The organism is Kocuria sp. LUK, assembly GCF_021012935.1.
GTDB classification, from domain to species: domain Bacteria; phylum Actinomycetota; class Actinomycetes; order Actinomycetales; family Micrococcaceae; genus Kocuria; species Kocuria flava.
This window is the reverse complement of the sequence record NZ_JAJMZI010000001.1, coordinates 337438-393196: the sequence shown is the minus strand read 5'-3', so window position 1 is coordinate 393196 and position 55759 is coordinate 337438. Positions and strand designations below refer to the sequence as shown.

Genomic DNA, 55759 nt, shown 5'->3' with positions numbered 1-55759 from the left:
CAAGCCGCAGTTCGTGCACGTGTTCGCCGACGGCCGCGTGGTCGACGAGGGCGGGCCCGAGCTCGCCGACCGGCTCGAGGACGAGGGCTACGACCGCTACCTGGCCGCCGCCCAGTAGTCCTCACCCGCACCCGCCCGAAAGGAGGCCAGCCATGGCCGACACCCCTGCCGAGAACGCCGTCCAGGCGCCCGCCGGCCAGCTCCCCGCGGAGGAGGTCGAGGAGGCGCTCAAGAACGTCATCGACCCCGAGCTCGGCGTGAACATCGTGGACCTCGGGCTGCTCTACGGCCACAAGTGGGCCGAGGACGGCGCCCTGGTCCTGGACATGACCCTCACCACCGCAGCCTGCCCGCTGCAGGACGTCATCGAGGAGCAGTGCGCCCAGAACCTCGACCCGCTGGTGGACGAGTGGCGCGTGAACTGGGTCTGGATGCCGCCGTGGGGTCCCGAGCGGATCACCGAGGACGGCCGCGACCAGATGCGGGCCCTGGGCTTCAACATCTGAGTCCCCTCCCGCGCCGACGGCGCCCGTGCCCACCCGCAGCGGTGGGGGCGGGCGCCGTCGTCGTCCTCCCGTCCGCGCCGGTCCCGGCGCGTCCGTCCGGGTCCGACGGCGTCATCCGTGCACGCCGGCCGCGGCGGTCCTACACTTCCGGCATGGGAAGTGCACTGATCTTCGGGCTCGTCGCCTCCAGCCCCCTGGTGATCGGCGCCCTGATCGGCGTGCGCTTCACCCTGCCCAAGCGGATCCTGGCGATCCTGCTCTCGTTCGCCGCCGGTGCGCTCATCACGGCGCTGACCTTCGAGCTCTTCGAGGACGCCTACGAGAAGGGCGGGATCCGGCCGGCCGTGCTCGGCCTGTTCGCCGGCGCCGTGGTGTTCACCGTGCTCAGCGCGCTCCTGGACCGCTGGGCCGCTCCGGGGCCCCGGTCCCGGGACGCCGAGAGGCAGCAGGGCAGCGCGAAGCTGGACACCGACGCCGCGGCACAGGAGACGAGGCCCACGGCGGCGTCCACCGGGGGAGCGGCGGGCCTGGCCCTGCTGGCCGCGGTGACCCTGGACGGCGTGCCGGAGAACGTGGCTCTGGGCGTCGCCCTCACCGAGGGCACCGGCGGGCTGGCGCTGCTGGCGGCGATCTTCGTCTCCAACCTGCCCGAGTCCCTCGTGGGGGCCTCCTCGATGCGCGAGCAGGGGATGTCCGCCGGCAAGGCGGTCGGCCTGTGGGCGGTCTGCGGGGTCCTGCTCGTCGGAGCCGTGCTGCTGGGCGCCGGGCCGCTCGCCGGCAGCGCCCCCGAGACGATCTCCCTGCCGCTGGCCTTCGCCGCCGGCGCGGTCATCGCGTCCCTGGCCGACACCCTGATGCCCGAGGCCTACGAGCACGGCGGTCCCGCGGTGGCGCTGAGCACCGCAGCGGGTTTCGTGCTGTCCTTCGCCCTGTCCCTGGCCTGAGCCCTCCGTCCCCGGTTGCTTCCCGCCCGCCGGGGCGGCATGCTCGGGAAGTGAACACCGACGAGAAGCGCATCGCCCTGCTCATCGACGCCGACAACGCCCCGGCCTCGAAGATCGACGTCATCCTCGCGGAGGTCGCCCGCCACGGTGCGGCGAACGTCCGGCGGGCCTACGGCAACTGGAAGAGCCCCCACCTGCAGCAGTGGGAGGCGGTGCTGCACGCCTACGCGATCCGGCCCATCCAGCAGTTCGCCTACAGCACCGGCAAGAACGCCTCCGACATGGCCATGGTCATCGACGCGATGGACCTGCTCTACGCCGGCTCGGTCGACGGCTTCGCGATCGTCTCCAGCGACGCCGACTTCACCCCGCTGGTCATGCGGATCCTCACCGACGGGCACAAGGTCTACGGCTTCGGCCAGCGCCAGACCCCCGAGCCGTTCATCAACGCGTGCTCCCAGTTCACCTACGTGGAGAGCCTCGGCGAGCCCGCCGAGGAGTCCCCGGGCGAGACGACCGGACCCACACCGCAGCAGGCGCTGCGCCGGGACTCCCGGCTGGTGCGCATGCTGCGCAGCGCGGTCGACGCCGCCAGCGGCGACGACGGCTGGGCCCACCTGGGCGCCGTCGGCCAGCAGATCGGCAACCAGGCCTCCTTCGACTCCCGCAACTACGGCTACCGCAAGCTCAGCGATCTCATCGAGGCCACCGGGCTCTTCGAGGTCCGCCGGGACAACGTGGCCGTGCAGGTGCGCGACCCCCGCCGCAGCTGAGCGCCGCCGGCCTCCGCGCCCGGCCGGGTTCCGGTCCCGGAGTGCCTCCGGAACGGGCCCGTCGCGCGGGGGGACTCCCGCCGGTCCCGGCCGGTCCGTCGCGAACCCGCTCCGCCGCGCCCGGCCGCGGGCATCCTGTGCTCGGGCACACACCGCGTCCTAGACTCGGGACCAGCACCGGAGTCCCCAGGGTGCAGGCGCCCGGACCGGACGGAGCACCGTCCGGCGGCGCCGGAGCGGCTCGACCGAGGAGGAGTCCCGAGATGGAACCGTGGATGTGGATCGTGCTGGCGGTCGTCGTGCTGGCGATCGTGGTCGGACTGGCGCTCGCCTCCGGCCGCAAGCGCAAGGAGCGCGAGCTCGCCCGGGAACGGGAGAACCAGCAGCGCGCCGCCGAGCTGCGCCGCCGCGGCGAGGAGGAGGAGCTGCGCGCCCGCGAGCAGGAGGCCGACGCCTCGGCGGCCCAGGCGGAGGCGGAGAAGGCCCGGGTCGAGGCCGACCGGCTCGCCCAGGACGCCCGGCGCCGCGCCGAGGAGGCCCAGCAGGTGCGCGGCCGGGCGGAGTCCCACCGGCGCGAGGCCGACGAGCTCGCCCCGGACCACCACGACCGCGACGGCGCGCACGGCCGGGGCGCAGCCGGGGCGGCCTCCGCCGATCAGGCGGGCACGGACGACGACCGCCACGGCAGCGCCGCGGACCAGGACGTCCCGGCGGATCGGCTGCGGGACGGATCCGACCACGCGGACGACTCCCGCGGACCGGCCGACCGGCTCCGGGACCGCACGGACGACAGCAACGGACCGGTGGACCGGCTCCGGGACCGCACCGATGACAGGACCGGCACCGCCGACCGGCTGGGGGACGGCTCCGACCGCGCGGACGGGGACCGCGCCGACGACTCCCGCGGGCCGGCCGACCGGCTCCGGGACCGCACGGACCACAACGCCGGGGGCGGGAACGCCGCTCCCTGGGAGGAGAACGGCGGGTCGGCCGCCGCCGACCGTCCGCGCACCTGACGCCCTGCTCGCTCACCTGCCGGCCGCCACGGGACGACCTCGCCGTGGCGGCCGGCGCATGCCCGCCCCGAGGCGCACGTGAATGGGGTGCAACCCAGACGGGCAACGCGACCTGTGTGGCACCGGTGTGCACCGTCACGCCTGGCCGTCCGCCGAGTCCCCTCTGTCGCGGCATTTCCCCCGTTGCGCGACGGGGGAAATGCCGCGACAGAGGGGACTCGGTGTCTGTGGTGATGCACGGTGGGGGACTCGGCGGGTTTGGTGGAGCCGAGTTGGGGACTCGGCGTTGCCGGTGGGGTTGGGTGGGGGAGTCGGTGCGGGTGACGCAGTCGTGGTGGGGAGTCGGCGTGGGCGGTGTGGCCGTGGTGGGGAGTCGGCGTGGGCGGTGTGGCCGTGGTGGGGAGTCGGCGTGGGCGGTGTGGCCGTGGTGGGGAGTCGGCGTGGGTGGTGCGGCCTGGGTGGGGACTCGGCGTGGGTGGTGCGGCCTGGGTGGGGAGTCGGCGGGGGCGGGCGGGGACCAGCGGGTCAGAAGGCCGCGGCGGGGTTGTCCAGGTCCGCGGCGCGGAAGGTGTCGCAGCGGTTGAGGTCGCCGGTCTCGTAGCCGGTGTAGAACCACACCTGGCGCTGGCGGGAGGTGCCGTGGGTGAACGCCTCGGGGGTGACCCGCCCCTGGGTGGTCTGCTGGATCCGGTCGTCGCCGATCATCTCGGCGGCGTCCAGGGCCTGGCCCAGCTGGGCCGGGGTGATCGCCTCCAGGTCCACCGCCCCGGAGGTGTCCCCGGCGGCGTGCCCGGCCCACAGGCCGGCGAGGCAGTCCGCCTGCAGCTCGACCCGCACCGCCCCGGACTCCGGGCCCTGCGGGTCCTGCTGGGCGTAGCCGAGGGTGCCGATCTGGTGCTGGATGTGGTGGCCGAACTCGTGGGCCAGCACGTACTCCTCGGCCAGCGGACCGCCCTCGGCGCCGAACTGCGCCTGGAGCTGCTCGAAGAACCCGACGTCCAGGTAGGCGGTCTCGTCGGCGGGGCAGTAGAAGGGCCCCACGGCCGAGGACGCGGCGCCGCAGCCGGTGTCCGTCCGGCCCTGGAAGAGCCGCAGCCCGGGCTGGACGTACTGCTCGCCGGTGGTGGAGGGCAGGTACTCCTCCCAGAACTGGTCGAGACTCTGGGCGGTGGCGATCATCCGGCAGTCGGTGTACCGGTTGGCGTCCTCCCCCGTGCGGCAGTGCGCGAACTCCTCCTCCGGCGAGCCCTGGGTGGTCGAGCCCTGCCCGGTGCCGCCCGTGAGCTGCTCGACCGCGTCCGGGCCGAAGAGCAGGCCGACGACGAGCAGGAGCAGGGTGCCGCCCAGGCCGCCGCCGACGGCGAGCCCGCGGCCCCCGCCACCGCTCGCGCGGCCCGGGTCGAGCTGGGAGTCGTTGCTGAACGTCATGGGGAGAGCATAAGCCGTCTGACGAACGGGCGGGGAGGGCTCAGCGGGTGCCGGCGATGCGGGGGAAGACCTTGTGCACCGCCACGGCCAGCGCCGCCGCGAGCACGCCCTTGAGCAGGTCGCCCGGCCAGAACACGAGATCGGCGGCGACCGCCTCGCCCAGCGGGAGCCCGCCCGTGGTCAGCAGCCCCAGGACCCCGCCGAGGTGCAGCACCACGAGGCCGGCGAGGGCGCCCGCCAGCAGCCGCAGCAGGTAGGCGCCGGTGCGCTCGTAGCGCGCGCTCGTGGCCCCGCCGTCGTTGTGGCGCCGGGCGGGGATCAGCCACTGGGCCGTGTACCCGGCCGCGGCCGCGGCGAACGGGAACGCGAGCACGTAGCCCGCGGACGGTCCGTCGAGCACGTCGGGTCCGCCGCGGAAGCCCTCGAAGACGGGGGCGCCGGCGAGGCCCGCGAGCACGTAGAGGCCCACGGCGGCCAGGGCGCGGGTGCCGCCCAGCACCAGCCCGGTGAGGAGCACGGCCAGGCTCTGGAGGGTCAGCGGCACGCCGGCGTCCCCGAAGGGCAGGCCGGGCAGCACGGAGACGGCGGCGGTGAGGGCCGCGAACACCGCGATGTTCACGAGGTCCTCGGCGGTCACGGAACGGCGCTGGTCGGTGCTCATGGCCCCAGCCTAGGACCTGCGCGCGTCCGTGTCCGTGTCCCGCCCGCCGGCGGGATCCCCGGAGACGTCCTGCCCGGGGTCCTCCTGGCGGGCGGCGTCCCTCTCGGTCGCCCCGAAGCGGCCGCCGAGGGCCTGCTGGTAGCGCATCCGCTGGTACTTCCAGCGCTCGGCCATCGTGGCCTTCGCCTCGACCCGGTCCTTGGGGTTGACGGGGTCGGGGCCCAACACGGGGTCGTCCCCGACCTGGTAGCTGTCCGTCCACACCTGGATCACGGCCCAGGCCACGGCGGTGTAGGGGACGGCGAGGATCGCCCCGAAGATCCCGCCGACGAGGGTGCCCACGGTCAGGGCCAGCAGCACCATCAGGGCGTGCAGGCTGAGCGTGCGCCCCATGATGACGGGCTGGAGGACGTTGCCCTCGATCTGGTTGACCAGGACGATCCACCCGACCACCGCGAGGGCGGTGCCCGGGCCGTTGGTGACCAGGGCGACGAGGGCGGCGATGATCCCGGCCACCGTCGCGCCGACGACGGGGATGAAGGCGGTGACGAACACGAGCACGGCCAGGGGCAGGGCCAGGGGCACGCCGACGACCATCAGGAACGCGCCGATGAACACGGCGTCGATCAGGGCGACCAGCGCGGTGCCGCGCACGTAGCCGCCGAGGACCTGGCTGCCGCGGTCCACCGACTCCGCCAGGCGGGCCCGGCGCTCGCCGCGGAACCAGCGCAGCGTGAAGTTCCACATCTTCTCCCCGTCCTTGAGGAAGAAGAACAGGATCACGACCATCAGCACGAGGCCGGTGAGGAAGGTGGCGGCGGCGGAGAGCCCGCTGAGGGCGCTGCCCGCGAAGCTGCCGCTGGAGACGAACTCACCGGCCCGGCGCAGCGCGGCGTCGACGCTCGCGGTGTCCACCGGCAGGGGGCTGGACTGCAGCAGCCGCTGCAGCTCCGTCCAGCCCTCGCCGGCCTGGGCCGCCAGGGTGTCCCACTGGTTGCGCACGGTGAGCACGATCCCGGTGATCACCCCGCCCAGCAGCAGGAGGATGCCGAGGAACGCGGTGAGGGTGGCCAGCAGGTTGGACCAGCCGCGGCGCTCGAGCCACTTCACGACCGGTCCCACCGCGGAGGCCAGGATCAGGGCGACCATCGCGGCGATGACCACGACCTTGATCCGCAGCAGGACCCACACGAGGCCGGCCACGACGGCGGCGATCAGCAGGGTCTGGGCGGCGCGCGAGCCGGCCCGCCCGAGGGAGTCGGCCCAGGGGCTCACGGCCGGGGCCAGCGACTGGGTGGCCTCCTCGAGCCCGGCGGGCTCGTCGGCCGCGTTGGAGGCCGGGACCGCCTGACCGGGGTCGACGCGCCCTCCGAGGACCGCCTCGGCGTGCAGCGGGGCGGCGGAGGAACCGCCGGAGCGGGCGGCCGGCCGGTCCGGCCGGGAGGACGTGGGCATGGGGTCTCCTCGGGGAGGGCGGTCGGGGCGCGCGTGCGGGCACGACGGCGTTCGCCCCAACCCTAAGGCGGCTGTCGGAGGGGTGTCCACCGGCCCGCGGCGCGGCCCTGCCGCAGGTCGCGGGCGTGGTCCGCGTCATGGGCGGATCCGCGGGCCTCGGCTAGCATGGATGGGTTGCCCGCCCGGGCTCCCGCCTCCCCGCCGTCGTCCGGAAGGACCTCATCACCGTGATCACTGTCCAGAACCTCGAGCTGCGCGCCGGTGCCCGGCTGCTGATGGACGAGGTGAACTTCCGCGTGGACAGGGGGGACAAGATCGGCCTCGTCGGGCGCAACGGCGCCGGGAAGACCACGATGACCAAGGTCCTGGCGGGGGAGACCCTCCCGGCCGCCGGGTCCGTGACCCGCACCGGGACCATCGGCTACCTCCCGCAGGACCCCAAGGTCGAGGACATGGACCAGCTGGCCCGGGACCGGATCCTCTCCGCGCGCAACCTCGCCGGGGTCGTGGCCCGTCTGCGCCAGGCCGAGCAGGACATGGCCTCCGAGGACGAGGCCGTGCGCGCGAAGGCGATGCGCCGCTACGACCGGCTCGAGGCCGAGTTCCTCGCCGGCGGCGGCTACGCGGCGGAGTCCGAGGCCGCCACCATCACCTCCAACCTCGACCTGCCCGAGCGGATCCTCGGCCAGCCGCTGCGCACGCTCTCCGGCGGACAGCGCCGGCGCGTGGAGCTGGCGCGGATCCTGTTCTCCGACGCCGACATCATGCTCCTGGACGAGCCCACCAACCACCTCGACGCCGACTCGGTGGTGTGGCTTCGGGAGTTCCTGAAGAACTTCCAGGGCGGGCTGCTCGTGATCTCCCACGACGTGGAGCTCATGGAGATGGTCGTCAACAAGGTCCTCTACCTAGACGCCAACCGGTGCGTGATCGACCTGTACAACATGGGCTGGAAGAACTACCTGCTCCAGCGCGAGCAGGACGCCCACCGGCGCAAGCGCGAGTACGCCAACGCCGAGAAGAAGGCCTCCGCCCTCATGGAGCAGGCCAACAAGATGCGCGCCAAGGCCACCAAGGCGGTCGCGGCCCAGCAGATGATCAAGCGCGCGGAGCGGCTCATGCAGGGTCTCGAGGGCGAGCGCGTGCAGGACCGGGTCGCGGCCATCCGCTTCCCCAAGCCCGCCGACTGCGGCAAGACCCCGCTCACCGCCCGCGGGCTGTCGAAGTCCTACGGCTCGCTGGAGATCTTCACCGACGTCGACCTGGCGATCGACAAGGGCTCGCGCGTGGTGATCCTCGGCTTCAACGGCGCGGGCAAGACCACGCTGCTGCGCATGCTCGCGGGGGAGGCCGCTCCGGACACCGGCGAGGTCCGCCCCGGCCACGGGCTCAAGCTCGGCTACTTCGCCCAGGAGCACGACACCCTCGACCACGACCGCACGGTGCTCGAGAACATGCGCAGCGCCGCCCCGGACCTCGCGGACACCGAGGTGCGCAACATCCTCGGGTCCTTCCTCTTCCAGGGCGACGACGTCGCCAAGCCCGCCGGCGTCCTCTCCGGCGGGGAGAAGACGCGCCTGGCGCTGGCGACCCTCGTGGCCTCCTCGGCCAACGTCCTGCTCCTGGACGAGCCCACCAACAACCTGGACCCGGCCTCCCGCCAGGAGATCCTCAACGCGCTGCGCACCTACGAGGGCGCGGTCGTGCTCGTCTCCCACGACGAGGGCGCGGTCGAGGCCCTGGACCCCGAGCGCGTGGTCATCCTGCCCGACGGCACCGAGGACCTGTGGAGCCAGGAGTACCAGGACCTGATCTCGCTGGCGTGAGGACACGGCGGCCCGGTCGGGCGAAGGAGCGGCGCGCGGAGGCCTCCCTGGAGGACCGGATCCGGGCCGGGCTGCGCCGCGGCGACCTCGACGAGGTCCGGGACCGGCTGCTGGCCCGGTCCCTGCCGGAGCAGGTCGCGCTCCTGGAGCGGCTGGCGCCCGCCGACCGGGCCGTGGTCTACCGCCTCCTCCCGCGCGGGCGCGCCTTCGAGGTCTTCACCCGGCTCGACGCCCCGCTGCAGCGGGAGCTGCTCGAGGCGCTGCAGGAGGAGGAGGTCCGCGGCGTCGTCGACGACCTCGACCCCGACGACCGCGTCCGGCTGCTCGACGAGCTGCCCGCCACGGTCGCCCGCCGGCTGCTGGCCGGGCTGACGCCCCAGGAGCAGGACGCCACGGGCCTCGTCATGGGCTACCCCACCGGCTCCGTCGGGCGCCTCATGAGCCCCGAGCTCGTGGTGCTCGACGCGGCGGCGACCGCGGCGCAGGCCCGGGACACGGTGCGCTCGCGGCTGGAGACGGCCGAGACCGTCTACATGCTCCCGGTCGTGACCGCCGGCCGGCTCACCGGCGTGGTGGGGCTGCGCCGGCTGCTGGCCGCCGACGACGACGTGCCCGTGGCCGCCCTCGCCCGCGAGCCCGTGGCCGTCGACGCCCGCGTGCCGGCGGAGGAGGCCGCCCGGCTGTGCGCCCGGGAGAAGCTCGTGGCCCTGCCGGTCGTGGACGGGGACCGGCGGCCCGTGGGGGTCTTCACCTTCGACGACGCCCTCGACGTCCTGGAGGCGGCCGAGGACGAGGACGTCGCCCGCTCCGGCGGCGCCGAGCCGCTGGGCCGGCCCTACCTCTCCACGCCCGTGCGCGCCGTCTACCGGGCCCGCATCGTGTGGCTGCTCGTGCTGGGGGTCGGGGCAACCCTGACGGTGCGGGTGCTCGAGGCCTTCGAGGCGACCCTCGAGCAGATGGTCGTGCTCAGCGTGTTCATCCCCCTGCTCATCGGCACCGGCGGCAACACCGGCAACCAGGCCGCCACCACCGTCACCCGCGCCCTGGCCCTGGGCGACGTGCGGGTGCGCGACGGCGCCCGCGTGGCCCTGCGCGAGCTGCGCACCGGGGCCCTGCTGGGCGCCAGTCTGGGCACGGCCGGGCTGGTGGGCGTGGGGCTGCTCTACGGCTGGGACGTGGGAGTGGTCATCGGCCTGACCCTGCTCGTGGTCTGCTCGCTCGCGGCGACCGTCGGCGGGCTCATGCCCGTCCTGGCGCGGGCGCTGCGGGTGGACCCCGCCGTGTTCTCCAACCCGTTCATCACGACCTTCGTCGACGCTTCCGGGCTGGTCGTCTACTTCCTCGTCGCCGCCGCGGTGCTCGGCCTGTGAGCCCCGCCCGTGCCGCGCGGCACGGGACCGCCCGGCGCGCGGGGACCGCTCAGCGCGGGTCCCGCAGGGCCACCGGCCCCGCGGCGGCGCACAGGCCGGCGGCCGCCGCCCCCGGCCGACAGGCCCGCGACCGGATCCCCGGGCGGGGACGGCCGGGCGGGGCGGCAGGGCTCAGTCGCCGGCGGCCTGGCGCTCGAGCGCGTCCAGCAGCGCGTCCTCCTCGTCCTCGGCCGTGGGCCGGGAGCGCCGGCGCTGCGGCCGGGGCCGCATGAGCTGCTTCAGGTGCGGGGGCATGTCGTCGGCCATCTCCAGCTCGCGCAGGACCAGCTCCTCGTCCCCCTCGCCGATGTAGGTCCCGTCCTTGTCGTAGAAGCGCGCGAGCCGGCGCTCCACCTCGGCCGCGTACTGGCGGTCCCACTCGTCGTTGCGGACCTGCTGGCGGGCCGCCCAGCCGTAGGCGACGAAGAACAGCGCGGCGAACGCGTACCACTGCAGGGAGTAGGACAGGTGCGGCCCCGAGTCGATCTCCGGGGCCGGGGCCGGTGCCGGGGCCGCGGCCGGGGCCGGCTGCTCGGAGCGGACCTCGCCGTAGGCGGCGGTGCCGATCGCGTACCCCCACCGGTCCCGGAGCTCGTCCAGGTCCACGGAGGCGATCTGGCCCTCCGGGGCCCCGCGGTCCACGGCGGGCTCGCCCGGCTGGAGCCGGGCCTCGACGACGACCTCGCCGGCGGGCGGAGCGGGCACCTCGTCCGGCATCCCGTTGGCGGCCTCGCCCGTGGGCACCCAGCCGCGGTCCAGCACGACCGTCGCGCCGCCGGCGGTGCGGAAGGGCACGAGCACCTCGTAGCCCACGCGCCCGTCCTGGGGGCGGTTGCGCACGAGCACCTGGTCCTCGGGCAGGTAGCGTCCGGTCAGCCGCACGGGGTGCCAGGTCAGGGACGGGTCGGCGCGCGCGAACGGCGCCGCGGCCGCCGGTCCCTCGAGGGGCTCGGCGTCGTAGTTGCGCTCGATCTTGGCGTTCTCGCCGGTGAGGTGGTCGTTGCGGTCCATCTGCCAGCCGGCGAGGTGGACGGACACGGCCGCGGCGGCGCAGGCGAGCAGGAACCACCCGATCCAGCGGCCGCTGAGCAGGAAGCGGTAGCGGCCCATCTCAGGCGCCCTCCGCCGGTGCCCCGCCGGCCGCGTCCGGGCCGGTCATGGGCACGGTGTCCTTCCAGAAGCCGCGGGCGCGCAGGAACTGCTCGAGGTGCTCACGGTGGTCCGGGCAGGCCAGCCAGGTCTTGCGCCGCTCGGGGGTGTGCACGCGCGGGTTGTTCCAGCGGATCCGCCACGCGGCCGCCTCCCGGCAGCCCTTGCGCGAGCACTGCGGGGCGTCGGGTCCCGCGGGGGTGTTCTCCCGGTCCCGCGGCGTCAGCGATCCCAGCAGGTCGAACTCCACGGCGGTCGTGCTCCTCAACAGTGCGGCGGGCGCGGCGGGCGGCTCAGGCGGCGCCGCGGGAACGGTCGTCCCCGACAGTAGCCGAGGAACCCTGGCCCCCGCTGGGAACGGGGCCGGGCCCGGAGCGGCCCGGGCCGGGGTCACCTGCGGCGGGCTCCTGCGGGTCGCCGTGCCCGGCGACGAACTCGCCCTCGATGACCTGCTCGACCGCCGCCGGTGCCGGGCGCGGCGCCTCCGGGGCGGCGGTGAGCGCGGGGGCGGCGGGAGGCTCGTAGTAGTGGCTGGTGCGCGCGGAGCGGTCGGCGCCGCGGTTGGCCAGCAGCACCGCCATCCAGGGCAGGACCGCCACCCCGGCGATCGCCACGCCCCGCACCCAGAGGTTGTCGACGAGCACGAACACGATCAGGCACACGACGCGCAGCCCCATCTGGATGCCGTAGACCTTCATCCGGTGGCCCATGTCCTGGGTGTGCGGTGCGGCGGTCGTCGTGATGGAGTGGACGTCCTCGCCCCCGGCCTCGCCGGTCGTCAGATAGCGCTTGCTCATGGCCCTCCCGAATCAGACGCTCCATTCTCGCACCCGGCACCGACATCGCGCTCCCCGCCGGGCCCCCGGACCGGACCGGTCCCGGTGCCGGACGGTGCCCCGCGCACGCTGCCGGCCGGTTCCCGGGCCTGCCGATACGATGGGACCCGTTCCCGCCCGCCGGCGCCGCCCGTGCCGCGGGCAGCACCCGCGCCTCCCGACCGAAAGGCCCCACCTCCCATGGCAGACCAGCAGACCGGCCCGTCCCCGCGCACCGTCCTCGTCACCGGCGGCAACCGGGGCATCGGACGGGCCATCGCGCAGGCCTTCAAGGACGCCGGGGACAACGTGGCCGTCACCTACCGCTCCGGCGAGGCCCCCGAGGGCTTCCTCGCCGTGCAGGCCGATGTCACGGACGCCGCGTCGATCGACGCCGCCTACACGGCCGTCGAGGCCGAGTTCGGCCCGGTCGAGGTCGTCGTGGCCAACGCGGGCATCACGCGGGACACCCTGCTGCTGCGGATGAAGGAGCAGGACTTCCAGGACGTCGTCGACACCAACCTCACCGGGGCGTTCCGCGTCGTCCAGCGCGCCGCCAAGGGCTTCATGCGCCTGAAGCGCGGCCGCGTGGTGCTGATCTCCTCGGTGGTCGGCCTCTACGGCTCGCCCGGCCAGGTCAACTACGCCGCCTCGAAGGCCGGGCTCGTCGGCATGGCCCGCTCCATCACCCGCGAGCTGGGCGGGCGCAACGTGACCGCCAACGTCGTCGCCCCCGGGTTCATCAACACCGAGATGACGGCGGCCCTGCCCGAGAACACCCAGAAGGACTACCTCGCGTCCATCCCGGCCGGCCGCTTCGCCGAGCCCGAGGAGGTCGCCGCGGTCGTGCGCTGGATCGCCTCGGACGAGGCGAAGTACATCTCCGGCGCCGTCATCCCCGTCGACGGCGGCCTCGGCATGGGCCACTGAGCCCGGCCCCCACGATCCCCGCACGTTCCACCGAAGGAGCACCATGAGTTCACTCGCAGGCAAGACCGCGGTCGTCACCGGGTCCTCGCGCGGCGTCGGCGCCGACACCGCCAGGCTGCTGGCCGCCCAGGGCGCCAACGTCGTCGTCAACTACCGGCAGAAGGCCCCGCGCGCCACCAAGGTCGTCAAGGAGATCGAGGCCGCCGGCGGGCACGCGATCGCCGTGCAGGCCGACATGACCGAGCCCGCCGACGTCCGCCGCCTGTTCGCCGAGGCCGTCGAGGCCTTCGGCGGGGTCGACGTCCTCGTCCTCAACGCCTCCGGCGGGATGGAGACCGATCTGGGGGAGGACTACGCCCTCAAGCTCAACCGCGACGCCCAGGACGACACCCTCACCGCCGCCCTGGAGCACCTGCCCGAGGGCGGGCGCGTGGTCTTCGTGACCAGCCACCAGGCGCACTTCATCAACGACGTCGAGACCATGCCGGAGTACGTGGAGGTCGCGAAGTCCAAGCGCGCGGGCGAGGACACCCTCACGGCTCGCATCCCCGAGCTGTCCGCGAAGGGCATCACCTTCGTGGTGGTCTCCGGGGACATGATCGAGGGCACCGTCACCGCGACGCTGCTCAACCGTGCCCGCCCCGGCGCCCTCGAGCAGCGCCGCGAGGCCGCCGGCAGGCTCTACTCCGTGCACGAGTTCGCCGAGGAGATCGCGCGGATGGTCACCGCCGACGTCCCCACCGGGCACGTCGAGCTCGTGGGCGGGGCCGAGGACTTCCTCGCCCAGGCCGGCGGCCGCTAGCACCCCACGACGGCGGGGCGGTCCTCCGCCGCGCGGGACCGCCCCGCCGCCGTGCGCAGGACGGTCCCGCGCGGCCGGGCCGGTGCCCCGGGGCTCAGCCGCCCGGTGCGCCGGCGTCCTCGATGCTGACCATCCAGTGCATCCCGAACCGGTCGGTGCACATCCCGAACAGCCCGCCCCACGGGGGCCGCTCCAGCGGCATGGTCACCGCCCCGCCGTCGCGCAGCCGCTCCCACCAGCCGCGCAGCAGCGCCTCGTCGTCGCCGCCCACCGACAGGGAGACGTTGTCCCCCGGGGTGAGGTCCATGGCCCCCGGGGTGTCGGAGGCCATGAGCACGAGGCCGTGCTCGGTGGTCAGCGTCGCGTGCATGACCTTCTCCGCCTCGGCGGGGTCCTCGCTCGCGCCGTACTCGGCGAAGCGGCTGATCGTCAGCTCCCCGCCGAACACGGAGCGGTAGTACGTCATCGCCTCCTCGGCGGTGTCGCGGAAGGTGAGGTAGGGGTTCAGCTGCACGGCCACGTCGGGTCCTCCGTCTCGTCCGGTCCTCGCCCCTCCCATCCTGGTCCCGCGGCGGGCCTCGGGGAAGCCCGCGCGGGGCACCGGCCCGTCCGTGACGCACGGGGCCGGCCGTCCCGTCCCGGGGCCGTGCCGGGCGGGGCCCCGCGGCGTACGCTGGGCCCATGAGCAGAGTGCAGTACTACGTGGCGGCCAGCGCCGACGGGTACATCGCCGACCGGGAGAACCACCTCGACTGGCTGCTGCAGTACGGCTTCGAGGCCTACCAGGACCACTACGACGCGTTCCTCGCCGAGGTCGGCGCCCTGGCCATGGGCGCGAGCACCTACGAGTTCGTCCTCGGCCAGGAGGAGGCGTGGGCCTACGGGGACCTGCCCACGTGGGTGTTCACCCACCGGGAGCTCCCGCGCGTGCCCGGGGCGGACCTGCGCTTCACGGCCGGGGACGTCGCCGCGCAGCTGGGGTCGATGCTCGACTCCGCCGGCGGGCGCAACCTCTGGGTCGTGGGCGGGGGCCGGCTGGCGGCCCAGTTCGCCGACGCCGACCTGCTCGACGAGCTGTGGCTGACCGCGATGCCGATCGTGCTCGGCGCCGGCCACCCCGTGCTGCCCACCGCCCGGCACAAGGACCTGCGGCTGCAGCGCACCACGCACTTCGAGGGCGGGGCCGTCGAGCTGCGCTACGCCCTGCAGCCGGGCCGGCAGGTCTGGCCCGAGTGATCCGGCGCGCCGGGACGGCCGGTGCCGCTCACAGGTCGACGAAGAAGCGCACCGCGTCGAGGTTGGGGATGTTCAGCTGCGCATCGGCGGCGGCGCGCAGGGCCGGCTTCGCGTTGTAGGCCACGCCCAGTCCCGCCGCGGCGAGCATGTCGAGGTCGTTGGCGCCGTCGCCCACGGCCACGACGTCGGCGGGCTCCACGTCCAGCTCCTCGGCCCACCGGCGCAGGGACCGCTCCTTGACGGCGCGGTCCACGACCTCACCGACCACGCGGCCGGTCAGCCGCCCGCCGGAGACCTCGAGGGTGTTGGCCGTGTGCCGGGTCAGCTCCAGCTGCCGGGCCAGCGGGTCGAGGACCTCCAGGAACCCGCCGGAGACCGCGGCCACGCCGTGGCCCTCCCGCAGGAACGCCTTCACGAGCACCGCCGCCCCGGGGGAGAGGCGCACCGCGGCGGCGACGTCCTCCAGCACCGAGACCGGCAGCCCCTCGAGCGTGCGCACCCGGGCGTGCAGGGACTCGGCGAAGTCGAGCTCCCCGCGCATCGCCGCCTCGGTGACCTCGGCGACCTCCGCCTCCCGGCCGGCGTGGGCGGCGAGCAGCTCGATCACCTCCTGCTGGATCAGCGTCGAGTCGACGTCGAGGACCAGCAGCTTGCGCCGGCCGGGGTCGAACAGCCGGGCGGGGACGACGTTGACGTCCACCCCGGGCATGAGCTGGGCGAGGGGGTCGGGGCGCAGTGCGGCGAGCAGGCCGCGCGCGTCCCCGCCGCGCAGCAGGGCGGTGAACGCGTTGTAGCCGGGCACCTGGGCGTCCGGGCCGGCGGAGCCGGAGCCGGTGACGCGCACGGCCGAGAACCGCTCGACCTCCGCCCCGGCGTCCTGCACCATCGCGAGGATGCGCTCCCGCGCCTCCGGATCCGGATGCTGGGCGAACGCGATCACGGCGAGGTCGGTGGTCATGGGCCCCAGTGTATCCACCGCGCGGCCCGGGCCCGCCCGGGACGCCACGCCCCGGGAGGGCCCGGGGCGTGTCCTAGAGTGGCGGGTATGAGTGCTGTGGTGGAGATGGCGGACGTCAGCGTGGTCCGCGGGCGCAAGACGCTGCTGGACGCGGTGGACTGGGTGGTCCGCGAGGGGGAGCGGTGGGTCGTGCTCGGCCCCAACGGCGCCGGCAAGACGACGCTGCTGTCGATCGCGGCGGCCCGGCTGCACCCCACCCGCGGGATGGTCGACATCCTCGACGAGATCCTCGGGGCCGTCGACGTCTTCGAGCTGCGCCCCCGGATCGGGCTGAGCTCGACCGTGCTCGCCGCCCAGATCCCGGCCTCGGAGACCGTGCGCGACTGCGTGGTCACCGCCGCCTACGGGGTGACCGGGCGCTGGACGGAGCGCTACGACACCGACGACGACGCCCGGGCGCAGGAGCTCATGGCCGCCTGGGGCATCGACCACCTGGCGGAGCGCCGCTTCGGCACCCTCTCCGAGGGTGAGCGCAAGCGCGTGCTGGTCGCCCGGGCGCTGATGACCGACCCGGAGCTGCTGCTGCTCGACGAGCCGGCCGCGGGACTGGACGTCGGGGGCCGCGAGGACCTCGTGGCCCGCCTGGACGAGCTCGCCCGGGACGGGACCGCCCCGGCGGTGGTCATGGTCACCCACCATCTCGAGGAGGTCCCCGACGCGTTCACCCACGCCCTGCTGCTGCGGGAGGGCCGCGTGGTCGCCGCAGGGCCCGTCGAGCAGGTGATCACCCAGCGCAACCTCTCCGAGACCTTCGGGGTGGCGCTGAAGCTCGTGCGCGTCGGCAACCGCTACGCCGCCTTCGCCCGGACCTGAAGGCCGTGCTGACGCAGACGGCCGGCGGCCTCGGCGAGCTCGCCGCGGCCTTCCCGTTCGAGTGGTGGCAGGCCGCGCTCATCCTGCTCGCCGGGGTGTGGGCGGGGCTGATCAACACCATCGTGGGCTCCGGCACCCTGGTGACCTTCCCCGTGCTCGTGGCCATGGGCGTCCCGCCCGTGACGGCGACGATGTCCAACGCCATGGGCCTGATCGCCGGCAACCTCACCGGCGCCTGGCACTACCGCGCCGAGCTGCGCGGGGTGGAGCGCACGCTGCTCAAGCTGCTGCCCTGCTCGGTCGCCGGCGGCGTGGTCGGTGCCGCGCTGCTCCTGCACCTGCCCGAGTCCGTCTTCGGCTACGCCGCGCCGGTGCTCGTCGTCGTCGCCCTCCTGTTCGTCGTGTTCCAGCCGCGCCTGCAGGCGGTCGTGCGCCGGCGCAAGGACGCCCAGGCGCAGGCCGCCGCGGAGGCCGCCCGCGCCCGCGGCGAGACCCCCCGCCCGCTGGACCCGGACCGCTCCGCCCAGCCCGCGGCCCTCTACGTCCTGGTCACCCTCGCCGGGGTCTACGGCGGGTACTTCGTGGCGGCCCAGGGCGTGCTGCTGCTCGGGATCCTCGGGGTCTTCCTCCTCGCGTCCCTGCAGGCGGCCAACGCCGTGAAGGTCGTGCTCGTGGCGGTGGTCAACATCGTCGCCGCCGTCTCCTACATCCTCTTCGCCCCCGAGCGCATCGACTGGTGGGTCGTGGTCCTGATCGCGCTCAGCTCCTCCGCCGGGTCCGGGGCCGGGGCCAAGATCGGGCGCCGGCTCTCCCCGGTGGCGCTGCGCACCGTCATCGTGCTGCTGGGCCTCGTGGCCCTGGTGGCCCTCGTCGCCCGCCTGCTGTGACCGCCCGACCCGAGCCCCCGACCCCCGGAGCCCCCGTGACCGACCTGCCCCAGCTCGTGCGCCTCGACACCGCCGAGGACCCCCGCGTGGACGACTACGCCCGGCTCACCGACGTGCGGCTGCGCCGGCGGATCGAGCCGGAGCGGGGGATGTACATCGCCGAGTCCTCCAAGGTCCTGCGCCGGGCCCTGGCCGCCGGCCACCGCCCCCGCTCCTTCTTCATGGCCGAGAAGTGGCTGGCCGAGATGGCCGACGTGCTGGCCGCCCACCCGGACGTGCCCCTCTACGTGGGCCCGGACGCCGTCCTGGAGCAGATCACCGGCTTCCACCTGCACCGCGGGGCGCTCGCGGCCATGCAGCGGCCCGAGCCGGTGGACCTCGACCGGCTGCTGGCCGGCGCGCGGCGGGTCGCGATCCTCGAGGACGTCGTGGACCACACCAACGTGGGGGCGGTCTTCCGCTCCGCCGCCGCCCTCGGGGTGGACGCCGTGCTCGTCACCCCCCGCTGCGCCGACCCCCTCTACCGCCGGGCCGTCCGCGTGTCGATGGGCACCGTCTTCCAGGTGCCGTGGGCCCGGCTCGAGCACTGGACGGCCGACCTCCAGCGGGTCAAGGACGCCGGCTTCACCACGGCGGCGCTGGCGCTGAGCGAGGACTCCGTCCCGCTCGACGAGCTCGCCGCGCGCCGCGACGAGAGGCTCGCCCTGGTCCTGGGCACCGAGGGGGAGGGGCTGAGTGCGGCGGCCGTCCACCACGCCGACCTCGTGGTGCGCATCCCGATGTCCCACGGCGTGGACTCCCTCAACGTCGCGGCCGCCTCGGCCGTGGCCTTCTGGGAGACCCGCCCGCGGCCGTAACGATCCGGACGTCGATCCCGTCCCCACCAGGGATCTTCCCGGTCGCGAACGGTAGGATCGGGGTGTCCGCACGTCCCGGTCCGAGGACCGCGGCACCCGCCGGGCGGCCGGGCGCGGACGAGCGAGAAGGTGCGTCATGAAGAAGCTGATCTCGTGGCTGGCGGCGCTGGTGCTGGCCACGGGCCTGGGACTGTTCGTCCCGGCCGGCGCGAACGCCGCGGCCCCGTACTGCGGCATCACGTGGGGCTCCCTCCCCAAGGGCAGGACCGGCGAGGTCGTCCCGCCGCACGTCCCGCACGTCACCGACATCCGGGCCGGCCGGCACGCCTGCTTCGACCGGCTCGTGGTCGACCTCGACGGCAAGGCGGCGGGCTACTCCGTGGCGTACCGGCAGTTCACCGGTGTGGGGTCCGGGGCGCCCCTGCCGCTGCGCGGGACCGACCTGGTGATCGTGGTCAACGCCCCCGCCTACGACGACGAGGGACGGGGCACGGCCGACTTCGACGACCCGGAGGAGATCGTCGACGTGCGCGGCTACCCCACCTTCCGCCAGGTGGCCTGGGGCGGCAGCTTCGAGGCCCGGACCGTCGTCGGTCTCGGAGTGCGCGCGCGGCTGCCGTTCCGGGCGTTCGTCCTCGACGGCCCGGGCGAGGGCTCGCGCCTCGTCGTCGACGTCGCCCACCGCTGGTGACCCGGCCGGGGACGCGGAGGGAAGGAGCAGGACGTCCGGCGCCGTGGGACCCGGTGGGCCCTGCGGCGCCGTGGCGCACGTGACCTGCGGCCCGTTCTCCGGTACGCTGGAGCGCTGGTGCCCGACGCCCCCGCCCTCCTCCCCGGACCGCGGGACCGCACGACGACGACGCGCCACCCACCGAGCGAAGCCGTGCCTGGCAAAATCCAGGCACCGACAGAAGGTACGAACCCATGAAGACCGACATCCACCCGGACTACCACCCGGTGCTCTTCCGCGACCTCGCCTCCGGCAAGGTCATCCTCACCCGTTCCACCGCCACCTCGGAGAAGACCGAGACCTGGGAGGACGGCAACGAGTACCCGATCATCGAGGTGGAGATCTCCTCGGAGTCCCACCCGTTCTACACCGGCAAGCAGCGCATCATGGACTCCGCCGGCCGCGTGGAGCGCTTCAACGCCCGCTTCAAGAACTTCGGCAAGTCGAACGGCTGAGCAGCCGCCGCACCCCGTCGGGCCCGGACCGGATCGGTCCGGGCCCGACGCGTTCCCGGGACCCGTTCCCGGCAGCGCCCCGCCCCGGCCCGCCGCCGCTGCCCGCCGTGCGGGACCGCCGTTCCCGCGGCGCCGCACGGCGGGCCCGGCCCGGCCGGGCGTAGGCTGGTCCGGGACCCCGGCGGCGGAGCAGGAGGAGCACGGATGGCGCAGCAGCGGCGGCACGGCGAGTACAAGGTCACGGGCGGCAAGCTCGTGGTCGCGGACCTGTCCGTGGTGGACGGGCGGCTGGCGGAGGTCTCCGTCAACGGCGACTTCTTCCTCGAGCCCGACGAGGCGCTCGAGGACATCAACGCCGCCCTGACCGGCCTGCCCGAGGACGCGGCCCACGCCCAGATCGCGGCGGCGGTGCGCGAGGGGCTGGACCCGTCCGTGGTGCTGCTCGGGTTCTCACCGGAGGCCGTCGCCACCGCCGTCCGGCGGGCCCTGGCCCGGGCCACCACGTGGGAGGACCACGAGTGGGAGGTGATCCCGCCGGTGGTGCGCCCCACCCTCGAGAACCTCGCCCTCGACGAGGTGCTGGCCCGCGAGGTCGGCGCCGGCCGGCGCCGGCCCGCCCTGCGCCTGTGGGACTGGACGGAGCCGTCCGTGGTGATCGGCTCGTTCCAGTCGCTGCGCAACGAGGTGGACCCGGAGGGCGCCGCCCGCCACGGGATCTCCGTGGTCCGCCGCGTCTCGGGCGGCGGGGCGATGTTCATGGAGGCGGGCAACTGCATCACCTACTCCCTGTACCTGCCGCAGACGCTCGTGGACGGGCTCAGCTACGCCGACTCCTACCCGTTCCTCGACCGGTGGGTCATGCAGGCCTTCCAGGAGATGGGCCTCGAGGCGTTCTACGTCCCGCTCAACGACATCGCCACCGAGCACGGCAAGATCGGCGGCGCCGCGCAGAAGCGCTTCGCCGGCGGCGGGATGGTCCACCACGTCACCATGAGCTACGACATCGACGCCGAGAAGATGACCGAGGTGCTGCGGATCGGCCGCGAGAAGCTCTCCGACAAGGGCCACCGCTCCGCCCGCAAGCGCGTGGACCCGCTGCGGCGCCAGACCGGGATGGCCCGCGCCGACGTCGTCGCCAAGCTCATGGAGGTCTTCACGGCCCGGCACGCGGCCGTGCCCGGTGCGGTGAGCGAGGCCGAGCTGGCCGCGGCCCGGGAGCTGGTGGCCGCCAAGTTCGCCACCCCGGAGTGGACCGCCCGCGTGCCCTGAGCCCGGTCCCGCCGCGCGGACCCCGGTGCGCCGGCCGCGCGCCGCGGGTCCGGGGGCGTTCCCGGGGCGGCGGGCTAGCATGGGCCGTCGCCCGTTGCCCGTGCCGAGACCCGGAGGCCCGCCATGACCGTCCCCGACCCCCGCGACGCGCACCGCTCCCCGGGCGCCGCGGACCGTGCGCCCGCGGAGGGCCCCGCCGCGGCCCCGCCCGGTCCCGCCGGGGGCCTCCCCGCGCGCCCGGACCGTCCCCGCCCGCACGAGCCGGCGCCCCCGCGCCGCGGCGGCGGGCTGCGCCGGGCGCTGCTCGTCCTGCTCGCGCTGGTGCTCGTGCTCGCCCTCGCCGCCGGGGCCTTCGCGTGGCTGCTGGGCCGGACCTTCGACGAGCGGCGGCAGACCACGGACGCCGCCTTCCCCGCGGAGTCCGTGCGCCCGGCCGCCGGCTCGGCCCGGGACCGGGGCACCACCGTGCTGGTGCTGGGCGCGGACCAGCGCCCGGAGGGCCAGGAGGACCCCGGGGTCACGGGGGAGCGGGCGGACTCGATCATGCTGCTGCACGTGCCCGAGGAGGGCGGGGAGGTCTTCGTGATGTCCCTGCTGCGCGACACCTGGGTGAGCGTGCCGGGGGTCGGGGAGGCGAAGCTCAACGCGGCCCTGGACGCCGGCGGGCTGCCGCTGATGGTGCGCACGGTCGAGGACCTCGTGGGCGTGCGCGTGGACGAGGTCGCTGAGGTCGACTTCGAGGGCTTCGCCGCCCTCACCGACGCCGTGGGCGGGGTGACCGTGGACGTGCCCCAGGACTTCGTCTCCAACGAGGGGATGGTCTTCGAGCAGGGCCCCGAGCACATGGACGGGCGGCGGGCCCTGGAGTTCGTGCGCGAGCGCAAGGCCTTCGCCGAGGGCGACTACGCGCGCGTGGTCAACCAGCGCACCTACGTGGCGGCGCTGCTGGACCGGCTGACCAGCCCCGCGGTGCTGCTCAACCCGCTGCGCCTGCACGCGGTCGTCCACGACTTCTCCCCGTACCTGCTGGTCTCCGAGGGCCTCGACGCCGGGATGCTCGCCGGCCTCGCCCCGGAGCTCGTGGGCGTCTCCGGGCAGGACGTGCGGATGTTCACCGCCCCCACGCTGGGCATCGGCACGTCCCCCGACGGGCAGTCGGTGGTGCTGCCGGACCTCGCGGGGGCCGCGCGGATCGGGGACGCCGTGGCGGCCGGGGAGCTCGGGGACCTTGTTGCTACGCTGGAGGACGAAGCCCCCTAGACCGCCCGCGCCCCCCACGCGGGACCGGCACCTCCTCGACCGCCCGTCCCGGCTCCCGCCCGGGGCGGCGCCTCGTGACCCCCCAGGGAGAGCCATGCCGCACCTGCCCCGGCGGCCCGCCGCCCGCGACGCCGCCCGTCCCGCCCGCTACGAGACCCGGCTGGCCCGAGCCCTCGCCGGCCGCACGGACCCCCGGGGCGTGCGGCGCCTGGCCGAGGAGGCCCTGGACCGGGGCCGTGCCGAGGACGCCGGGCACCTGCTGGGGCTGCTGCCGCCCGGGCTGCCCGGGCTGGCCGGCACGAAGGCCCGCCACGACCGCGAGCTGGGCCGGCTCACCGAGTCCGTGGTCGGGCTGCGCCGGGCGGTGACCTCCGGGCGCGCCGGCGCGGCCGAGCGCCGGCAGCTGCACCGGCACGAGGACGAGCTGCGGCTGCTCTCCGGGCTGCGCCCGGTCCTGCCCGCCGCCGTGGGCCCCCGGCCCGAGCCGGGCACCGTGCTGCACGTGCGGGCCGCGGCCGCACCGGCCCCGCCGGCGACCTCCGACCGCACCCACGCGGTGCTCGCCGAGGCCGCCGCGCAGGGTCGGCGCGTGGTGCGCGCCACCGGGGGCCGGCGCAGGTCGGGCCCCGAGCTCGCCGACGGCGTGGCCCACCACCGGCTGGGCCCCTCCCGCCCGGCGCCGACCGCCTCCGGGCAGCTCCAGCAGCAGGCGCAGGCCCTGCTCGACCTGGCCCTGGACGTGCGCCCGGCCGTGCTCCACGCGGAGGGCGGCCACGCGGACGCGCTCGTGGTGCGGGCCGTCGCCGAGGCCCTCGGCCTGCCGTGGGTGCACCAGCAGCTCGGCTGTCCCGCGGCCCGCTGGGCGGCGCGGCGCCCCGCGGCGGCCGCCGGCAGCGAGGTGCACCGGCTGCTGGCCGCCCGGGAGACCGAGGCCCTGCTCGCCGCCGACCGGGCGCTCGTGGCCGACCGGGCCGCGGCCCGGCGCCTGGAGGAGCTGCGCCCCGGGGCGGCCGTGCGCACCGTGCCCGTGCCCCTGGACCCGGCGAGCCCGGGGTCCCCGCGGCCGGTGGCCGAGGCCCGCCGGGCGGTGGGGCTGCCCGCGGCCGTCCCGGTCCTGGGCGCCGTGGCCGGGCCGGGGGAGTCCGACGGGGTCGGGGACCTCCTGCGCGCGGCCGCGCTCGTGGCCGCCGGTGCCCCGCAGCTGCTCGTCGTCGTCCTCGCGGACGGACCCGGCGAGCGGGCCCGCCTGGAGGCCCGGGCCGCCGCGCACGGCGTGCTCGACCGGCTGCGCGTGGTCGCCGGGGCCGCACCGGAGCGCCGGCTGCTGGTGCTGCGGGCCGTCGACGTGCTCGTCGCGCCCCTGCGGGCCCCGGCCACCGGCCCGGAGCCGCCCGGCGTCGCCGAGGCCCTCGCGGCCGGGACCCCGGTGGTCGCCTCGCGCCTGCCGGCGCTGGCCGAGCTGGTCGCCGACGGGATCACCGGGATGCTGACCCCCGCGGGGGACCCCGCGACCCTGGCCACGGTGCTGGGGATGCTGCTGGGGTCCCCGGCCGTGCGGCGCTGCCTCGGGGACGAGGCCCGCCGCCGGGTGCTCGCCGAGCGCGGGCCCGCCGCCGTGGCCGCGGCGCTCACCGCCGCCTGGGACGAGCTCGCCGCCCCGGCCCCCGCCCGCGGGGCGACGGCCTGAGCCCCCGGCGGCTCAGGAGAGCTCGATCGCGGCGGCCACCCGGTCGCGGATCGCGATGAACTCCGGGGCCGACTTCATCTCCGCACCCACGTCCGGGCCCAGGACGGAGGCGAGGTCCACCGGCTCGTCCAGGACCACCCGGCCCGGGCGCGGGCTCATCACCAGCACCCGGTCGCCCAGGAACACGGCCTCCTCGACGCTGTGGGTGATGAAGAACACCGTCTGGCGCCGGCGGCGCTGGATGCGCAGCAGGTCGGTCTGCAGGCGCTCGCGGGTCAGGGCGTCGAGGGCCCCGAACGGCTCGTCCATGAGCACGACCTCGGGCTGGTTGGCCAGCACCCGGGCGATCTGGGCCCGCTGCTGCATGCCCCCGGAGAGCTCGTAGGGCTTCGCGTCCCCGAAGCGCTCGAGGCCCACCATCCCCAGCAGCTCCTCGGCCCGCTCGCGCCGCCGCGGCCGGGACACGCCCCGGAACCGGGGCCCCAGCTCGACGTTGCCGCGCACCGTCAGCCACGGGTAGAGGCTGGGCTGCTGGAAGACCACCCCTCGGTGGTGGGAGGGCCCGGTGATCGCCTCCTCGCCGTAGCGGGCGGTGCCGGCCGAGGGGCGCAGGAAGCCCGCGAGCACCCGCAGGAGCGTGGTCTTGCCGCAGCCGGACGGGCCGACCACGCAGACGAACTGCCCGCCGGGGATGCGCAGGCTGGTCGGGGCGACCGCGTGGACGACTTCCCCGGCGTCCGTGACGTAGTGGTGGCCGACCCCGTCGAGGACGAGGTCGCGGGTGCCGGACCGGGGGGCGGCCCCGGGCTCGCCGGCGCGGCTCATCGGGCGGCCACCTCCTCGATCGCCTCGGCGTAGGGCATCTGCCGGTAGGTGGCCGGGGGCGCGGTGCCGTCCGTCTCGCGGGCCTCGACGAGGAAGGCGGCGGTGTCCCCCAGCACGTCCCCGAGGGCCCCGCCGAAGAACTCCGGACCGGCCTGCTCCCGCGCGTCGGGGTAGCGCAGGCCCCGGATCTGCTCCCGGGCGGCGTCGGGGGAGACGCCCAGCTGCACCGCCACGGACTCCACGGCCCCGGGCTCGCCGGCGGCCAGCGCCCGGGCCGCCTCGTCCTGGGCCACGGTCCACATCCGCACGAAGTCCTCGTTGTCCTCGACGAACCCGGCGGTGGCGGCGGCCATGTCGAAGGTCGGGTGGCCGGCCTCGGCGGTCTCGGCGCTGGTGAGCACGACCGTCCCGGTGCGGCGCAGCTCCGGGAGGGTCGGGGCCCACACCCACGCGGCGTCGATCTCCCCGCGCTGCCAGGCGGCGGCCATCTTGTCTGGGGAGAGGTTGACCAGCTCGACCTCGTCCTCGATCCCGGCCTCCCGCAGCGCGGAGAGCGTCGAGTAGTGGGCGGTGGAGCCGAACGGCGTGGCGATCCGCCGGCCGGCGAGCTCGCGCACCGAGCGCACGTCCGCGTCGCGGACCACCAGGGACTCCGCGGAGCCGATGACGTCGGTCAGCCACAGCACGCGCAGGTCGATGTCCAGGGGCGGGGAGACCGCCTTGACCGCGGGGCTGGAGCCGATCAGCCCCAGGTCCACGGAGCCGGCGCCGAAGGCCTGGACCACGTCCCCGCCGGAGTCGAACTTCGACCACGTGATCTCGGCGTTGGGCATGCACGCCTCGAGCACGCGCCGGTCCTTGACGACCAGGTCGCCGTTGGGGATCGCCTGCCAGGCGATGCGGGCGGTGGTGGTGATCGAGGGGTCGGGCTCGACGGGGCAGCTCGCCTCCGGCTGCACGGCGTCGGGGTGGACGGTGCGCCCGGACTCGACGCAGCCGGTGGCGAGCACGGCCACGGCGGCGGCCAGGGCCAGCGGCCGCGTGCGGGATCTCGTCATGGTCAGGCCTTTCCCTGCCACGGGACCAGGACGTGCCCGAGCCGGACGATGAGGGCGTCCAGGGCCACGGCCACGAGGCCGATCGTGATGATGCAGGCGATGGTGAGGGGCGTGTTGAGCTGGGTGCCGGAGAGGTAGGCCAGCCCGCCGATGCCGGGGATGCCGTTGTTGAGCTCCGCGGCCACGACCGTGGTCCAGGCGAAGCCGGCCGCCAGCCGCACGCCCGAGAGGATGCTCGGCAGCGAGGAGGGCAGCACGACCTGGGTCGCCACCTGCGTCCGGGACGCGCCCAGGGACAGGGCGGCGTTGGTGCGGTCCGCGGACACGCCCCGCACCCCCTGCACGGTGGCGATGACGATCGGGGGGAAGGCGGCGAGGAACAGCAGGACGTTCTTCGAGGCGTCGCCGATGCCCAGCCACACGATGAGCAGGCCGATGTAGCCCAGCGGGGGCAGCGCCCGCAGGAAGTTCAGGTAGGGCTCGAACGCGACGGACAGCCACCTCGAGGAGCCCATGAGGAAGCCCACGGCCAGGCCGGCGAGGACCGCCGTGCCGAGGCCGGCGGCGATCCGCTGCAGGGAGGCGACCAGGTGCTCCCACAGGTAGTAGTTCTGCTCCCCGCACACGGTGCGGGACAGTCCCTCGGCCACGGGCCGGCAGGTGTTGGCCTGCACGAAGGAGTGCAGCACCGCCCCCGGCGAGGGCAGGTACAGGGCGGGCACCAGCTGCAGGGCCGTGACCAGCCACCACAGGGCGAGCACAGCGACCAGGACCGCGGCCTGAAGGACCAGGCGCCGGCCGCGGGAGCGGCGGGCGGCGCGGCGCACGCCCGCGGCCACGGCGGTGCCGTCGCGGTCGGCCGGGGGCGCCCCCGGGGCGGTGGTCGTGTCCGTCATCGTCCCTCCGGGGTCGGCGATCGCGCGGGCGCCGGACCCGTCCCCAGGGGGCGGTCGGCCGCCCCAGTCTAGGGGACGGCCGCCCGGTGCGCGCTCAGGGGGCCGGGTCGGCGCCGGCGAGGGAGCTCAGGGGCTCCCCGCCGAGGAAGCGCAGCAGCTCGGGGGAGCGGGTGAGCACCACCTCGTGGTAGCGGCCGGGGGTCTCCGGGTCGCGGCCGATGATCAGCCGCTCGACGTCGTCGGCCACGAACAGGGTCAGGGCCCCGCGGAAGAGGTCGAGGGTCTGCGGGTCCTCCACGAGGGTGCGCACGGCCGCGGGCACCCGGCGCACCAGCCCGTCGTCGCGCACCAGGTCCACGAACTCGGGGGTGTCCGCCGCGGCCCAGCGGGCGCTGCCCGCGGTGGTGAGGACGCCGATGGTCTCCACGGCCTCGCCGACCACCAGGGCCGCCTGGGCGAGGGCTGTGGCGACCTCCTCGCCGCCGTCCCGCCGGGTGCGCCGGCCCCGCAGGCCGAACCGGCGCCGGCACGGCGGCGCGCCCAGGGCCAGGTACTCCAGCCGCAGCTGCCCGTGCTCGCCCTCGATGAACGAGACCGTCACCGGCTCCGCGGCCGGGACCCCGCGCACGGCGCCGTAGGCGCTGCGCAGCAGCGCCTGCAGGTCGTTGGAGCCGCGCCCCAGGGAGCGGGCGGACAGGCGCACGGGCCGGCCCTGCGCGTCCAGGCACCGGACGGTGAGGGGCACGCGGGCCGTCGCCGGCCGGGGTCTGGTCTCCACGCTGGTTCGGGCCTTCCGGGACGTCGGGGCGGGGGGTCCCCCCAGTCTAGATGCGCGTGCATGAGAAGGGGGGAGTGCTGAAGTCCCTGCTTTTGGGGACAGACCACGCGCTCACCTGCGGCGATGCCGCCCCGTCCCGGTCGTCGTTCGCAAGGGGTGGGGCGAGGGCCCCGCCCGCGGCCGCCGGCGGCCGCGGGCGGGGCCCGCCGGGCCGGCTCAGGGCCAGGAGCCCTCCTCGGCGTGGGCGATGAACAGCTCGCGCACCTCGCACCCGGCCGGCTGGCTCAGGGCGAACAGCACGGCCGCGGCCACGTTCTCCGGGTCGTTGAGCTGGGAGTCGTCCTGGGGCTTGTACTGCTCGTCGCGGTCGTCGAAGAACCGGGTCTTCATCCCGCCGGGGATCAGCTGGGTGACGCCGACCTCGCCCTTGAGCTCGGCGGCCAGGGCCTGGGTGAAGCCCAGCACGCCGAACTTGGAGGCGCAGTAGGCGGTGGCGTCCGAGACGCCCTTCAGGGCCAGGGTCGAGGCGACCGTCACCACGCGCCCGCGCGAGGCGCGCAGGGCCGGCAGGGCGGCGCGGACCACGGAGACGGTGCCGAAGAGGTTGACGGCCACGACCTTCTCCCAGTCCTCGGCCGCGACGTCCTCGAGCCGCCCGCACCGGTCGATGCCCGCGGCCGTGACGACCGCCTCCAGCCCGCCGGCGGCCTCGACCGCCTCCCGGACCGTCGCGGTGACGGCCGCGGTGTCCGCGACGTCGACCTCGTAGGCGGCCACGCCCTCGAGCGCGCTGGTGTCCCGGTCCAGGACGATGGGGGTGCCGCCGGCGGCACGGACGGCCTCGACCAGGGCGGCGCCGAGGCCCGAGGCCCCGCCGGTGATCAGGACGCGGCCGGGGGTGGTGGGCTGGGAACTCATGCAATGTCCTCTCTGCTGTGCGCTGCCGCGCCGCGGCGGGGGCCGGGCGCGGCGGGGCCGTCCCGGTCCGGGACAGCGCTCAGGCCGCCGCGGGTGCGCCGGCCTGGTCACAGCTACCGTAGCCGCTCCGGCGGGGTCGGTAAGTATGCTTCACCAGGACAGCCCCGCCGCGCCCCGGAGCACCCGGGGCGCGGCCACCGGACCGACGAAGGAGCTCCATGACATCCGTCACCACCACCGCCGCGACCGAGCTGACCGTGCGGGACCCCCGCGACGGCACGCTGGTCGGCGTCGTGCCCGCCGCCACCGAGGAGCAGGTCCGCGCCGCGGTGGAGACCGCCCGCGCCGCGGCCCCCGGGTGGGCGCGCACCGACCCCGCCGAGCGGGGGAGCCTGCTGCGCGCGGCCGCCGACCGCCTCGCCGAGCACGCCCGGGAGCTGGCGGAGCTCAACGCCCGCGAGACGGGCAAGCCCGTGGAGGAGTCCCTGGGCGGGGTCATGGCCGGGGTCGGCACCCTCCACCAGTACGCCGAGCTCGGCCCCGTCCACCGCGGCCACAGCCTGCGCGGGTCCGTCCTCGCCGCCGACTGGACGGTCGCGGAGCCCCGCGGCGTCGTCGTGGCCCTGACCCCCTGGAACGACCCCGTGGCCGTGGCCGCCGGCCTGCTCGGGGCCGCGGTCGTCACCGGCAACACCGTGGTGCACAAGCCCAGCGAGCGCTGCCCCCACACGGGCGCCCGGCTCGGGGAGGTGCTCGCGGCCGCCCTGCCGCCGGGCGTGCTCACGACCGTCGACGGCGGCGCCGCCGTCGGCGCGCAGCTCACGGCCCACCCCGGCGTGGACGTCCTCGCCCACGTCGGCTCGACCGCGACCGGGGAGGCCGTGGCCCGCGCGGCGGCGGCGACCGGCGCCCACGTGGTGCGCGAGAACGGCGGCAACGACGCGCTCGTCGTCGACGACGACGTCGACCCCGCCTGGGCCGCCGAGCAGGCCGCGACCGGCGCGTTCGCCAACTCCGGGCAGATCTGCGTGGCCGTCGAGCGGATCTACGTCCACCGCGCCGTCGCCGAGCCGTTCCTGGCGGCGCTCACCGAGCAGGCCCGCCGCCGCAACGCCGGGGGCATCGCCCCGCTGGTCGACGAGCGGCTGCGCGAGGAGGTCCACCGGCAGGTGGCCGAGAGCGCCGCCCGGGGCGCCGTCGTGCTCGAGGGCGGGCGGGTGCCCGAGGGCCCCGGGGTGTTCTACCCCGCGACCGTGCTGCGGGAGTGCACCGGCTCGATGCCCGTGATGCAGGAGGAGACCTTCGGCCCCGTGGCCCCCGTGCAGGTCGTCGACTCCTTCGCGGAGGGCCTGCGCCTGGCCGCGGCCGACCGCTACGGGCTCGCGGCGACCGTGCTCACCGGCCGGATCGCCCACGCCCAGCAGGCCGTGGCGGAGCTGCCCGTGGGCACGCTGAAGGTCAACAACGTCTTCGGCGGCGCCCCCGGCGGGGCCGCCCAGCCGCGCCGGGCCAGCGGCGCCGGGTTCGGCTACGGCCCCGAGCTGCTCGACGAGATGACCCAGGTCAAGGTCGTGCACGTCGAGATGCCGCCCGCCGGCTCCTGAGCCCGGGCGCACGGCCCGCGTCTCAGGCGCCGCGGGCCGTGCGCACCAGTCCCGTCAGCCGCGGCGAGGGGGCCGCGCCCAGCTCGCGGGCCAGGGCGTCCGCGTGCTCGCGGCAGGCCCGCTCGGCGGCGGCCCCGTTGCCCAGCGCCAGGTGGGCGCGCACGAGCGCGCGCACCGCGCTCTCCCGCAGCGGGTCCAGGTCCCGGGCCGCAGAGGCCAGCAGCAGCGCCCGGTAGGGGTCGTCCAGGGCCAGCGCCTGCCCGGCGCGCCGCTCGAGGACGACGACGCACTGCTGCCCCAGCCGCTCCTGCTCCTCGAGCACCCAGTCGTCGTACCACCCCGGCAGCAGCCCCGCCCGGCAGCCCGCCAGCAGCCGCCGGTCCGCCGCGGCGGCCCGCAGCCCGGCCTCCGGGCCCTCGGGGGCGGGCTCCTCCAGCTCCCGGCGCAGCCCGTGCAGGTCCACCACCACGCGCGGTCCCAGGGCCAGCCCGGCGCCCCGGCACTCGAGGGCCCCGGGCAGGCGGCGGGTGACGGCGAAGACGGCCGCCCGCAGGCTGCCCCGGGCGTGGGCCTCGTCGTCCTCCGGCCACAGCAGGCCCTCGAGGAACCGGCGGGAGCGCTCGCCGTGCACCGCCAGCGCCGCGAGCAGCCGCTGCTGGCGCGGGCCGACCGCCACGGCGTGCCCGCCCGTGCCCGCCCGCCACCGGCCCAGCAGCTCCAGCTCGATCGCACCGTCGTCGTCCATGATCCCGAACCCCTCGCTGACCAGGCACGACGCCCGTCCGGGCGCCCACGGCCATGCTCGGCCGGGAGGTGGGGGAAGTCAACGGGGACGCCCGTGCGCGGCGGTCCGTGACGCGGCCGGGCCCCGCCGCCGGGAGGCGGCGGGGCCCGGGCCGGGGCGTCGGCGCCGCGGCGGTCAGGACCACCACTTGTGCCACAGGGCGGAGTCGCCGCCGATGCCGAAGCAGTCGATGCGCCCGCGCGCCCAGGACACCGCGGAGGGGTTGGAGTACAGCGCCCCGCCGAGGCTCTCCCACCCCGACCAGCGCCGGCCGTTCCACCACTTGTGCCACAGCGCGGCGTCGGTGCCGACCACGAAGCAGTCCAGCCGGTTGCGCTCCCACGAGGAGGCGCCCACGCCCCACCGGCAGTTCCCGCCGAGGCTCTCCCAGCCGCGCCACCGGCGGCCGTCCCACCAGCGGTGCCACATCGCGTTGTCGGTGCCCAGCGCGAAGCAGTCGATCCGGTTCCAGCCCCAGGACACGGCGGCCGGCACCCCGTGGACGACCCCGCCGAGGCTCTCCCAGTGCGACCAGCGCCGGCCGTCCCACCACTTGTGCCACAGGGCGCCGTCGGTGCCCACCGTGAAGCAGTCCAGGCGGTTGCGCGCCCACGAGGAGACGGCCACGCCCTCGCGGCACACCCCGCCGAGGCTCTCCCACTGCGACCAGCGGCGGCCGTCCCACCACCGGTGCCACAGGGCGGCGTCGGTGCCGATGCAGAAGACGTCGATCCGGTTCGGGCCCCACGAGACGGCCGCGGGGTTGGAGGTGAGCACCCCGCCGAGGCTCTCCCACTGCGACCAGCGGCGGCCGTCCCACCACTTGTGCCACAGCGCGGAGTCGGTGCCGGCCACGAAGCAGTCCAGGCGGTGGCGCGACCACGAGGAGACGCCCGTGCCGAGGCGGCACACCCCGCCGAGACTCTCCCACCCGGACCAGGCGGCCGGGGCGAGGGTCACGGCGCCGGCCCCGGAGGCGGTGCCCAGGGCCGCGCCGGTGCCCAGGGCCGCGCCGGCCGTGAACAGCCCCCGCCGGGACACGGACGGTGCGGGGCGGGCGGGAGGACGGGGAGCGGGGATCTGCGGTGCGGACATGGCGGTCTCCTGCGGACGGGGCGGGGCGGCCCGGGCCGCCCCGCCGGTGGGGCGGTGCGTGGGCGGCCGGGGACCACGGCGTTCGCCGTCCGCGCGGCGGGCGGTCCAGGGGCGGCGCCCCGGCTGCACGGCCATGGTGGGACGGGCCGTGTTATCCGGGGGTGACTACCGTCCCGTCAACCGGCCCCGGGGCGGGCTGCCTCAGAGGCGGCGGCGTCCGCGCAGCGCCGAGACCAGCCGCCGCGCCCGGGGCACGTTGGTGGAGAGCACCAGGTAGCCGGCCATGGTGCCCACGGTGGTCGCCCCGCCGGCGATCAGCGGGGTGTGGAACCTCCGCCACCGCTCGGGGTCCGAGGCGAGGATGTGGGCCATGCCGTTGATGGACGCGGCGATCACGGCGCCGGCCACGACCTGGTGGCCGATCTTCTCCCCGCGCTGCAGCAGCGGCTCGAGCTCGTCGCCGCGCAGGTGGACGTCGAAGCCGCCGCGCTCGAGCACCACGATCAGCCGGCGCAGGTACTCGGGGGCCTCCACGCCCATCTGCACGGCGTCCTCGACGATCTCGCGCAGGCGCTTGAGCAGCACCTCGGGGGAGAGGCGGTGGAGCACGAAGCGCTGGGCGTAGGGGGTGAGCACCGAGACGAGGTCGAAGCCGGGGTCCAGGCCCGTGCCCACGGACTCGGCCGTCACCAGCATCCGCAGGAACAGGGCGGACTCCCGGGGCAGGTGCATCCGGTACCGGCGCAGCAGCCGGATCAGGTCGCCCATCAGGTGCCCGATGCGCACCTCCTGCAGGGGCCGGTTGGCGTAGCGGCGCAGCAGCAGCGCGACGTCGCGCTCGAGCTCCTTCTTGTTGACGTCCTGCTCCTGCCAGGTCACCCCGAGCAGCCCCGCGGCGGCCCGCCGCGGGTTCTGCTGCACGACCCCGAGCATGACGGTCACCAGGTGGTCGCGGAACTCGTCGGAGAGCGTGCCCATCATGCCGAAGTCGATGATTCCGATCCGCCCGCCGGCCTCCACGAAGAGGTTGCCCGGGTGCGGGTCGGCGTGGAAGAACCCGTGCTCGAAGATCATCCGGCAGATCGCCTCGGTCGAGTCCACGGCCAGCTGGTGGCGGTCCAGTCCGGCGGCCTCGAGGGCGGGGTAGTCGTTGATCTTGATCCCGCGGACCCGCTCCATCGTGAGGATCCGGGAGGTCGTGGCCTCCCAGAAGATCCGGGGCACGTGGATCGTGGGGTCCCCGGTGAAGTTCTCCGCCATCCGCTGGGCGTTGCGGGCCTCGGTGAGGTAGTCCAGCTCCTCGCGCAGGGACTGGGCGAACTCGTCGGCCAGGCCCTCGAGGTCGAAGTGCTCGACGGCGGGCCAGTAGGTGCCCAGCAGCTTCGCGAGCTCCGCGAGGATCTCCAGGTCGCGGTTGACCTCCTCGACCACCCCGGGCCGGCGCACCTTCACGACGACCTCGACGCCCTGGTAGACGGCCGCGTGCGCCTGCCCGATCGAGCCGGTGGCCAGCGGCACCGGGTCGATCCGGGCGAGGATCTCCTCCGCGGCGGAGTCGGGCTCGGACTCGATCATCTCCCGGATCCGCTCGGGCGGCACCGGCGGGGAGCTGTCCTGCAGGCGCGCCAGCTCCTGCACGTAGCGCGGGGGCAGCAGGTCTGGGCGGGTGGAGACCAGCTGGCCGAGCTTCACGAACGTGGGGCCGAGCTCCTCGAGGGCCTGGCGCAGGTGCACGGGCTGGCTGTAGAGCTTCTCCGGGTCGATCAGCCGCACCCGCGCCAGCGGCGCCCGCCACTGCTCCTTGATCCCGCCCAGGGCGAAGCCGAACCCGTGCTTGGAGAGCACCTCCAGGATCTGGAGGAACCGTTCCCGCCGGCTGATCATCGCCCGGCCACGCTCATCCGCGCCAGGTAGAAGGACATGAAGCCGGTGGCCACGGCCACGATGAAGCACAGGGCGCTGACCAGCGGCTCGATGCCGAGGAAGACGACGCCGACCACCCCGAGCACCAGGGTCATCGCCAGCAGCGCCCACACCGCCACCGAGACCTGCCCGAAGGACGTGGGCCCGGACCCGCCGGCGGAGCGCTGGGCCGACGGGCCCGCCTCGGGGCCCGCCGGGGCCTCGGCCGGGGCGGCGACCGCGAAGCCCTTGCGCCACTTGCGGGCGTTGCGGGAGCGGTCGGCCTCGGCGGGGACGTAGGCGTCGGGCACGGGGTAGCTCTCGGCGGGCGGCAGCAGCTCGGGGACGTCGTTGGGCAGCTCCTCGAACCAGGACGCGGGGATCTCGTCGGGCCGCGCCGCCTGGACCGTCATCGACACCTCGTAGGCGGAGCCGCGCACCGTGCCCCAGACCGCGGTGAGCAGGTCGTGCTGGAAGGCGTGGTCGATGATCGGGATGAACTGCCGCGACATCTGGGTCGCCAGCCGCCCCACCTGCCGGCGCTCGTAGAGGACGTCGACGGTGTCCACGGTCTGCCCGTGGGAGTTGCGCACCTTGTTGACCTCGAGGGTGAGCATCACCCTCCCCTCGCCCGAGGGCGGGACGATCCCGTGCAGGTACTCCGCGAACTCCTGCTCGTCGAGGACCTTGATCGACGGGCCCTGGGGGAGCACCGCCGCCTGCGCGGGCGGGGTGTTGAGCGGGAACAGCAGGTCCGGGGCAGCGATGGACAGCCGGGCGGTGGCGTCCACCTCGGCCTGCCCGTCCTGGCGCAGCACGGTCGCCTCCAGCTTCAGCGGCGCCACGGGCGTGTACCCCGAGGCGACCACCCGGGCCAGGTAGGGCCAGTAGCGCTGGGCGTCCTGCTGGGCGAGGTGGCCGATCTTGTTGCGCCCGATCCGCACCGAGACCGTGGTGGGGTCGAAGGGGTTGTCCGGCTCCGGGACCAGCGCGGCGGGGCCCTCCCACGTGCGCAGCTTCCCGAAGGACAGCCCGCCGAACACCCGCATGATCTCGGTGTCGTAGAAGTTCTCCGTGACGATCTCCAGAGAGCCGCGGTCGTTCAGCGCGTAGTCGGTCATGGTCTCCCTCGGCGGAGCTGGGGGGTGTTCGAGTCGTCCATAGCTTCTCACGATTCCGGCGGCGCCCGGCGGAGGCAGCAGACGCCGTCGACCTGCGCCGACGCCCTCCCGCGCCCGGGGCCGGGGGCTCAGCCGCGGGCGGCCGCCTGGGCGCGCAGGGCCCGCAGCAGGTGCTCGCGCTCCTCCACGAGGATCCGCCGCAGCGCCGCGGGCGCCCCGGTGTGGTTGGACAGCCACAGCTCCGTGCGCGCCACCACGGGGTGGCGGGCCGGGTCGTGGCCGGGCTCGAGGTCGGCGTCCGAGGGGTAGAGGCCCTCCACCAGCCGCGTGGCCATCCCGATCGAGCGCTGGGCCCAGACCTCCTCGAGCATCGCGAAGTAGCGCTCGCGGTAGGCCTCGAGCAGCTCCGGGGGCCCGAGGCGGAAGCCGGTGATCGTCGCGGTGAGCAGGTCGTTGGACAGCTCCTCCCCGGTGATCGCCGCCCAGGCGGCGGCCTTGGCCTGCGGGGTGGGCACGGCGGCGCGGGTCCGCGCGGCGCCGAGCAGCCCCGTGCGGGTGCGGTCCGCGGCCTGCTCCCGCTCCAGGGCCGCCGTCAGCGCCGGGTCCTCGCCGGCGGCGGTCGCGGCCAGGGCCGTCCACAGGGCCCAGCGCAGCTCCGGCCCCAGGGGCAGGCCCGGCAGTGCGGCCCGGCCCTCGAGCAGGTCCCGCAGCCACGCGGCGTGGCCGCCGTCGCGGCGGGCCAGCCGGGCGGCCAGCCGGGCCAGGGCCAGCTGCCGGTCCCCGCCCGGGTCGGCGGCGCGCAGCTCGCGGACCACGGCGTCCAGCAGCCGCCCGCGCAGCCGCGCCCGGGCCGCGCGCGGGGCCAGCCGCTCGACGGCCTCCACGGCCCGGTCCCCGGCGGTGGCGAACACCCCGGCCAGGGGCTCGTCGAAGCCGTGGTCGAGCACCGCGCCGACGAAGTCGGAGGGGTCGAGCTCGGCGTCCCGGGCGGCGTTCCACAGCGCGGACCACAGCTGCGCGCGCGCCATCCCGTCCTCGACCGAGGACAGGGAGCTCAGGGCCGTGGCCAGGGAGACCGGGTCCAGGCGCACCTTCGCGTAGGTGAGGTCCTCCTCGTTGACGAGCACCAGGGGAGCGGTCGAGCCCACGAGCTCCGGGACCTCCACCGAGGCGGCGGCCGGCAGGTCCACCTCGACCGTGCCCGTGCGCACCAGCAGGTCCCCCGGGCCGCGCTCGTAGCTGCCCAGCAGCAGCCGGTGGGGGCGCAGCACCCCGGACCCGGGCTCCTGGAGCAGCGCGGCGAAGCCGACGGCGCCGTCGTCGTCGCGGGCCAGGTCCAGGGAGAGGGTGGCGACCCCCGCGGTGCCCAGCCACGCGTCGGCCCAGCCGCGCACGTCCCGGCCGGAGGCCTCGGCGAGCACCGCCAGGAAGTCCTCGAGGCCCGCGCACCCCCAGGCGTGGCGGCGGAACAGCTCCCGGCAGGCCGCCACGAACGGGCCGTAGCCCACGAAGGCCACGAGCTGCTTGAGCACGGCCGCGCCCTTGGCGTAGGTGATGCCGTCGAAGTTCTGCTTCGCGGCCTCGAGGTCGGGCACGTCGGCGACGACGGGGTGGGTGGTCGGCAGCTGGTCCTGGCGGTAGGCCCACGCCTTGCGGCGGTCGGCGAAGGCGATCCAGGCCTCCTCGAAGTCGGTGGCGCGCACGGAGGCGTGGGCCCCCATGAACTCGGCGAAGGACTCCTTCAGCCACAGGTCGTCCCACCACGGCATGGTCACGAGGTCGCCGAACCACATGTGGGACATTTCGTGCATCAGGGTGTTGGCCCGGCCCTGCAGCTGGGCGCGGGTCGCGCCGTCGGGGAAGAGGTACTCCTCCGTGAAGGTCACCAGCCCGGGGTTCTCCATGGCCCCGAGGTTGTACTCGGGCACGAAGGCCTGCTCGTACTTGCCGAACGGGTAGGGCCGGCCGAAGAGCTCCGTGAAGAACGTCAGCCCCTGCCGGGTGAGGTCGAACAGCTCGCGGGCGTCCAGGTGCTCCGCGAGGGAGGCCCGGCAGTACAGGGCCAGCGGCACGCTCATCCGGGAGCCGTCCTCGAAGGCGTGGCGCCACTCCCCGGTCACGCGGGCGTAGGGCCCGGCGAGGACCGCCGTGATGTAGGTCGAGATCCGCTCGGTGGCCGAGAACGCGTGGCGCACCGCCCCCGCCCGCTCCGCGGCCGGCTCGGGCGCCGCGGCCATGCGCACCCCGTTCGAGGAGACCTCCCAGCCCTGCGGGGCCACGACGGCGAAGCGGAAGGAGGCCTTGAGGTCGGGCTGGTCGAAGCAGGCGAACACCCGGCGGGCGTCGGCCGGCTCGTACTGGGTGTAGAGGTACACGGCGCCGTCGGCCGGGTCCGTGAACCGGTGCAGCCCCTCGCCCGAGCGGGAGTACCGCCCCCGGGCCACCACCGTGACCTCGTTGTGGGCGGCCAGCGAGGGCAGCCGGACCCGGGCGCCCTCGACGACGTCGTCGGGGTCCAGCTCGGTGCCGTTGACGACCACGGACTCCACGGTCGCGGCGACGAGGTCCAGGAAGCTCTGGGCGCCCTCCTCGGCGCGGAAGCGCACCGTGGTCGTCGTCGGGAAGGTGCCCACGGCCGGGTCCGGGGCCGCGGAGAGGTCCAGCAGCACCTCGTAGTCCTCCACGGCGATCAGCGCGGAGCGGTCGGCGGCCTCGCGGCGGGAAAGGTTCTCGTTGCGCACGCCTGCCATTGAACCACCCGCGCCGCGTCCGGGCCCGGCGGCGGGCGCGGGCCTGGACACCGCGCCGCGCGGGCCTACGCTGGGGGCAGCGCCCGCGCCGCCGCGGGGACCGGACCCGGCGGCCCGACCCGGAGGAGACCCCCGTGACACCTGCCGACGCTCCGGCACCCGGGCCCCGCCGCACGGGGCCCGCGGAGCGCCGGACCGTGCTCTCCGGGGTCCTGTTCGGCTGCGGGATCGCCGCGTCGCTGATCGACCTGCTCGTCTTCCACCTGCTCCTGCAGTGGCACCACTTCTACGACCTGTCCACCACGGCGGTCGCCCTGGCCGCCGACGGCCTCTTCCACGCCGCCGGGTGGTTCCTCACCGTGTGGGGCCTGTTCCTGCTCGCCGACGTCCGCCGCCGCGCCGAGGTGCGCTGGGCCCGCTGGGTCGGGGCGGTGCTGGCCGGCGCGGGGCTCTTCCAGCTGGTCGACGGCGTGGTCCTGCACAAGGTGCTGCGGATCCACCAGATCCGCTACGACGTGGACCTGCTCGTCTACGACGCCACCTGGATCGGCTCCGCGGCCCTGGCGCTGCTGGCCGGGCTGGCCGTGCTGCGCGTCGCCCGCCCGGCCCGCTGAGCGTGGACCACGCCGGCCACGGGGCGGGGGCCGGGGCGTCCCCCTGGGTCCTGCACGACGGCGCCGTGCTGCTGCTCCTGCTCGCGGCCGCGGCCGGGTGGGCGCTCGCGCTGCGGGCGGCCCGGGACCGCGGCCCGTGGCCGGTGCACCGCACGGTGCTGTGGGCGGCCGGGCTGGTCGCCGCCGGCGCCGGGCTGGCCGGGCCGCTGGCCGCCGCCGCCCGCACCGGGTTCCCCGCCCACATGGGCGCGCACCTGCTCGCGGGCATGCTCGCCCCGCTGCTGCTGGTCCGGGCCGCCCCGGTCACCCTGGTGCTGCGGGCGCTGCCCGCCGGCCGGGCGCGGGCGCTGGTGCGCGTGCTGCGCACCCCGGCCGTGCGGGTGCTCACGCACCCGGTGGTCGCGGCGGCGCTGAACCTCGGCGGGCTGTGGCTGCTCTACACCACGGAGCTCTACCGGCTGATGCACGCCTCGGTGCCCGTCCACGCGCTGGTGCACGCCCACGTCGTGCTGGCCGGGTGCGTGCTCACCGCGTCGCTGGTGGGGGCGGACCCGGATCCGCACCGGGCGTCCCTGCGGGTGCGGGCGGCGGTGCTCGTGGTCTTCGTCGCGGCCCACTCCGTGCTCGCCAAGTGGCTGTGGGCGCACCCGCCGGCAGGGGTCGGGGCGGCCGAGGCGCGGACGGGGGCGCAGCTGATGTACTACGGCGGCGACGTCGTCGACGTCGCCCTGATGGTGCTCCTGCTCGCCGGCTGGTACCGGACCGCCCGGCCCCGCCCGGTGCCCGCCCGCCCGGGCTGAGGCACGCGCCCGGTGGGAGCGGCCTCAGGCCGCGACGCCGTCCCGGCCGCCGTCGGACCAGGGCCCGGCCGGCAGGAAGGGCTCGCCCGGCACGGGCAGCCCGAACGGCGCCGGGCGGGTCAGCAGGCGCACGGGGCCGCCGGGGCCCGGGCCGTCGTCCGGGTCGAGGCAGCGGCGCAGCCGCTCGAGCCCGCCGGGGTCCACGTGGTGGGCGCGGGTGAGGTCCACGTCGACCGCCGCCCCCGGCGCCAGGGCGCGGGCCCGCTCCACGAGCGGGGGCAGACCGGTGTGGTTGCGCTCGGTGAGGCAGCCCGTGACGAGGAGGTGGACGTAGCGGCCGTCCACGTCGACCTGCACGACGACGGAGAGCTTGTGGTCCATGGGGCGGGTCCTTCCGCGAGGTGCCCCGGGCCGCGGTCGGGCGGCGCACGGCGGCCGGTGCGGGACCGGTGCCTCCGAGGGTAGGCGCGCGCCGGCGCACCCGCCAGGGCCCGGCGGTGTCGTGACCGACCGTGACGGCACGATAGCGTCGGGGCCATGCGCATTCTCGTGGCCGGGTGGTCCAGTGTCCTGCACGGCGAGGCGACGGCGGGCGACGTCCTCGCGACCGAGGCGGTCGCCGGCGCCCTCGCCGCGACCGGGCTGCCCTTCGACACGGCCTGGAGCGCCGTGATGTGCCCGCCGGGCGGGCTGCGCCTGGACGACGCCCGCCCGGAGGACTACACCCACCTCGTCTTCGTCTGCGGCCCGGCCACGGGGACCCCCGTGGCGGAGCTGCACGAGCGCTTCGCCCACTGCGAGCGCCTCGCGGTGGGGGTCAGCGTGCTCGACCCCGCCGATCCGGCAACGGCCGGCTTCCACCGGGTGATCGCCCGCGACCGCCCCGGCGCGGGCGCCCACCGCGACCTGGCCGCCGGTCCCGAGCCGGCGCTCGTGCCCGTGCTGGGCGTCTACCTCACGGGCGGGCAGCGGGAGTACGGGACGCTGCGGCGCCACGACGCGGTGCGGGCCGGCCTCGAGCAGTGGCTCGGAGGCCTCGACGCGGCCCGCTTGCCCCTGGAGACCCGGCTGGACCCGCGCGACTGGCGGCTGCCGGCGACCCCGGCGCAGGCCGGGTCCGTGGCCGCCCGCTGCGACGCCGTGGTGAGCATGCGCCTGCACGGGCTGGTCCTGGCCCTGCGCGCCGGGGTGCCGGTGCTGGCGGTGGACCCGGTGGTCGGGGGCGGGAAGGTCACCGCCCAGGCCCGGGCCTGGGACTGGCCGGCCGTGGTCGGCGCGGAGGAGGCCGCCGGGGCCGGGGCGGGCGAGCACTTCGACGCGCTGCTGGACTGGTGCCTGTCCGGGCCCGGCCGCGCGGCCGCCGCCGAGCGCGCCGCCCTCGCCCCGGCCGGGGCCGGACAGCTCGCGCAGCTGCTGGCCGCCCTGGCCCCGGCCCCCGCGGTGCCCGGGCGCTGAGGGCCGCCGGACGCGCCGCCCCGGGATGCGCACCGGCAATGTCAGCCGCCTGATCACCGTGTGCCATACTCCGGATCATGAACTTCCTGGGCATCAACGCGATTTTTCATGACCCCGCGGCGGCGCTCGTCGTGGACGGCGAGGTGGTGGCGGCCGCGGAGGAGGAGCGCTTCTCGCGGCGCAAGCACGGCAAGCGGCCCGTGCCGTTCTCGGCCTGGGAGCTGCCGGAGCAGGCGATGCGCTGGTGCCTGGACGAGGCCGGGCTGACGCCGGCGGACCTCGACGCCGTGGGCTACTCCTTCGACCCCTCGATCGCGGCCGAGATCCCGGACGACCCCTACGACCCCGTGCGCGTGGACTACGCCCGCCGGGCCCCCGGCTTCCTCGCCGAGGCGCTGCCCGGGCTGGACCGGGAGAAGGTCCGGTTCGTGGAGCACCACGTCGCCCACGCGGCCTCGGCCGGGCTGGCCGCCCCCTCGCGCACCAGCTCCGTGCTGGTCGTCGACGGCCGCGGGGAGGCCCACTCCCACCTGGCCGGGCGCTACCGCGACGGGCAGCTGGAGGTCCTCCACCGCCAGGCCCTGCCCGAGTCCCTGGGCCTGCTCTACGAGTCCCTCACCGACCACCTCGGCTTCCTGCGCTCCTCCGACGAGTTCAAGGTCATGGCCCTGGCCTCCTACGGCGAACCGCGCTTCCTGCCCGAGCTGCGCGAGCTCGTGCGCGCCACCGGCGACGGCGGCTTCCGCGCCCAGGCCCCGGACTGGACCCGCTTCGCCCCGCGCCGGGTCGACGACGGCACCTGGGGCGGGGACCACGCCGACCTCGCCGCCTCCGTGCAGGCCGTCGTGGAGGAGGTCCTCGTGGACCTCGCCACCTGGCTGCACGGGCGGACCGGGGACCGGGTGCTGACGATGGCCGGCGGCACCGCCCTGAACTGCGTGGCCAACTCCCGCATCTGGCGCGAGACCCCCTTCGAGGAGGTCTGGGTCCAGCCGGCCTCCGGCGACTCCGGCACCGCCCTGGGCGCCGCCCTGCACCTGGCCCAGGAGGCCGGGGAGCTCGGCGCCCCGCAGCCCACCGCCGCCCTCGGGCGCAGCTGGTCCGGCGACGAGCTCGCCCGGTGGCTGACCACCGCCCAGGTGCCGTTCACCACGCCCGAGGACCTCGCCGGGGAGGTCGCCGACGTCCTGGCCGACAACGGCGTGGTCGCCTGGTTCGACGGCCGCAGCGAGTTCGGCCCCCGGGCCCTGGGCCGCCGGTCCCTGATCGCCAACCCGATGCACGCCGAGAACCTCGAGCGGCTCAACGACGTCAAGGGCCGCGAGCAGTTCCGGCCCGTGGCCCCCATGGTCCTCGCCGAGCGCGCCGAGGAGATCTTCAGCGGCGGGCCGATGCCCAGCCCGTTCATGCTCTTCGTCCACGACGTGGCCCCCGAGTGGCGGGAGCGGATCCCCACCGTCACCCACGTGGACGGCACCGCCCGCATCCAGACCGTCACGGACGAGGACAACGCCGGGATCGCGGCGCTGCTGCGGGCCTTCGACGAGCGCACCGGCGTGCCCGTCGTCGTCAACACCTCCCTGAACACCGCCGGCCGGCCCATGGTCGACGACCCCCGCGACGCCCTCGAGCTCTTCGGCTCCGCCCCGGTCGCCGCCCTCGTGCTCGGCCCGCACCTCGTGCGCCGCGCCGCGTTCTTCCAGGAGGCCCGATGACCGCGGCCGCCGGCGGCACCCCCGCACCCGCCTCCTACGCCGTCGTCATCCCCTCGGTCGGCCGGCCCACGCTGCAGTGGCTGCTGGACACCCTCTCCGCCCAGGACGTCGACGCCGCCCACCCCGGTCCGCTGGAGGTCGTCGTCGTCGACGACCGGCCCGGGGACGTGGCACCGCTGACCCCGACCGTTCCGGAGACCGTCGCCTGGAGCGTGCGCACCGTGCGCGGCCACGGCCGCGGTCCCGCCGCCGCCCGCAACCGCGGCTGGCGCGCCGCCCGCCGCTCGGGCGCCGAGTGGATCGCCTTCCTCGACGACGACGTCGAGCTGCCCGCCGGCTGGGCCCGGGCGCTCGCCGAGGACCTCGCCGCGTGCGGGCCCCGGGTCGGGGCGACCCAGGGCCGGATCGACGTCCCGCTGCCGGGCACCCGCCGGCCCACCGACTGGGAGCGCAACACCGCCTCCCTCGAGCGCGCCGACTGGGCCACCGCCGACATGGCCTACCGGGTCGCCGCCCTCGAGGCGGTCGACGGCTTCGACGAGCGCTTCCCGCGCGCCTACCGGGAGGACGCCGACCTCGCCCTGCGCGTGCGCCGGGCCGGCTGGCAGCTCGTGCGCGGCCAGCGGCGGATCACCCACCCCGTGCGCCCGGCCGACGACCTCGTGTCCCTGCGCGTGCAGGCCGGCAACGCGGACGACGCCCTCATGCGCCGGCTGCACGGGCCGGACTGGCGCACCGCCGCCCAGGCGCCCCCCGGGGGCTTCCGGTGGCACGTCGCGACCGTCGCCGCCCTGGGCACGGCCGCGGCCGGGGCCGGCACGGCCCTCGCCGCCGCGGCCGCGGGCCGGCGGGGCGCGGTGCGCCCGGCCCTGACGGCCGCCGCGGCCGGCGCGGCCGCGTGGGGGTGGCTCACCGGCCGGTTCCTGCTGCTGCGCACCGCGCCCGGGCCCCGCCCCGGGGACGACGGGTTCCTGCCCGAGCTCTCGCGCATGGCGCGCACGAGCGCGGCGATCCCGCCGGCCGCCGTGCGCCACCGGGTCACCGGCTGGTGGCGCCACCGCCGCACCGGGCCGTGGCCCGTGCCGGTGCGCGCGGTGCTCTTCGACCGGGACGGCACGCTCGTCCACGACGTGCCCTACAACGGCGACCCGGAGCTCGTGGCGCTCGTGCCCGGGGCCCGGGAGGCCGTGGCCGCCGCCCGCGCCGCCGGGTGCCGGGTCGGGGTGGTCTCCAACCAGTCCGGGATCGGCCGGGGCCTGCTCACCCGCGCCCAGGTCGACGCCGTCAACGCCCGCGTCGCCGAGCTGCTGGGCCCCTTCGACACCTGGCAGGTCTGCTCCCACGCCCCGGAGGACCGGTGCGCGTGCCGCAAGCCCGCCCCCGGCATGGTCCGCGCCGCCGCCGCCGAGCTGGGCGTGGACCCCGCCGAGTGCGTGCTGATCGGCGACATCGGCGCCGACGTCGAGGCGGCCCGGGCCGCCGGCGCCCGCTCCGTGCTGGTGCCCACCCCGGTCACCCGCCCCGAGGAGGTCGCCGCCGCCCCCGAGGTCGCCGCGACCCTGACCGAGGCCGTGGCCGCCGCCCTGGGCGGGCCCGCCCCCGGTGCGCACGGCGCGCCCGCGCCGGACCTCGAGGTCCCCGCCCCGGCGGGCCGGGGCTGAGCGTGGGCCGCATCCTCGCCGTCCGCCTCGACTCGGACGGGGACGTCCTGCTGACCGGCCCCGCGGTGCGGGCCCTGGCCCGCCTCGGCCCGGTGGACCTGCTGGCCTCCCCGGCCGGGGCCGCCGCGGCCCGGCTGCTGCCGGACGTGGCCGAGGTGCTGGTCCACGCCGCGCCGTGGTCCGGCTTCCGCCCGCCGGCCGTGGACCGGGAGGCCACCCTCGCGCTCGTCGACGAGCTCGCCGGGCGCGGCTACGACCTCGCCATGGTGTTCACCTCCTACCACCAGTCCCCGCTGCCGATGGCCCTGCTCGCCCGCCTGGCCGGCATCGCCCGGGTCGTGGGCACGAGCGAGGACTACCCCGGGTCGCTGCTCGACGTCCGCCACCGCCGGGCCGACCCGCCCGGCGGCGGCCACGAGGTGGAGGCCGCCGTGGAGCTGGCCGTCGCCGCCGGCGCCCCCGCACCGGACGGGCCCGGGCTGCGCCTGGCCGTGCGCCGACCGCTGCCGGACCCGCCGGCCGAGGTCGCCGCCCTGGACGGGGACTTCGTGGTCCTGCACCCGGGGGCCTCCGTGCCCTCGCGCGGGCTGGCTCCCGGCCACGCCGGATCCCTGGCGGCGGGACTGGCCGCCGCCGGCCACGCCGTCGTCGTCACCGGCGGGCCGGGGGAGCGCGAGCTCGCCGCCGCGACCGCGGCCGCCGCCCGCGCCGCCGCCCCCGGCGCGACCGTGCTCGACCTCGCCGGGCGCACCGACCTGCCCGGCCTGGCCGCGGTGCTGGACGCCGCCCGGTGCACCGTCGTCGGCAACACCGGCCCCGCCCACCTGGCCGCGGCCGTGGGCACCCCGGTCGTCTCCCTCTTCTCCCCGGTGGTCCCGCCCGAGCGGTGGGCGCCCTGGGGCGTGCCCGTGGTCCTGCTCGGGGACCAGCAGGCCCCCTGCCGGGACTCCCGCGCCCGGGACTGCCCGGTCCCCGGCCACCCCTGCCTGTCCGGGGTCGGCCCCGCCGCCGTGGTCGCAGCCGTCGAGCGGCTGGCCGGTCACCCCGCCCCCGACCCCGAAGGAGGACGCGCGTGCGCATCCTGATCTGGCACGTCCACGGCTCCTGGACCACCTCGTTCGTCCACGGGCCCCACGACTACCTCCTGCCCGTGCTCCCGGACCGCGGCCCCGACGGCCGCGGCCGCGCGCAGACCTGGGACTGGCCCGCCGCCGCCCGCGAGCTGACCCCCGAGCAGCTGGCCGGGGATGCCTTCGACGCGGTCGTGCTCCAGCGCCCGCACGAGGCCGGGCTGCTCGAGCGCTGGACCGGCCGCCGCCCCGGGCGCGACGTGCCGGCCGTCTACGTCGAGCACGACACCCCGCGCGGGCCGGCCGCGACCACCCGCCACCCCATGGCCGAGCGCACGGACGTGCCCGTCGTGCACGTCACCCACTTCAACCGCATGATGTGGGACAACGGCGAGGCCCCCACCGAGGTCGTCGAGCACGGCGTGCTCGACCCCGGCCACCTCTACACGGGGGAGCGCGACAGCCTCGCCGTGGTCGTCAACGAGCCCGTGCGCCGGTCCCGGATCGCCGGCACCGACCTCGTCGTCGACCTGGGTCGGCAGCTGCCGGTCGAGGTCTACGGCATGGGCATGGCCGAGCTCGCGGCCGCCGCCCCGCACCTGGCCGGGGGCCTGCACGAGAACTACCCCCAGCACCGGCTGCACGCGGCCCTGGGCGCCCACCGGGCCTACTTCCACCCCTACCGGTGGACGAGCCTGGGCCTGGCGCTGCTCGAGGCCATGACCCTGGGGATGCCGGTGCTCGGGCTCGCCACGACCGAGGCCCCCCGGGCGGTCCCGCCGGAGGCGGGGCTGCTCTCCAACGACCCCCGGGCCCTCGCCGCGCAGGCGCGGGCCTGGCTGGCCGATCCCGCCGCGGCGGCCGCCGCGGGCAGCGCCGCCCGCGAGCACGCCCTGGCACACTACGGTACGGACCGCTTCCACGCGGACTGGGACCGCATCCTGGAGAAGGTGACAGCATGAGAATCGCAATGGTCTCCGAGCACGCCAGCCCCCTGGCCGCGCTCGGCGGGGTCGACGCCGGGGGGCAGAACGTCTACGTCGCCGCCCTGGCCGAGGGCCTGGCCCGCCGCGGTCACGACGTCAGCGTCTACACCCGCCGCGACGACCCGGCCCTGCCCGAGGTCGTCGAGCAGGCCCCCGGCGTGCGCGTCGTGCACGTGCCCGCCGGGCCCGCCGGGCCGCTGCCCAAGGACGAGCTCGCCCCCTACATGGACGAGTTCGGCCGCTGGCTCGCCCGCGACTGGGCCCGCACCGGCGCCCCCGACCTCGTCCACGCCCACTTCTGGATGTCCGGGCTGGCCGCCCGCCGGGCCGCCGAGGCCCACCGGATCCCCGTGGTGCAGACCTTCCACGCCCTCGGGGCCGTCAAGCGCCGCCACCAGGGCGCCGCCGACACCAGCCCCGCCGGGCGCCTCGCCGCCGAGCACGGGCTGATCACCGGCGCCGACCTCGTCCTGGCCACGTGCCGCGACGAGCGCGCCGAGCTGCTCGCCCTCGGCGGGGACCCCTCCCGCATCGACGTCGTCCCCTGCGGGGTCGACCTCGGGGCCTTCGCCCCCGCCCCGCCGCGCCCGGCCGGGGCTCGCAAGCGGATCCTGGCCCTGGGCCGGCTGGTCGAGCGCAAGGGCGTCGACGTCGCCGTGCGCGCGCTCGCCGAGCTGCCCGGCGCCGAGCTCGTGGTCGCCGGCGGACCCGACCGCGCCGAGCTCGACCGGGACCCCGAGGCCCTGCGCCTGCGGGCCCTGGCCCGGGAGCTCGGGGTGGCCGACCGGGTGGAGCTGCTCGGCCGGGTGGACCACCGGGACACCGCCGAGCTGCTGGCCGGGGCCGACGTGGTCGCCTGCCTGCCCTGGTACGAGCCCTTCGGGATGGTCCCGCTCGAGGCCATGGCCTGCGCCCGGCCCGTGGTCGGCTCCGCGGTCGGCGGACTGCTGGACAGCGTCGAGGACGGGGTCACGGGCCTGCTCGTGCCGCCGCGCGACCCCGCCGGGGCCGCGACCGCCCTGCGCGCCCTGCTCGAGGACCCGCAGCGGGCCGCCCGCATGGGCCGGGCCGGCCGCGAGCGCGTCGAGCGGCGCTTCGGCTGGGGGCGGGTCGCCGAGCAGACCGAGCGCTCCTACGAGCGGGCGCTCGGGCGCCACCGCCGGGAGCACCCGCCGCTGCGCGAGCGCACCGAGGCGTGGCTGGGCGCCCACCTCGACGAGCTCGCCGTGGCCGCCCGCGACGCCGCCCAGCACGCCGGGACGGTCGACCGGTGGGGCGCCCGCCTGGCCGGGCTGCTCGGCGCGGGCGGGCGCGTCCTGGCCGCCGGCAACGGCGGCTCCGCCGCCGAGGCCCAGCACTTCACCGCCGAGCTCGTGGGCCGCTTCGTCGAGGAGCGCCGGGCCCTGGCCGCCGTGTGCCTGTCCGCCGAGACCTCGAGCCTCACCGCGATCGTCAACGACTACGGCGCCGAGGAGCTCTTCGCCCGCCAGGTCGCCGCCCACGGCCGGCCCGGGGACGTGCTCGTGCTGCTGTCCACCTCCGGGCGCAGCCCCAACGTGCTCGCCGCCGCCGAGCGGGCCCGCGAGCACGGCCTGACCGTCTGGGCCCTCACCGGCCCGGGCCCCAATCCGCTGACCGAGCTCGCCGACGAGGCGCTGACCGTGGCCGCCCCGTCCACCTCGGTGATCCAGGAGGTCCACCTGATGCTGCTGCACGCCGTGTGCGCCGCCGTCGACGCCCGGCTGGTCCCGCCCGCCCCGGCCCCCGAGGAGCAGGAGGCCCCCGCACCGCGGACGGCCCTGCGGGCGGGGGTGGCATGAGCACCGCCCGCATCGTCGTGGTCGGCGACGCCCTGCTCGACCGGGACGTCACCGGCACCTCCACCCGTCTGAGCCCCGACGCGCCCGTGCCCGTCGTGGACGTCGAGGCCGTCTTCGCCAGTCCCGGCGGGGCCGGGCTCGCGGCCCTGCTGTGCGCCGAGCCGCCGGCCGTGGGCTCCGTGCCCGCGCGGGCGCAGGTGACCCTGCTCGCCCCCGTCGCCGCGGACGCCGCCGGGGCCGAGCTGGCCGCCGCCCTCGGCGAGGTCGCCCTCGAGCGGCTGGGCCACGAGGGCGGGACCCGCACCAAGACCCGCATCCGCAGCTCCGGCCAGACCCTCGTGCGCGTGGACGAGGGCGGGCCCGGCACCCCCGTGGGCGTCACCGCCGAGGCCGTCGCCCGCGTCCTGGCCGGCGCCGACGCCGTGCTCGTCTCCGACTACGGGGGCGGGGTCACCCGGGACCCGGCCGTGCGCCGGGCGCTGACCGACCACGCCCGCACCGGCACGGTCGTGTGGGACCCGCACCCGCGCGGCGGCGAGCCCGTGCCCGGGTGCGCGCTCGTGACCCCCAACGCCGCCGAGGCCGCGGCCGCCGCCGAGCGCCCCGGCGCCGGCCCGCGCGAGCTCGCGCCCGTGCTGCGCGAGCGCTGGGCGGCCCGCGCGGTCGCCGTCACGGCCGGGCCCCGGGGCGCCGTGCTGGCCACCGCCGCCGGCACCGAGCACGTCCCCGCCGCCCCCGTGCGCGACACCGACCCGTGCGGGGCGGGTGACCGCTTCGCCTCGGCCGCGGCCCTGGCCCTGGGCGGGGGCGCCGACGTCACCGCAGCGGTCTCGACCGCCGTGGAGGCCGCCGGGCAGTGGGTCGCCGACGGCGGGGCCGCGACCTTCCGCACCCGCCGTGCGGCCGGCACCGGCGCGCGGCCGGAGCTGCCCCCCGGCGCCGCGGCGCTGCCGCGCGAGGTCCAGGACCTGCTCGTGGAGGTCCGCGGACGCGGCGGGACGGTGGTGGCCACCGGCGGGTGCTTCGACGTGCTCCACGCCGGGCACATCGCCTCCCTCGACGCCGCCCGGCGCCTGGGCGACGCCCTCGTGGTGCTGCTGAACTCCGACGGGTCCGTGCGCCGGCTCAAGGGGCCCGGACGCCCCGTGGTCGGCCAGGAGGACCGCGCGCGCGTGCTCGCGGCCCTGCGCAGCGTCGACGCCGTGGTCGTCTTCGACGAGGACGACCCCCGCGCCGCGCTCAACGTCCTGCGCCCGGACGTGTGGGTCAAGGGCGGGGACTACACCCCCGAGCAGCTGCCCGAGGCCGCCGACGTCCGGGGCTGGGGCGGGCAGGTCAGCGTCCTGCCCTATCTCTCCGGGCGCTCGACGACCGCGATCCTCCAGCGGGCCGGCCGTGAGGGCTGAGCCCGACGGCCTCGGTCCCGGCGACGTCCTGGTCCTGCGCGCCCTCGGCCTCGGCGACGCCCTCACCGGGGTGGCCCCGCTGCGCGGGGTGCGCCGGATGCTGCCCGGCCACCGGCTCGTGCTCGCCGCCCCGGAGGCGATCGGCACGTGGCTGGCCGGGCTCGGCGTGGTCGACGCCGTCCTGCCCACGACCGGGCTGGAGCCCCTGCCGCCGCTGCCCGGCGGGCACGTGGCCGTCAACCTCCACGGGCGCGGGCCCCGCAGCCACGAGCTGCTGCAGGCCGGCAACCCCCGGCGCCTCGTCGCCTTCGCCGCGGACGGCCACGACGGGCCCGCCTGGCGCGCCGACGAGCACGAGGTGCACCGGTGGTGCCGGCTGGTCGGCGCCGCGGGGGGCCGGTGCGGCCCGGAGGACCTCCGGCTGCGCGCCCCCGTCCCGGCGCCCGCGCACGCGCCCGTGGTGATCCACCCCGGGGCGGCCTCGGCCGCCCGCCGCTGGCCGGCCGGGCGCTGGCGCCGCGTCGCCGCGGAGCTCACCGCCGGGGGCCGCACCGTGGTGGTCACCGGCTCCGCCGCCGAGGCCCCCCTGGCCGCGGCCGTCGCCGAGGGCCTGGCCGGGGTCCACGACCGCTGCGGGGACCTGTCCCTCGAGCAGCTGACCGCCACGGTCGGATCGGCCGCCGCGGTGCTCAGCGCCGACACCGGCGTGGCGCACCTGGCCACCGCCCTGGCGGTGCCCTCCGTGGTCCTGTTCGGCCCGACCCCGCCCGCCTGGTGGGGCCCGGCGGTGGACCCCGGCCTGCACACCGTGCTGTGGCACGGCGACCCGCACGCCGGGTCCTGGGGCGACCCGCACGCGGACGTGCTCGACGAGCGCCTCGCCGCGGTGACCGCCGACGAGGTGCTCGCCGCCGCCCGCGCCCTGCTCGAGCGCACCGGTCCGGACCGCCCCGGCCCGGACCACCCCGCCCCCGTGGGCCCGGCCGCCGCGCGGGCCTGACCGGCCCGGTCCTGCGCCCGGCACACCCCGACCCTCCTGCACCCCGCACGTCCCGCATCCCGTCCCACCGACCCGAGGAGCCCCGTGAGCACCACCGACGCCCCGATCCCCGCCCGCACCGTCCGCCGGGCCGTCGTCACCGGCGGCGCCGGCTTCCTGGGCAGCCACCTGTGCACCGAGCTGCGCCGGCGCGAGGTGGAGGTCGTGTGCCTGGACAACTTCCTCACCGGCTCGGCCGCCAACATCGAGCACCTGGTGGGCGACCCCGGCTTCCGGCTCGTCCAGTGCGACATGACCGACTACGTGCACGTGCCCGGGGACGTGGACCTCGTGCTGCACTTCGCCTCGCCGGCCTCGCCGATCGACTACCTCAAGCTGCCCATCCACACCCTCAAGGTCGGCTCGATCGGCACCAACCACGCCCTGGGCCTGGCCAAGGACAAGGGCGCCCGGTTCGTGCTGGCCTCGACCTCCGAGGTCTACGGCGACCCGCAGGTCCACCCCCAGCCGGAGAGCTACTGGGGCCACGTCAACCCGGTGGGCCCGCGCGGGGTCTACGACGAGGCCAAGCGCTACGCCGAGGCGCTCACGGTCGCCTACCGGGCGGAGCACGGGGTGGACACCGCGATCGTGCGAATCTTCAACACGTTCGGACCGCGCATGCGGCCCTTCGACGGGCGGGCGATCCCGACCTTCATCCGCCAGGCGCTGGCGGGGGAGCCGCTGACGGTGGCCGGGGACGGCTCCCAGACCCGGTCCGTGTGCTACGTCTCCGACCTCGTGCGCGGGATCCTGGCGCTGGCCGACAGCGGGCACAGCGGGCCCATGAACATCGGCAACCCGCACGAGCTGTCCGTGCTGCGCATCGCCGAGGACGTGCTCGCCGCGACCGGCTCGGCCTCGTCCCTCGAGTTCGTCGGCCGCCCGGTCGACGACCCGCAGGTCCGCCGCCCGGACACGGCGCTGGCCGCCGAGGTCCTGGGATGGGCCCCGGAGGTCGCCTGGGAGGAGGGGCTGCGGCGCACCGTCGAGTGGTTCCGCACCGCCCTCGAGGGCAGCGCCGCACCCGCCGCCCACCGCGCCGGCTGACCCGCCCCGCGCCCCGGCGGGACCCGGTGCCGGTCAGTCCAGCGGGGGCACGGACAGGTAGGCCGTGCGGGCGGCGCCGACCACGCCGGCGGCCGCACGCAGCGCCGCCGGGACCACCGGGGTGGACAGCCGCAGCAGCGGCAGGAACCGCTCGTGCTGGTCGGACAGCGTCCCGCCCACGACGATCAGGTCGGGGGAGGCGACGAACTCCAGGTGGGCGAGGTAGCGCTGCAGCCGCTGCGCGTAGGCGGGCCAGTCCAGGCCCTCGCGCTCCTTCGCCTCCGCCGAGGCGAGCTGCTCGGCCGGGACCCCGCCCACCTCGAGGTGGCCCAGCTCCAGGTTGGGCACGAGGCGCCCGTCGACGATCATCGCCGAGCCGATGCCGGTGCCCAGGGTCACGAGCAGCACCGTCCCGGCCACCGGCCGGCCGTCCGGGTCCCGCCCGGCGCCGTGGTGGGCCTCGGCGATCCCCGCGGCGTCGGCGTCGTTGATCACGTGCACCGGCCGGCCCACCCGCTCGGCCAGGAACCGGTCGGCGGCCAGCCCGACCCACCCCGGGTCGATGTGCGCGGCCGAGCGCGTGGTGCCCTGCCGCACGATCGCCGGCAGGGCCACGCCCACGCTGGCCTCCTCGTCCGGGGCGTGCGGGCCGGCGGCCAGCTCGGCCACCGCCTCGGCCACCACGGCCGCGACCGCCTCCGGGGTCGCGGGCACCGGCGCCGGCACCCGCCGCACCGGGGTCAGCAGCGAGCCCGGGACCGGGTCGACCACCGCGGCGGCCACCTCCGCCCCGCCCACGTCCACGCCGATGTGGAGCCGGTGCAGCGTGGACCAGCCGCTGATGGAATCCCGGCGCCGGCCGTAGCGTGCCATCGTCGTCCTCCTGGTGCAGTCGTTCGGGGTCCGTCCCGTCGGGGCCGGGTCCGTGGGGGGGTGCGGTGCAGGGGCGGGCCCGCCGTGCGTGCGCGGGCGCGGTCCTCAGCTGACGTAGCGCCGGGCTGCGCTGGTGCGCTGGGAGTCCTCGAGGGCGAGGAAGCGGCGCTCGACCCGCTCGGGCAGGGGGCGCCGCTCCCGCAGCACCCACGGCGCCCCGCGCACGGCGTCGAGGAGCGCCAGCGCGGTCACCCGGTCGCGCGGGGCCCCGGCCAGCACGTCGCGGCTGCGGCGCAGCGCCGCCCGCAGGGGCCGGCGCAGCCAGATGAACCACAGCGTGTTGCGCAGCCCGTGCCGGCGGCGCAGGTGCGGGTCGCGCACGGTCGAGGCCTGGTGGTGGACGACCACCTCGGGCAGGTGCACGAGCTCCCACCCGGCGGTGGCGAGGTCGGCCGCCAGCAGCTCCTCCTCGCCGCCCAGCCACAGCCGCTCGCTGAAGCCGCCGACCTCCCGGAAGGCCTCCGCGCGCACCACGGAGGCGCCCGCGAGGAAGCTGCCCAGGGCCGGTCCCGGCAGCCAGTCGGGGCCCTCCACGGGCGAGTGCAGCAGCTCGGCGTTGATCGCGTCCTCCCGGCCCCCCGGCTCCACGAGGATCCGGCCCGTGACCACGCCCAGGCGGGGGTGGGCCTCGAGGGCGTCGGCGGCCCGGCGCAGCGCCCCGGGCTCCCACCACGTGTCGTCGTCGCAGAAGGCCACGTAGGGCGTGTCCACCCGCTCCATCGCGACGTTGCGCCCGACCGCCCCGAGGTTCACGGGGCTGGCCACGAGCTGCGCCCACGGGTGCTGCGCGCGGATCGCCTCGGCCGTGCCGTCGGCGGAGCCGTTGTCCACGACCACCACGTGCGGGGCCTCGGGCAGCTCCCGCAGCCGCGCCAGCGCCAGCAGCGCCTCCTCGCGGCGGTTGTGGGTGATCATCACGACGGCCACCCGGTCGTCGGGGCGTGCGGCGGTCTCGGTCACGAGCTCTCCTCGAGGTCGGCGGTGCGGGGTGCGGTCTCGTCCTGCCCGTGCAGCCGGGCCAGGGCGGCCTCGGTCGTGGGCGAGACCCGGCGGCGGGCGCGCAGGGCGGCGGGCACGCGCGGCAGCGCGGAGGCCAGCCCGCGCCGCCCGCGCGAGCCGGCCCGCAGGGCGCCGGCGGCCTCGCGGGCCACGGCCCGCCACGGGCGGCGCATCAGGGCGGTGAGCAGCCGGCTGCGCACGAGCTCGGCCTGGCGCCGCTCGCCGCTCTCGCGCCGGGGGGAGGGGTGGTGGTGGGCGCGGACCTCGGGGACGTAGGCCAGCCGCCAGCCCGCGTCGAAGAGGTCGAGGGCCACCCGCTCCTCCTCCCCGGGGAAGCGCACGACGTCGTCGAAGCCGCCGACGGCCAGGAACGCCGAGCGGCGCACGATCGCCCCGCAGCCCACGAAGCCCAGCAGGGCCGGGCCGGGGCACCCGGCCGGGATGCCCAGCGGGGAGGCGGCGAGCACGGCGTTGAGCGGGTCGGGGCGCTCCTGCGGGCCCACGGCGATCGAGCCGGCGATCAGGCCCACCCGCGGGTGGGCGTCGAGCACCGCGGCGGCGCGGGCGAGGGCGCCGGGGGCCCACCACGAGTCGTCGTCGGCGAATGCCACGTACGGGGTGCGGGCCGCGCGGACCCCGACGGTGCGGGCCACGGCCCCCGCGTTGCGCGGCAGCGCCACGACCTTCACGTCCGGGCGGGCGGCGCGCACGGCCTCGGCCGTGCCGTCCTCCGAGGCGTTGTCGACGACGACGACGGGGCCCTCGTGGTGGTGCAGGTGGGCGAGCAGCTCCTCGCGGCGGTTGCGGGTGGCCACGACCACGGTCACCCGCGCGGCGCCCTCGTGCGCGGCGCCCTCGTGCGCGGGGCTCACGCCAGCGGCTCCAGGACGGGCCCGCCCTGCGGGCGGGTGGGCATCCGGTGCAGGTCGTAGCGCAGCCCCGCCGGGTCGGTGCGCCAGTCCCGGGAGGCCAGGTGCGCGGCGGCCACGGCGAGGACCGCGACCGTGACGTCCTCGCCGGGGCAGCGGTGGCCCGCGGCGACGTCCCCGCCGCCCTGCGGCACGAGGTTCGCGGCCGCGCCCGCCCCGGTCCCGAGGAAGCGGGCGGGGTCGAACTCCCCGGCCCGCTCCCACTCCCAGGGGTCCGTGTTCGTCCCGTGCACGTCCAGGACCACGCGCTGCCCGGCCTCCAGCCGGTGCCCGCCCCACTCCAGGGGGCGCCGGGCCCGGGCGGCGAGCAGGGGCACGAAGGGGAAGAGCCGGCGGACCTCGTGGGCGAAGGCCGTGGCCTCGGGCCCGCCCACCGCCGTGGCCCGCCCGGCCGCCTCCTCGCGCAGGCGCCGGGCCCACCCGGGGTGCTCGTGCAGGGCCAGGGCGGCGAAGGCGGCGAACCAGCTCACCGCCACGGTCGGGCGCAGCAGGTTCAGCAGCTCCACCGCGGCGGTGTGCCCCGGCAGCAGCTGCCCGTCCTCGCCCCGGTGCCCGGCCACGAGCTCGAGCACGCTCAGCTCGTCGGGCGCGCGCCCGGCGCGCACGGCGTCCAGCCGCGTGCGCCCGATCAGCTCCAGGGCCCAGGACTCGCTCTCCCGCCGGGCGCGCAGGGCCTGCACCCAGGCCGGGCCGGGCACGCCGAAGCCGTCCACGACCTGCGCGAGCCCGGCCGCGCGCCGGTCCAGCTCCGCCTCGGGCAGCTCGATCCCGGCCCAGCGCTGGACCGCGCGCCCGTGCACGCGCACGGCCGTGGCGTGGACGTCGAGCGGGCCCCCGGCGGCCACGGCCCGCGCCCAGCCGGCGTCGGCGGCGGCCACGAGGCCCGCCCGGCGCCGCGGCTCGGTGGCGCGCAGGAACAGCTCCTTGCGCCGGTGGTGGGGCCCGTCGTCGAGCCCGTGCACCGCGCCGCGGCCGAACAGCGGCAGCCGCACGGCCAGCGGCACCGCGCCCTCGCGGCGCAGCAGGGTCCCGTCGTAGAAGAAGCGCACGGCCTCCGCCCCGCGCACCAGCAGCGCCGGGCGCCCGAGCAGCCGCACCGGCAGCGCCCGGGCGGCGGGGTCGGCGGCGCGGGCGCGGGCGGCGTCGGCCCAGGTGTAGCCGTCGCGCAGCAGGTCGCGGGTGGCGTCCTTCGGGCGGGTGCGGGCGTGCTCGGTGGGCATGGTCCTCCAGACGGCGGGTCGGTCGGTCGCCTCCATCGTATGGGCACGTCCTGCGGGTTCCCGGGACGTCCCCCGTGACAGAATCGGGGCACCGCCGTGGACCACGGCGCGGGCACCACGGCGCGTGCCCCCGCTCCCCGCCGGGGACGAACCCGGAAAGGCGCGTGACCGCCCGCGATGTCCGAGCTGTTCGACCGCTACGCCGCCGAGATGGCCGGTGCGGCGGCCTACGACGAGATGTTCACCCCCGAGCAGCGGCTGCGCCCCGCCTACGAGCAGATCGGGCAGGTGCTCGACGCCCTCTCGCTGGGCGACGTCCACGCGCGCGCCGACTCGATGGCCCGCTCCTTCCTCGACCGCGGGGTCACCTTCGACTTCGCGGGGGAGGAGCGGCCCTTCCCCCTC

Annotated in this window: 54 protein-coding genes (2 of these 54 running past the window's edge); 31 read left to right on the top strand and 23 right to left on the bottom strand. The window is 76.7% G+C overall.

Features of this window, described 5'->3' with window-relative positions; all coding sequences use genetic code 11:
* From sufC to LQU92_RS01840, 5 genes are all read left to right on the top strand, one after another.
* Window positions 1-118: the 3' portion of a Fe-S cluster assembly ATPase SufC gene (gene sufC / locus LQU92_RS01860; RefSeq protein WP_230660268.1), read on the top strand. 644 nt of this gene lie to the left of the window's left edge; 118 of the gene's 762 nt are visible here — the last part of the coding sequence; the start codon falls outside the window, past its left edge; its stop codon occupies window positions 116-118.
* 34 nt (window positions 119-152) lie between these two features.
* Window positions 153-506 carry a metal-sulfur cluster assembly factor gene (locus LQU92_RS01855; protein ID WP_101852432.1) on the top strand — a complete coding sequence of 118 codons (354 nt, stop codon included), beginning with the start codon at window positions 153-155 and terminating at the stop codon, window positions 504-506.
* Window positions 507-658: 152 nt separating this feature from the next.
* Window positions 659-1450, top strand: a complete 792-nt coding sequence (locus LQU92_RS01850; protein ID WP_230660265.1) for a ZIP family metal transporter — start codon at window positions 659-661, stop codon at window positions 1448-1450.
* Window positions 1451-1500: 50 nt separating this feature from the next.
* Window positions 1501-2223, top strand: a complete 723-nt coding sequence (locus LQU92_RS01845) for an NYN domain-containing protein (RefSeq protein ID WP_230660262.1) — start codon at window positions 1501-1503, stop codon at window positions 2221-2223.
* Between the two features lie 263 nt (window positions 2224-2486).
* Complete coding sequence (locus LQU92_RS01840; protein WP_230660259.1) at window positions 2487-3239, top strand: hypothetical protein; 753 nt, start codon at window positions 2487-2489, stop codon at window positions 3237-3239.
* A gap of 525 nt (window positions 3240-3764) precedes the next feature.
* Here LQU92_RS01840 and LQU92_RS01835 read toward each other — a convergent pair.
* Genes LQU92_RS01835 through LQU92_RS01825 form a run of 3 tightly spaced genes read right to left on the bottom strand, consistent with a single transcriptional unit; the run spans window position 3765 to window position 6783 of the window.
* Window positions 3765-4667, bottom strand: coding sequence for a neutral zinc metallopeptidase (locus LQU92_RS01835; RefSeq protein ID WP_230660256.1), 903 nt, complete (start codon window positions 4665-4667; stop codon window positions 3765-3767).
* Between the two features lie 40 nt (window positions 4668-4707).
* The gene (locus LQU92_RS01830) at window positions 4708-5328 is read right to left on the bottom strand and encodes a biotin transporter BioY (RefSeq protein WP_230660254.1); all 621 of its coding nucleotides are present in this window, start codon (window positions 5326-5328) and stop codon (window positions 4708-4710) included.
* 9 nt (window positions 5329-5337) lie between these two features.
* Entirely contained in the window at window positions 5338-6783 is a 1446-nt protein-coding gene (locus tag LQU92_RS01825; protein ID WP_230660251.1) for an AI-2E family transporter, read from the bottom strand.
* Between the two features lie 227 nt (window positions 6784-7010).
* Here LQU92_RS01825 and LQU92_RS01820 point away from each other — a divergent pair, with 227 nt between their 5' ends.
* The gene (locus tag LQU92_RS01820) at window positions 7011-8609 is read left to right on the top strand and encodes an ABC-F family ATP-binding cassette domain-containing protein (protein ID WP_058858686.1); all 1599 of its coding nucleotides are present in this window, start codon (window positions 7011-7013) and stop codon (window positions 8607-8609) included.
* Window positions 8606-9979, top strand: a complete 1374-nt coding sequence (gene mgtE / locus LQU92_RS01815; protein WP_230660248.1) for a magnesium transporter — start codon at window positions 8606-8608, stop codon at window positions 9977-9979. The genes LQU92_RS01820 and mgtE overlap by 4 nt, the downstream gene beginning before the upstream one ends.
* 171 nt (window positions 9980-10150) lie before the next feature.
* Here the strand turns inward: mgtE and LQU92_RS01810 are convergent, their stop codons facing one another.
* The 3 genes from LQU92_RS01810 to LQU92_RS01800 are packed head-to-tail and all read right to left on the bottom strand — an operon-like array spanning window position 10151 to window position 11964.
* Window positions 10151-11128, bottom strand: coding sequence for an SURF1 family protein (locus LQU92_RS01810; protein ID WP_101852424.1), 978 nt, complete (start codon window positions 11126-11128; stop codon window positions 10151-10153).
* A 1-nt stretch (window position 11129) separates the two neighbouring features.
* Window positions 11130-11417, bottom strand: coding sequence for a hypothetical protein (locus LQU92_RS01805; RefSeq protein WP_101852423.1), 288 nt, complete (start codon window positions 11415-11417; stop codon window positions 11130-11132).
* Window positions 11418-11460: 43 nt separating this feature from the next.
* The gene (locus LQU92_RS01800) at window positions 11461-11964 is read right to left on the bottom strand and encodes a DUF3099 domain-containing protein (protein ID WP_230660245.1); all 504 of its coding nucleotides are present in this window, start codon (window positions 11962-11964) and stop codon (window positions 11461-11463) included.
* A 219-nt stretch (window positions 11965-12183) separates the two neighbouring features.
* On the opposite strand from LQU92_RS01800, the gene LQU92_RS01795 reads away from it, so the two are divergent.
* Window positions 12184-12912: a beta-ketoacyl-ACP reductase gene (locus tag LQU92_RS01795; RefSeq protein ID WP_230660242.1), complete on the top strand. Its 729-nt coding sequence runs from the start codon at window positions 12184-12186 to the stop codon at window positions 12910-12912.
* Window positions 12913-12955: 43 nt separating this feature from the next.
* Window positions 12956-13714 (top strand): SDR family oxidoreductase, encoded by a 759-nt coding sequence (locus tag LQU92_RS01790; RefSeq protein ID WP_101852420.1) that lies wholly within the window; start codon window positions 12956-12958, stop codon window positions 13712-13714.
* Between the two features lie 94 nt (window positions 13715-13808).
* Here LQU92_RS01790 and LQU92_RS01785 read toward each other — a convergent pair whose 3' ends face one another.
* Entirely contained in the window at window positions 13809-14234 is a 426-nt protein-coding gene (locus LQU92_RS01785; protein WP_230660240.1) for a VOC family protein, read from the bottom strand.
* 161 nt (window positions 14235-14395) lie between these two features.
* On the opposite strand from LQU92_RS01785, the gene LQU92_RS01780 reads away from it, so the two are divergent.
* Window positions 14396-14950, top strand: a complete 555-nt coding sequence (locus tag LQU92_RS01780; RefSeq protein ID WP_230660237.1) for a dihydrofolate reductase family protein — start codon at window positions 14396-14398, stop codon at window positions 14948-14950.
* Between the two features lie 28 nt (window positions 14951-14978).
* Here the strand turns inward: LQU92_RS01780 and serB are convergent, their stop codons facing one another.
* Window positions 14979-15908: a phosphoserine phosphatase SerB gene (serB, locus tag LQU92_RS01775; protein WP_101852417.1), complete on the bottom strand. Its 930-nt coding sequence runs from the start codon at window positions 15906-15908 to the stop codon at window positions 14979-14981.
* A gap of 87 nt (window positions 15909-15995) precedes the next feature.
* Between serB and LQU92_RS01770 the strand changes: the two genes are divergently transcribed.
* The 8 genes from LQU92_RS01770 to LQU92_RS01735 all read left to right on the top strand — a co-directional run bounded on the left by LQU92_RS01770 (window position 15996) and on the right by LQU92_RS01735 (window position 23926).
* Window positions 15996-16781 (top strand): ABC transporter ATP-binding protein, encoded by a 786-nt coding sequence (locus tag LQU92_RS01770; RefSeq protein ID WP_230660234.1) that lies wholly within the window; start codon window positions 15996-15998, stop codon window positions 16779-16781.
* Window positions 16782-16789: 8 nt separating this feature from the next.
* Entirely contained in the window at window positions 16790-17668 is an 879-nt protein-coding gene (locus LQU92_RS01765) for a sulfite exporter TauE/SafE family protein (protein ID WP_230660655.1), read from the top strand.
* Window positions 17669-17703: 35 nt separating this feature from the next.
* The gene (locus LQU92_RS01760; protein WP_230660230.1) at window positions 17704-18525 is read left to right on the top strand and encodes an RNA methyltransferase; all 822 of its coding nucleotides are present in this window, start codon (window positions 17704-17706) and stop codon (window positions 18523-18525) included.
* Between the two features lie 136 nt (window positions 18526-18661).
* Window positions 18662-19216: a hypothetical protein gene (locus tag LQU92_RS01755; RefSeq protein WP_112254858.1), complete on the top strand. Its 555-nt coding sequence runs from the start codon at window positions 18662-18664 to the stop codon at window positions 19214-19216.
* A gap of 233 nt (window positions 19217-19449) precedes the next feature.
* Window positions 19450-19710: a type B 50S ribosomal protein L31 gene (locus LQU92_RS01750; protein ID WP_058858698.1), complete on the top strand. Its 261-nt coding sequence runs from the start codon at window positions 19450-19452 to the stop codon at window positions 19708-19710.
* Between the two features lie 204 nt (window positions 19711-19914).
* On the top strand, window positions 19915-20979 hold the full coding sequence (locus tag LQU92_RS01745) for a biotin/lipoate A/B protein ligase family protein (protein ID WP_101852413.1): 1065 nt from the start codon (window positions 19915-19917) through the stop codon (window positions 20977-20979).
* A 123-nt stretch (window positions 20980-21102) separates the two neighbouring features.
* Window positions 21103-22239 (top strand): LCP family protein, encoded by a 1137-nt coding sequence (locus LQU92_RS01740; RefSeq protein ID WP_230660227.1) that lies wholly within the window; start codon window positions 21103-21105, stop codon window positions 22237-22239.
* Between the two features lie 94 nt (window positions 22240-22333).
* Window positions 22334-23926: a glycosyltransferase gene (locus LQU92_RS01735; protein WP_230660224.1), complete on the top strand. Its 1593-nt coding sequence runs from the start codon at window positions 22334-22336 to the stop codon at window positions 23924-23926.
* Between the two features lie 12 nt (window positions 23927-23938).
* On the opposite strand, the gene LQU92_RS01730 is transcribed toward LQU92_RS01735, so the two are convergent.
* The 5 genes from LQU92_RS01730 to LQU92_RS01710 all read right to left on the bottom strand — a co-directional run bounded on the left by LQU92_RS01730 (window position 23939) and on the right by LQU92_RS01710 (window position 28401).
* Entirely contained in the window at window positions 23939-24751 is an 813-nt protein-coding gene (locus LQU92_RS01730; protein ID WP_230660221.1) for an ABC transporter ATP-binding protein, read from the bottom strand.
* On the bottom strand, window positions 24748-25809 hold the full coding sequence (locus tag LQU92_RS01725; protein WP_230660218.1) for an ABC transporter substrate-binding protein: 1062 nt from the start codon (window positions 25807-25809) through the stop codon (window positions 24748-24750). The genes LQU92_RS01730 and LQU92_RS01725 overlap by 4 nt, the downstream gene beginning before the upstream one ends.
* Before the next feature lie 2 nt (window positions 25810-25811).
* Entirely contained in the window at window positions 25812-26705 is an 894-nt protein-coding gene (locus LQU92_RS01720; RefSeq protein WP_230660215.1) for an ABC transporter permease, read from the bottom strand.
* 94 nt (window positions 26706-26799) lie between these two features.
* A complete protein-coding gene (locus LQU92_RS01715; protein ID WP_143709908.1) occupies window positions 26800-27483 on the bottom strand; it encodes a hypothetical protein in 684 nt (227 codons plus the stop codon).
* Window positions 27484-27699: 216 nt separating this feature from the next.
* On the bottom strand, window positions 27700-28401 hold the full coding sequence (locus LQU92_RS01710; protein ID WP_230660212.1) for an SDR family oxidoreductase: 702 nt from the start codon (window positions 28399-28401) through the stop codon (window positions 27700-27702).
* Window positions 28402-28619: 218 nt separating this feature from the next.
* Between LQU92_RS01710 and LQU92_RS01705 the strand changes: the two genes are divergently transcribed.
* Window positions 28620-30005, top strand: a complete 1386-nt coding sequence (locus LQU92_RS01705; RefSeq protein WP_230660209.1) for an aldehyde dehydrogenase — start codon at window positions 28620-28622, stop codon at window positions 30003-30005.
* 22 nt (window positions 30006-30027) lie between these two features.
* On the opposite strand, the gene LQU92_RS01700 is transcribed toward LQU92_RS01705, so the two are convergent.
* From LQU92_RS01700 to pepN, 5 genes are all read right to left on the bottom strand, one after another.
* Window positions 30028-30750: a BTAD domain-containing putative transcriptional regulator gene (locus LQU92_RS01700; RefSeq protein ID WP_101852403.1), complete on the bottom strand. Its 723-nt coding sequence runs from the start codon at window positions 30748-30750 to the stop codon at window positions 30028-30030.
* A gap of 174 nt (window positions 30751-30924) precedes the next feature.
* Window positions 30925-31884 (bottom strand): hypothetical protein, encoded by a 960-nt coding sequence (locus tag LQU92_RS01695; RefSeq protein ID WP_230660207.1) that lies wholly within the window; start codon window positions 31882-31884, stop codon window positions 30925-30927.
* Between the two features lie 201 nt (window positions 31885-32085).
* Entirely contained in the window at window positions 32086-33768 is a 1683-nt protein-coding gene (locus LQU92_RS01690) for an AarF/ABC1/UbiB kinase family protein (RefSeq protein ID WP_230660205.1), read from the bottom strand.
* Window positions 33765-34907, bottom strand: a complete 1143-nt coding sequence (locus LQU92_RS01685) for a hypothetical protein (protein WP_101852401.1) — start codon at window positions 34905-34907, stop codon at window positions 33765-33767. The genes LQU92_RS01690 and LQU92_RS01685 overlap by 4 nt, the downstream gene beginning before the upstream one ends.
* Before the next feature lie 128 nt (window positions 34908-35035).
* Window positions 35036-37657 (bottom strand): aminopeptidase N, encoded by a 2622-nt coding sequence (gene pepN / locus LQU92_RS01680; RefSeq protein ID WP_255666937.1) that lies wholly within the window; start codon window positions 37655-37657, stop codon window positions 35036-35038.
* Between the two features lie 134 nt (window positions 37658-37791).
* Here pepN and LQU92_RS01675 point away from each other — a divergent pair, with 134 nt between their 5' ends.
* Window positions 37792-38271: a DUF2243 domain-containing protein gene (locus LQU92_RS01675; protein WP_230660202.1), complete on the top strand. Its 480-nt coding sequence runs from the start codon at window positions 37792-37794 to the stop codon at window positions 38269-38271.
* Window positions 38272-38273: 2 nt separating this feature from the next.
* Window positions 38274-39071 carry a cytochrome c oxidase assembly protein gene (locus LQU92_RS01670; RefSeq protein ID WP_230660199.1) on the top strand — a complete coding sequence of 266 codons (798 nt, stop codon included), beginning with the start codon at window positions 38274-38276 and terminating at the stop codon, window positions 39069-39071.
* A gap of 24 nt (window positions 39072-39095) precedes the next feature.
* On the opposite strand, the gene LQU92_RS01665 is transcribed toward LQU92_RS01670, so the two are convergent.
* Window positions 39096-39452 carry a hypothetical protein gene (locus LQU92_RS01665; protein ID WP_101852398.1) on the bottom strand — a complete coding sequence of 119 codons (357 nt, stop codon included), beginning with the start codon at window positions 39450-39452 and terminating at the stop codon, window positions 39096-39098.
* Window positions 39453-39608: 156 nt separating this feature from the next.
* Between LQU92_RS01665 and LQU92_RS01660 the strand changes: the two genes are divergently transcribed.
* The 9 genes from LQU92_RS01660 to LQU92_RS01620 all read left to right on the top strand — a co-directional run bounded on the left by LQU92_RS01660 (window position 39609) and on the right by LQU92_RS01620 (window position 51273).
* Window positions 39609-40526, top strand: a complete 918-nt coding sequence (locus LQU92_RS01660; protein ID WP_230660196.1) for a polysaccharide pyruvyl transferase family protein — start codon at window positions 39609-39611, stop codon at window positions 40524-40526.
* A gap of 77 nt (window positions 40527-40603) precedes the next feature.
* Window positions 40604-42241 carry a carbamoyltransferase C-terminal domain-containing protein gene (locus LQU92_RS01655; RefSeq protein WP_230660193.1) on the top strand — a complete coding sequence of 546 codons (1638 nt, stop codon included), beginning with the start codon at window positions 40604-40606 and terminating at the stop codon, window positions 42239-42241.
* A complete protein-coding gene (locus LQU92_RS01650) occupies window positions 42238-43902 on the top strand; it encodes an HAD-IIIA family hydrolase (RefSeq protein WP_230660190.1) in 1665 nt (554 codons plus the stop codon). Before LQU92_RS01655 ends, LQU92_RS01650 begins: the two co-directional genes overlap by 4 nt.
* A 2-nt stretch (window positions 43903-43904) precedes the next feature.
* Window positions 43905-44987: a glycosyltransferase family 9 protein gene (locus LQU92_RS01645; RefSeq protein ID WP_230660187.1), complete on the top strand. Its 1083-nt coding sequence runs from the start codon at window positions 43905-43907 to the stop codon at window positions 44985-44987.
* Window positions 44975-45934, top strand: a complete 960-nt coding sequence (locus tag LQU92_RS01640; RefSeq protein ID WP_230660185.1) for a glycosyltransferase — start codon at window positions 44975-44977, stop codon at window positions 45932-45934. The genes LQU92_RS01645 and LQU92_RS01640 overlap by 13 nt, the downstream gene beginning before the upstream one ends.
* On the top strand, window positions 45931-47778 hold the full coding sequence (locus LQU92_RS15185; protein ID WP_230660182.1) for a glycosyltransferase: 1848 nt from the start codon (window positions 45931-45933) through the stop codon (window positions 47776-47778). Before LQU92_RS01640 ends, LQU92_RS15185 begins: the two co-directional genes overlap by 4 nt.
* Window positions 47775-49184: a PfkB family carbohydrate kinase gene (locus LQU92_RS01630; protein ID WP_230660179.1), complete on the top strand. Its 1410-nt coding sequence runs from the start codon at window positions 47775-47777 to the stop codon at window positions 49182-49184. The genes LQU92_RS15185 and LQU92_RS01630 overlap by 4 nt, the downstream gene beginning before the upstream one ends.
* Window positions 49174-50184: a glycosyltransferase family 9 protein gene (locus LQU92_RS15085; protein ID WP_308071568.1), complete on the top strand. Its 1011-nt coding sequence runs from the start codon at window positions 49174-49176 to the stop codon at window positions 50182-50184. Before LQU92_RS01630 ends, LQU92_RS15085 begins: the two co-directional genes overlap by 11 nt.
* Window positions 50185-50268: 84 nt before the next feature.
* Window positions 50269-51273 carry a UDP-glucuronic acid decarboxylase family protein gene (locus LQU92_RS01620; RefSeq protein ID WP_101852390.1) on the top strand — a complete coding sequence of 335 codons (1005 nt, stop codon included), beginning with the start codon at window positions 50269-50271 and terminating at the stop codon, window positions 51271-51273.
* 33 nt (window positions 51274-51306) lie between these two features.
* Here LQU92_RS01620 and ppgK read toward each other — a convergent pair whose 3' ends face one another.
* The 4 genes from ppgK to LQU92_RS01600 all read right to left on the bottom strand — a co-directional run bounded on the left by ppgK (window position 51307) and on the right by LQU92_RS01600 (window position 55354).
* The gene (ppgK, locus tag LQU92_RS01615; protein ID WP_230660176.1) at window positions 51307-52146 is read right to left on the bottom strand and encodes a polyphosphate--glucose phosphotransferase; all 840 of its coding nucleotides are present in this window, start codon (window positions 52144-52146) and stop codon (window positions 51307-51309) included.
* A gap of 105 nt (window positions 52147-52251) precedes the next feature.
* Window positions 52252-53166 carry a glycosyltransferase family 2 protein gene (locus tag LQU92_RS01610; RefSeq protein ID WP_230660173.1) on the bottom strand — a complete coding sequence of 305 codons (915 nt, stop codon included), beginning with the start codon at window positions 53164-53166 and terminating at the stop codon, window positions 52252-52254.
* Complete coding sequence (locus LQU92_RS01605) at window positions 53163-54077, bottom strand: glycosyltransferase family 2 protein (protein ID WP_230660170.1); 915 nt, start codon at window positions 54075-54077, stop codon at window positions 53163-53165. The genes LQU92_RS01610 and LQU92_RS01605 overlap by 4 nt, the downstream gene beginning before the upstream one ends.
* Window positions 54074-55354, bottom strand: a complete 1281-nt coding sequence (locus LQU92_RS01600) for a cytochrome P450 (RefSeq protein WP_230660167.1) — start codon at window positions 55352-55354, stop codon at window positions 54074-54076. Before LQU92_RS01600 ends, LQU92_RS01605 begins: the two co-directional genes overlap by 4 nt.
* A gap of 177 nt (window positions 55355-55531) precedes the next feature.
* Here LQU92_RS01600 and LQU92_RS01595 point away from each other — a divergent pair, with 177 nt between their 5' ends.
* A protein-coding gene (locus LQU92_RS01595; protein WP_101852387.1) for a circularly permuted type 2 ATP-grasp protein crosses the window boundary here: on the top strand, window positions 55532-55759 show its 5' end (the start). It continues 1383 nt past the right edge of the window; 228 of the gene's 1611 nt are visible here — the first part of the coding sequence; it begins with the start codon at window positions 55532-55534; its stop codon lies off the right edge, out of view.

Bases quoted from the DNA above. Each gene is read 5' to 3' on its own strand.
- LQU92_RS01750 (WP_058858698.1), top strand. From the start codon at position 19,450: ATGAAGACCGACATCCACCCGGACTACCACCCGGTGCTCTTCCGCGAC.
- LQU92_RS01665 (WP_101852398.1), bottom strand. From the start codon at position 39,452: ATGGACCACAAGCTCTCCGTCGTCGTGCAGGTCGACGTGGACGGCCGC.
- LQU92_RS01790 (WP_101852420.1), top strand. From the start codon at position 12,956: ATGAGTTCACTCGCAGGCAAGACCGCGGTCGTCACCGGGTCCTCGCGC.
- LQU92_RS01835 (WP_230660256.1), bottom strand. From the start codon at position 4,667: ATGACGTTCAGCAACGACTCCCAGCTCGACCCGGGCCGCGCGAGCGGT.
- LQU92_RS01710 (WP_230660212.1), bottom strand. From the start codon at position 28,401: ATGAGTTCCCAGCCCACCACCCCCGGCCGCGTCCTGATCACCGGCGGG.
- LQU92_RS01695 (WP_230660207.1), bottom strand. From the start codon at position 31,884: ATGTCCGCACCGCAGATCCCCGCTCCCCGTCCTCCCGCCCGCCCCGCA.
- LQU92_RS01830 (WP_230660254.1), bottom strand. From the start codon at position 5,328: ATGAGCACCGACCAGCGCCGTTCCGTGACCGCCGAGGACCTCGTGAAC.
- LQU92_RS01825 (WP_230660251.1), bottom strand. From the start codon at position 6,783: ATGCCCACGTCCTCCCGGCCGGACCGGCCGGCCGCCCGCTCCGGCGGT.
- pepN (WP_255666937.1), bottom strand. From the start codon at position 37,657: ATGGCAGGCGTGCGCAACGAGAACCTTTCCCGCCGCGAGGCCGCCGAC.
- LQU92_RS01795 (WP_230660242.1), top strand. From the start codon at position 12,184: ATGGCAGACCAGCAGACCGGCCCGTCCCCGCGCACCGTCCTCGTCACC.
- ppgK (WP_230660176.1), bottom strand. From the start codon at position 52,146: ATGGCACGCTACGGCCGGCGCCGGGATTCCATCAGCGGCTGGTCCACG.
- LQU92_RS01810 (WP_101852424.1), bottom strand. From the start codon at position 11,128: ATGGGCCGCTACCGCTTCCTGCTCAGCGGCCGCTGGATCGGGTGGTTC.
- LQU92_RS01745 (WP_101852413.1), top strand. From the start codon at position 19,915: ATGGCGCAGCAGCGGCGGCACGGCGAGTACAAGGTCACGGGCGGCAAG.
- LQU92_RS01720 (WP_230660215.1), bottom strand. From the start codon at position 26,705: ATGACGGACACGACCACCGCCCCGGGGGCGCCCCCGGCCGACCGCGAC.
- LQU92_RS01655 (WP_230660193.1), top strand. From the start codon at position 40,604: ATGAACTTCCTGGGCATCAACGCGATTTTTCATGACCCCGCGGCGGCG.
- LQU92_RS01800 (WP_230660245.1), bottom strand. From the start codon at position 11,964: ATGAGCAAGCGCTATCTGACGACCGGCGAGGCCGGGGGCGAGGACGTC.
- LQU92_RS01725 (WP_230660218.1), bottom strand. From the start codon at position 25,809: ATGACGAGATCCCGCACGCGGCCGCTGGCCCTGGCCGCCGCCGTGGCC.
- LQU92_RS01660 (WP_230660196.1), top strand. From the start codon at position 39,609: ATGCGCATTCTCGTGGCCGGGTGGTCCAGTGTCCTGCACGGCGAGGCG.
- LQU92_RS01630 (WP_230660179.1), top strand. From the start codon at position 47,775: ATGAGCACCGCCCGCATCGTCGTGGTCGGCGACGCCCTGCTCGACCGG.
- serB (WP_101852417.1), bottom strand. From the start codon at position 15,908: ATGACCACCGACCTCGCCGTGATCGCGTTCGCCCAGCATCCGGATCCG.
- LQU92_RS15185 (WP_230660182.1), top strand. From the start codon at position 45,931: ATGAGAATCGCAATGGTCTCCGAGCACGCCAGCCCCCTGGCCGCGCTC.
- LQU92_RS01755 (WP_112254858.1), top strand. From the start codon at position 18,662: ATGAAGAAGCTGATCTCGTGGCTGGCGGCGCTGGTGCTGGCCACGGGC.
- LQU92_RS01855 (WP_101852432.1), top strand. From the start codon at position 153: ATGGCCGACACCCCTGCCGAGAACGCCGTCCAGGCGCCCGCCGGCCAG.
- LQU92_RS01840 (WP_230660259.1), top strand. From the start codon at position 2,487: ATGGAACCGTGGATGTGGATCGTGCTGGCGGTCGTCGTGCTGGCGATC.
- LQU92_RS01735 (WP_230660224.1), top strand. From the start codon at position 22,334: ATGCCGCACCTGCCCCGGCGGCCCGCCGCCCGCGACGCCGCCCGTCCC.
- LQU92_RS01600 (WP_230660167.1), bottom strand. From the start codon at position 55,354: ATGCCCACCGAGCACGCCCGCACCCGCCCGAAGGACGCCACCCGCGAC.
- LQU92_RS01650 (WP_230660190.1), top strand. From the start codon at position 42,238: ATGACCGCGGCCGCCGGCGGCACCCCCGCACCCGCCTCCTACGCCGTC.
- LQU92_RS01685 (WP_101852401.1), bottom strand. From the start codon at position 34,907: ATGACCGACTACGCGCTGAACGACCGCGGCTCTCTGGAGATCGTCACG.
- LQU92_RS01705 (WP_230660209.1), top strand. From the start codon at position 28,620: ATGACATCCGTCACCACCACCGCCGCGACCGAGCTGACCGTGCGGGAC.
- LQU92_RS01700 (WP_101852403.1), bottom strand. From the start codon at position 30,750: ATGGACGACGACGGTGCGATCGAGCTGGAGCTGCTGGGCCGGTGGCGG.
- LQU92_RS01780 (WP_230660237.1), top strand. From the start codon at position 14,396: ATGAGCAGAGTGCAGTACTACGTGGCGGCCAGCGCCGACGGGTACATC.
- LQU92_RS01850 (WP_230660265.1), top strand. From the start codon at position 659: ATGGGAAGTGCACTGATCTTCGGGCTCGTCGCCTCCAGCCCCCTGGTG.
- LQU92_RS01740 (WP_230660227.1), top strand. From the start codon at position 21,103: ATGACCGTCCCCGACCCCCGCGACGCGCACCGCTCCCCGGGCGCCGCG.
- LQU92_RS01730 (WP_230660221.1), bottom strand. From the start codon at position 24,751: ATGAGCCGCGCCGGCGAGCCCGGGGCCGCCCCCCGGTCCGGCACCCGC.
- LQU92_RS01770 (WP_230660234.1), top strand. From the start codon at position 15,996: ATGAGTGCTGTGGTGGAGATGGCGGACGTCAGCGTGGTCCGCGGGCGC.
- LQU92_RS01690 (WP_230660205.1), bottom strand. From the start codon at position 33,768: ATGATCAGCCGGCGGGAACGGTTCCTCCAGATCCTGGAGGTGCTCTCC.